The following is a 47186-nucleotide window of genomic DNA, read 5'->3' as shown; positions in this document are numbered from 1 at the left end:
AAAGAACAGGAACGTATCTGCCGTGAATTGGGTAATGTTGATGGTCTGCAGGCATCGCTTGGTAACCAGGCTTTGATCCTGAAGGCTCGTGGTGACCTTGACGGTGCGATGAAACTCCACAAGGAGAAAGAACGTATCTGCCGTGAATTGGGTAAAGTTGAATCTCTTGCTATATCTCTTGCTAACCAGTCATTGATCCTAAATCAGCAAGGAAAGACTCTCGAGGCGGATGTCATGATTCACGAAGCATATGATCTGGCATCTGGACATGGCTATGAAACACTAGCCCTACAGATCAAAGGGTTGATGAACTGATTTGAGTTATTGAAAAAAATCGTAAAAACCCAACACCCCAATGACTCATAGAGTATTTCCAGCCTCCCACTGCAGAGGATTTGCAAGTACCTGATCAATAACATATCTTTCCTATCGACAAATTCCAAAGGCGCTAAGCTCTCCATACCTACGTTCGTAATGTGATCAATTCATCATCCACTCTACTGGATTTTTCATGGAGGAAGAGAGGTATGATCAGTTCTCTCATTATGCCCCCTAAATGAAACATGTCAACGAAAAAAAAACGAGCGATAATAAGATACTGATATGACTCCAGTCTCACAAAAAAAAAATTTTACCCGGGAATTGAAAACTTCCTTTCTATGGCATTAGCACCAAATGTCGTTATGGTCACGAGTGCCAGATACACGATTGCCAGGGCAAAAAACGTCTCATTGTATGCAAAATATTTTGTTGCAATAAGTTTCCCGGCACCGGTCAGTTCAATGACGGTGATCATGTATGCCAGCGATGAATACTTGATCAGGTAAATAAACTCATTTGATATTCCCGGGATTGCTCTCCGAAGAGCCTGGGGGAGAACAACAAACCGGATTGCCTGGTTTCGCGTCATCCCAAGTGCCTTTGCAGCAGTAATCTGCCCTTCTTTCACAGAAAGGATTGCCCCTCTGACATATTCAGAATTGTAAGCACTGTTGCAGAGAATAAACCCGATGACTGATGCCACAAATGGACTCAGGGTAATTCCATACGGTGGTAGTCCGAAATACAGAATAAACAACAATAAGAGGAGCGGGCAACCCTTGAAAAAGATGGTATACCCCTGAAAGATTTTTGATACAACTTTTCCTCCATACACCCGGCCACATGCTATGATGATGCCAAGAGCAAACCCGATTGGTGCTGTTACTGCTATGAGGGAGAGAGTTACAAGTAATCCGTTCCAGAAGGCAGGAGCAATAATGTCAACAAGGAAGGTAATCGAATCCATGATCCCTACTGTGAAAACTCCCGAAACTGCCCGATGAATGCCTTACACCGTTCAAACTTTGGATCATTCAAAAGGACCTGCGGACTTCCCTGCTCTTTAATGACTCCATGCTCCATGAACAGGATCTGGTTTGCAACAGAGCAGGCAAATCCCATCTCATGGGTAACAACCAGCATAGTCATACCATCAAGTGCAAGTTTTTTCATGACCTCAAGAACCTCACGGGTCAGTTCAGGATCTAGGGCACTCGTTGGTTCATCAAAAAGCATGACATCTGGATCCATGGCTAATGCACGAGCGATAGAAACACGCTGTGCCTGACCACCTGAAAGTTCAGCAGGAAAATGATCTGCCCATTCAGCCATACCCACCTGCTGAAGTTCTTTCATTGCCTTTGCTCTTGCATCCTTTGCATTCATCCCTTTGACTTTCAGGAGTGCAATCTCAACATTCCTGACCGCTGTGAGATGATCAAAGAGGAAGAAGTTCTGAAAAACCATCCCGATCTTCTGCCTGAAATGGTTGATCTGTGAGCCTGAATGAGTGACCTCTTCTCCGTTCAGAAGCACTTTCCCGCTATCCGGAATGGTGAGTTGATTGATACACCGGAGAAGTGTACTCTTTCCTGTACCAGAAGGGCCGATAAAACAGATCGTCTCACCTTTTTTAACATTAAATGAGACACCCTTCAGGACTTCCGAGCTGCCGAAGGACTTGCGTATATCTTCGACCTTGAGAATAAACTCTGATTCTGACATATTATGATGAACTCCCCGGACCAAAACCAGGTATGGCGATCCGCTTTTCAAGTCTTTGGATAAGGTGGGTCCCGGCATAGCTGAGCAGGATAAACATCACAGCACAGGCGAGATAGATGGGCATCGTGACATAGGTCTGCGAAACAATCTGTGAAGATCGTGTAAGGAGCTCTGCAACACCTATTGCATAACATATTGACGACTCTGTCAGGATCTCAGGATATTCATTAGACCAGCCAGGCAGGGCAATCCGCATTGCCTGTGGTAGAATAATTGATCTGATTGCCTGAGCTCTGCTCATCCCCAGAGATCGTGCAGCAGTCATCTGTCCTTCGGCTATCGACTGTATTGCACCTCTGAAGATCTGTGACTGATACGCAGCTCCTCGAAGGCCGAGCACCACAGCACCTACTACAAAAGCAGGAAGATCGAGGCCCAGCCCTGGAAAAATACCAAAATAGAAGAGAAACAGCAGAACCAGAACCGGAAGACCACGGAAAAACCAGACATATATTGAAATGACCGATCTGATGAGGTGTTTTCCATATACCTGCCCGAGTGCCATAGGAAGCCCCAGTATGATTCCTATCAGCAGGGCAACTGCCACGAGACCAACCGTGATGAATATACCTGAAAGCAGATAGGGAAACCAGTCAATGAGAATTGTCAGTGGATCCACAATTCCCCTCCAGAAATCCATATCATTAGAGGTGAAATATCCGCAGGATTCTGCATGTCACATATGAACATAAGAGGATTCAAAATAGTGTATGTGTTCAAAAGAGATGAAATGAGTTATTCCATCTTGTACTTCTTCTTTAGTGCTGCCCAGTCCGGAGACTCATGGAGCAGGTCTAATCCTTTGTTTATGGTGTTCAGCAGTTCGGTGTCATCTTTTCGGATAGCAACTCCGTACTCTTCACCGGTATCAATCTCACCAACCAGGTGCAGTGGCTTGTCAGCGATGGCATCCAGCATTGGTGGACGGTCATAGATTGCAAAGTCAATGCGTTTATTCTGGAGATCGGTTGCAGCCAGTGGGAAGTTGTCATAAGTGACAAGCTGATCAGCCTGGATAACACTCTTATTAACGAGGTTCTCTTCTACCCAGAATGCTCCGGTAGTTCCACGCTGTGCTCCGATTTTTCCTTTCCCTGCCTTAAAGTCATCAAGTGTGAGTGTACTGTCATTGTGAACAGCAACTGACTGATTTACTTTATAGTACGGCTTGCTGAAGTTTACCTGCTGCTTGCGCTCATCGGTGATGGTCATTCCGGAGTAGACCATGTCGATCTTCTTGGCATTCAGGGCAGGAATGATTCCATCCCATGCGATAGGCTGGATCTTTACATTAAATCCAAGTTTGTTTCCTATCCACTGGATTGACTCAACATCAAATCCCTGGGCAGTTCCGTTTTTGTCAATAAAACTATACGGTGGGTATTCTCCATCTATGCCCACGATATATGTCTTCTTCTGGTCAGTAGATGCATTATCTGCACTTTTTACAGATTTATCAGCGGTATTGGTACTTTGAGTACATCCGCAAAAACAGACTGCACCAACTACTATAAAAATAACCAGGATTGAAATGATTCTCCTATCCATCGAAGATTGTTTGATCGGCACTGTAATAGAAATTGTGATCTATGATGCACCTGTGATAGCAGGTCCTATATATAAAATATGTTATGAGATTTCGAGAGGAAACTATCTCCACGTATTTTGCGCAGGTAATAATTACATGTCTGGGTTTCCTATCTTCTCAATATCATGAAAGGTGTGTTGATATCTCTGGCATGTCTGGGTCTTATCCTCCTGCTTCTTACAGCAGGATGTACCTCTTCAACCCAGTCCGGGGTTCAGGAAAAGAAAGTATCCTCTGACAATACCTCTCCGGGAACAAAACAGGTCTACCGTGTTGGAATTGATCCGGTGTATCCTCCGTTTACGATGATGAGTGAAAAGGGTGAGCCAACCGGATTTGATGTTGAATCACTCAAATGGATCGCCAAAGATCAGGGATTTGAGGCTGAGTTTCAGGGAATTGCATGGGATGGAATCATTCCGGCCCTGAATGCAAACAAGATTGATATGGTCTATGCTGGTATGACCATTACTGATGAGCGGAAAGAGAAAGTAGATTTCAGCAAGCCATACTGGACCGTAAACCAGACGGTTGTTACCAAACAGGGATCACCGATCACTATGGACCAGGTAAAAAGTGGAAAAGCAACCATCGGTACCCAGAGGGGATGTACTGCAGCCATCTGGGTCGAGGATAACCTTGTGAATAAGAGCCTCATGTCTGCTGATAACCTGAAACAGTACGACAATACTCCCCTTGCAGTAGAAGACCTGGTAGCAGGAAGAACTGATGCGGTGATTTACGACAGCACGGTCATAAATGATATCATCGAAGGAAAACCTGTTCAGAAGATTGGCTCAATTGAGACAAATGAACAGTTTGGTATCGCAGTCCGCAAGTCTGATGCTGAACTGCTTAAGAAACTGAACACAGGTCTTGATCACCTCATGGCTTCTCCTGACTGGAAGGCCCTGGTTCAGAAGTACAAGATGGAATAATATTCCGTACCTTTTTTAATTCTTTTTTTAGCGATCTGTTTTCAGGATAGCACTCCTATGTGTTTAGAATTATCAGGCAGGAAGATGGGGGAAGTAGGCGAAATATCTCAGTCAGTTCATCACACCTGGAGGATACATGAACTGGTCGGAGCAGCTCTTGGAATACCGGTAAGGCAGGCAGCAGCCTGTATCGATCTGCTCGACAGCGGGGCAACTGTTCCTTTCATAGCGCGATACCGGAAAGAGGCAACAGGTTCTCTTGACGACGGGATGATCTTCTCACTGGCGACACATCTTGAGAGGATCAGAAAGCTGGAAGAACGCAGGGACGTTATTCTCACAAAAATATCAGAACTCGGACGTCTCACTCCTGATCTTAAGCAGAATATTCTTGAGGCAGGAACCCTTGCAGAGCTCGAAGATCTTTATCTCCCCTATAAACCCAGGAGAAAAACCCGGGCTGATCGGGCACGTGAACAGGGACTTCAGCCGCTTGCAGATCTTCTTCTTACGCAGGATGCACGAATCGATCCTCTCACAGAAGCTTCACGGTTTATCAACCCTGATCTGGAAGTTCTGACAGCACAGGCCGCACTCGCCGGTGCTGAAGATATCATTGCCGGAGATGTGAGCGAAGATCCACTGGTCCGCCAGAATGTCCGTGAAGTTTTCAAAAAATCATCACGTCTGGATGTTTCAGCAGCACGGGGAACCGGTGGTGATGCAGGAAAATGGAGAGAATACGTTGGTACATCTGAATCGGCGAGTTCAATCCCGTCCCATCGTGTTCTGGCAATCTTCAGGGGTGAAGAGGAAGGTCTTCTCTCTGCAAAGATAGGTCCTGATCCGAAAACCGGCATCAGTCTGATAGCAGATCAATATCTTTCAGGTTCCGGCCCCGCTGTTGAATGTGTTATGGATGCTCTGACTGACGGGTATCATCGCCTCCTGGCTCCTTCATTAGAACGTGAACTTCGAAATGAACTCAAGGAACGTGCAGATGAAGAAGCAGCACGGGTTTTTGCATCAAACCTGCGTGCTCTAATCCGGTCTCCTCCTCTTGGTTCGAAAAGAGTGCTGGCAATAGATCCCGGGTTTCGAACCGGGTGCAAGGTTATTGTCCTGAATGCAGAAGGACTCCCCCTTGAGACTGCAACGATTTTTCCTCATGACCCAAGGCCTGATCCATCCGGATCAGCACACACTATTCGTGATCTGGTAAACAGGCATCAGGTCCAGGTCATTGCAGTCGGTGACGGGACTGCAGGGAGAGAGACATGGCAGTTTATCAGAAATCTTGGCCTGTCTGAAGAAATATCCGTGGTTTCTGTCTACGAGCAGGGAGCTTCTATCTACTCTGCATCAGAACTTGGCAGAATGGAACTGCCTGATATGGATGTTACCATGCGTGGAGCAGTCTCTATCGGCAGGCGACTCCTGGACCCGCTTGCTGAAATGGTCAAGATTGAACCGTGTTCCATCGGTGTCGGTCAGTATCAGCATGATATCGATCCTGATATGCTCAAGGCACGACTTGAAGAAATCGTGAAATCGGTAGTCAACGAGGTTGGAGTTGACCTCAATTCTGCCTCACCCTCACTATTATCATATGTATCTGGCCTGAATCCAAGGCTTGCACAGGAAATTGTCAGGCACCGTGAAAAGAATGGCCCCTTCACAAGTCGCGAAGAGATCAAACTCGTAAAGGGTATTGGAGAGAAAACCTTTGAACAGGCTGCAGGTTTTCTCCGGATTCGTGATGGAATAAACCCCCTTGATAACACCGGAGTTCATCCTGAGCGATATCCCCTGGTGGCAGATATGGCAGCACGTATCAATGCGAAACCCGGAGACCTTATCGGCAACGAATCACTAGTCAGACAGATAGATCTGGAATCATTTGTCTCTGATACCTGTGGAATTCCGACCCTGCATGATATCTGCGAGGAGCTCATCCGTCCTGGCCGGGATCCGAGGGGTGTATTTGAACCTCCGGTGTATGCTGATCAGGTCACCACGTTTGAAGATCTTAAAGAAGGTATGATGCTTGATGGTGTCATAACAAACGTAACCAAATTTGGTGCTTTTGTCAACATTGGATTATCAGAAAGCGGCCTCGTGCACATCAGTGAACTTGCCGATCAGTATGTCCAGGACCCGGCTGATGTGGTTACCATCCGCCAGCGAGTCAGGGTGAAAGTGATTGGGATTGACAGTCAGAGGCGACGTATCTCTCTCTCAATAAAGCAGGCAGGTTCCGGATAATTAATGATTTTTATTGTGGATGTTGTTTCATCCCGATGGAGATATTGTGAGTTCTATCTCTTCTGATCGAATTCCCATTATCTACGCAATCCTTTCAGCGGTTTTGTTTGGTAGTTGTGCACCGATGACAAAATACTTCATCGGAACAACCGAACCGGTCATGCTGGCTGCTCTCTTTTATTGTGGAAGCGGAACCGGAATGTTGGTTCTGATCCTGGGAAGAGCAATTATCCGTGGAGGTTCAACTGCCGGTGAAGCACCACTCACTCGGTCTGATGCTCCATATCTGGCAGGAATGGCGATCTTTGGTGGAGTGCTTGCCCCGGTGACGCTGATGTACTCCATGATGATCACTCCTGCGGCAACAGGCTCTCTTCTGTTAAATTTTGAACCTGTTGCTACCGGATTCTTTGCCGCATTTCTGTTTCATGAAGCAGTAGGCAGAAGAATATGGATTGCCATGGGGCTCATAACCGGTTCCTGCCTCATACTGAGTCTGGACCCTGCAGGTGAGTTTGGTGTTTCAGTTGGATCGGTTGGGGTGCTAATCGCCTGTCTTTTCTGGGCTATTGATAATAATATCAGCAGGCAGGTATCAGGTCGTGACCCGCTCTCTGCAATCCTCGTGAAAGGGTATGGGGCCGGGATAATCTCACTGGCAATTGCTTTTTTCATCGGTGAATCCCTCCCGAGAATTGTGGATATTCCAGTCTGTATGGTTGTTGGCTTTTTTAGCTTTGGAGGCCTTGCAAGTGTATTCTTCCTGCTTGCCCTTCGGTCCATAGGAACTGCCAGGACCGGATTATTCCTGGCACTCTCCCCGTTTTTCGGAGTCTTCTTCTCATTTCTTCTCTTTGCAGAAACTCCACAGATGCTCTTTCTGGTAGCTTTTCCTGTCATGGTTCTTGGAACATGGCTGCTTGTATCAGAGAAGCATTCACATCTCCATTATCATCCTCCCCTTGTGCACAATCATCGTCACCGTCATGATGATCTTCATCATGACCATCAGCATGCAAAAAATGCTCCTCCCCTTTCCCGATCAGGTGAGCATACCCATCCCCACTCTCATGAAGCAGTATCTCATGAACATCAGCACAGACCTGACCTCCATCACCGGCATGACCACCGGGATCCCTGCAGCAAAGAGATAACCTCACGTGAGTAGTATGATCGAAGAAGAAATGGAGAGCCGTCTTGTTATGCTTGGTCTTATCCAGGCATCAGCATCCCAGGATCCTGATGAGAATCTCAGGAAGATGACCGGTAAGGTATCAGATGCTATCTCTTCAGGGGCCAGGATTATCTGTCTTCCTGAGCTCTACCGCACACAATATTTCCCGCAATATATCGGGAAAGATGCGGGAATGCTCGCAGAGACGATTCCCGGTGAGTCAACCCGGGTGTTCTCAGAACTGGCAAAACAGCATGAAGTCGTGATTATCGTTCCGATCTTTGAGTATACAAAGACCAAAGAGTATCGAAATGCAGCGGTTATCATCGATGTAGATGGGTCTGTCTCTCCTCCGTACTACAAAGTCCATGTCCCCCAGGATCCCTCTTTCTTTGAGAAAGGATATTTTGCAGAGGGGAATGAATTCAGAGTGGTTGATACCAGGTTTGGAAAGATTGCCGTTCTGATATGTTATGATCAGTGGTTCCCTGAAGCTGCCCGTGCTGTTGCTCTTGCCGGAGCAGAGATCATCTTTTACCCCACCGCTATTGGCGATATCCTGGATGCTTGTCCGGTTGAAGGAGAATGGCAGGATTCGTGGGAGACAATCCAGCGGAGTCATGCTATTGCAAATAGTGTGCACGTCGCAGCAGTAAACAGGGTGGGAACAGAGGACAAAGTAAAATTTTTCGGTGGTTCGTTTGTTGCAGATGCGTTTGGGTCAATCCTTGCACGGGCCGGTTCAGAAGAAGAGATCCTGCTCACGACGATCGATCTCTCAATGAACAGGATCGTTTCTGACTCCTGGGGTTTTATCAGGAACAGGCGTCCTGAAACCTACGGTTCGCTCTGTACACCTATCCGCGGAGATGGACCCGAACAGATCTCTCCAGCACTTGGAGATACCCCACGGAATCGGGGATTTCACATGCCTGCCGAATGGGAACATCATGAGGCGGTATGGATCTCATGGCCGCACAATATCCTGACATTTCCTTTCATTGAAGCGGTAGAAGAAAGTTATATCCTGTTTATCAGGGCAGTTCATATCTCTGAAAGAATCTGCATGTTTGTGCCTGAAGGAGATGCAAAACAGCGGATAGAACATCTCCTGTTCGATGCCGGCGTTGACATGAACAGGATAACGCTGTTTCCTGCCTCTTACTCTGATGTGTGGATACGGGACTACGGCCCGACATTTCTTGTAAACCGCGGAGAGTTACAGGTGGCAATGGTCAGATGGATCTTCAATGCCTGGGGAGACAAATACGATGAACTTCTTGTAGACGGAGCGGTTCCAGGGTTCATGAACGATATTCTGCATCTTCCGGTTTTTAGCCCCGGGATTGTGCTAGAGGGAGGTTCCATCGATGTGAACGGAAGAGGAACTGTTCTGACCACACATTCCTGTCTCTTGAATCCAAACCGGAATCCCTCACTTTCCCAGGAAGAGATAGAGCAGTATCTGCTGGAATACCTGGGAGCAGTCAAGGTGATCTGGCTGGGTGATGGTGTGGCTGGTGACGATACTGACGGGCACATCGATGATATCGCCCGGTTTGTTGATCCGTGCACCGTCCTCTGTGCTGTAGAAGAGGATCCTGATGATGAGAACTATGCAGCACTACAGGAAAATTATCAGATACTCTGCAATGAGACAGATCAGGATGGAAATCCACTTACCGTGATACCCCTCCCGATGCCACAGATGGTGTCAGGAGAGGAAGGCAGGTATCCGGCAAGTTATACGAATTTTTATATTGGCAATTCAGTGGTGATTGTTCCGGTGTTTGGTGATCCGGGAGATGAAGTTGCATGCAACATCATTCGTCAGGTGTTTCCTGATCGTGAGATTATTGGGATCAATGCCCGTGCCATGATCGAAGGGTATGGTACCTTTCATTGTGCAACCCAGCAGCAGCCCTGCCCATACCCGTCAGGGTGGCGAAAAGTTCAAGATTATTGAACTCAAACCACCTGCCGGGAATATATGGCCGGGTTAATAAGTGAGTTTCTGGAATTTTTGAAGGAATACAAGGTTGTTGCACTTGCTGTTGCATTCATCATGGGTGTTGCTGCAACGAGTCTTGTCAAGTCCCTGGTAGACAATATCATCATGCCCTTTGTGGGTGTCTTAGTTCCTTCCGGTGACTGGAAGGAAGCAACCTTCAACCTCGGACCTGTTCACCTTGGTATTGGTCCGTTTGCGGCAGAATGTATCAACTTCATTGTCATTGCATTTGTGGTCTTTATAATTGCGAAGTATGTAATGAAAGAAGAAAAAGTTCAGAAGAAGTGAGTTATGGACATTCATTCTTATTATGGGTTCATATCACCTCTGCTATTCAGGCCCTAGGATATGAATTTCGAACATTGACAGGCTCGGTTTATTTTATATAGGTTGATGCCGGAGGATGGTATCTGATGATCTCACGAGAGCTGGTCTTATGACAATATCAAATTTCAAACGCCTTTACCAAGTGTTTCATGGGTATGAACGGTGGTTTCTCTTCTCAATTCTGCTCAATATCGCTGTTGCCGGGGGCACTCTTGCCATTCCTGCCTTATCTGCAGATCTGATAAACAACGGAATTATGGCAGGAGATTTTTCATACTCCCTTGATGTAGGAGTTCTTATGCTCCTAGCTGCAGTAATTGCCGGAGCATGTCAGATTGCAAATGCAGGTATTGCAGTCTGGGCATCAGAATACTCATCCCACTCATTACGCACCCGTGAATTCGAAAAGATTCAGACTCTTTCGTTTGGGAACATCGACAAGTTCAGATCAAGTGATCTGCTGGTGCGGCTGACAACAGATGTTCAGAATGTCAAGATCGCAATACAGCAGTCTGTGATGAACCTCATGCAGGCCCCGCTGCTGCTGATAGGAACCATTATCATCATGGCAGCCATGGCTCCTGCCCTGGTCTGGATAATGGTTGTACTTTTGGTCCTTCTCACGATTATACTGGTTTTGTATTTTGTCATTGTTGAGCCTGCATTCACCAGGAAGCAGTCAGAAATCGATGGTGTAAACAAAGCCCTTCGTGAGACCCTGACTGGCATCAGGGTGGTTAAGGCATTTGTCAGACAGGAGTATGAGATCAACAAGTTTGGGCAGGCAGCTGATAATTTAAAGCGTGCAGCCATGAGGCCGCAGATGATCATGTCCTATCTCATGCCGACCGTGTTTGCGATCGCTCTCCTTGGGTTTGGTGCTGTGTACTATTTCGGAGGTGAACAGGTTCTTGCGGGGACCGGTCTTATGATCGGTGATGTGACCTCTGCAGCTCAGTACATACTCATTCTCATGATGCCTCTTCTGATCATCGCGATTGTGTTGCCCTTCATCACTCAGGCAAATGCATCACTGAAGAGAATCTTCGAAGTTCTTGATGCGGTACCTGAAGTACAGGAACCCAAGGATCCCGTTACAATCAATGTTGATCAGGTAAAAGGTCGCGTGGAATTTGAGAATGTTTCATTTGGATATCGGAATGCCGAAGGTGTCCCTGACGGAGAAGTCCTTACCGGGATAAACCTGGTTGCACAGCCAGGTGAGACAATAGGGTTTTTAGGTGCGACTGGTTGTGGAAAATCATCACTCGTTTCACTCATTCCCAGGTTTTATGATGTCACCGGTGGCCGTGTTACCATCGATGGTGTCGATGTCCGTTCAATCTCCCTGGAAACACTTCGAAACATGGTCAGTGTCTGTCTTCAGGAATCGGTTCTTTTTTCAGGTACCATTAATGAGAATATACGGTTTGGGAAACCATCCATGACTGATGATGCCATGATGGAAGCAGCCCGTTCAGCAGATGTGGATGGGTTTGTGCAAAACATCCCTGAACAGTATGATGGAAGGGTGGCCCGACGTGGCTCTAACTTTTCGGGAGGTCAGAAACAGAGGCTCTCGATCGCCCGGGCACTTGCACAGAAACCAAAGATCCTCATTCTTGATGACAGTACCAGTGCATGTGATGTTGCTACCGAGGCCAGGATCCAGGACGCTATTACTGATATGATGGAAGGAACAACCAAGTTCATCGTAGCCCAGCGTATCAGTTCGGTCATCACCGCTGATCGGATTGTCCTGTTAAGCCAGGGAGTAATTGAAGCAACCGGGACTCATACAGAACTTCTTGCATCAAGTCCTCTCTACCAGGAGATCTATGAATCCCAACTTGGGAGTGGTCTTCAGTCAGGAGGTAATGCCTCATGACACCGGCTGTAAAACCAGTACCAGGAGGAGATCAGAACGACCAGTCTGAATCATTAAATCAGACCCTAAAAAGGCTGCTCTTTTACCTGACCAGGTACCGGTTCAGACTTGCTCTTGCTATCATTTTCATGATTGGGTTTTCTGTCACCATGGGGATCCTCCCTGCCCTTATGGGATATGCAACTAATATCATCGCAGGTCATGGTTCTCTCCAGGATCTGAAACAGGTTCTTATCTATTTCATTATTGACGGAGTTGCATTATGGATCTGCGGACATCTGGCCCAGCGTCTCCTCTCAAAGATATCGCAACAGGCTCTCTACACACTCAGAACCGATCTCTTTAATCACATGCAGGCGCTCTCTCTCAGTTTCTTTGATCGCCAGCCGATCGGCGAACTGATGAGCAGGGTCTCCAATGATACCGATGTTATTGATCAGTTCTTTTCCAATGGAATTCAGCAGGTTCTCCAGTCTGTAACCACTATCATAGTCCTTACCATTGTGATGCTCTGGATAAACCCGGTTTTGACACTTCTTGTGTACCTGGCAGTACTCGGCATGCTCGCAATTTCATCTACCATTGCCAGGATTTCTGGTCCGGCTTTTGAGCGGATGCAGGAACTTCTTGGAGAACTAAATGGGTATGCAGAAGAGAGGCTTGCGGGACAAAAGGTTACCATCGCATACAATCAACAGAATGGCACCACTGTAGGCTTTTCAAAACTTTCTGGAATAGTTGCCCGGACAGGGGGAAGAGCACAGTTTGTAGCACTCACATCCATGCCGGCTGCAACGATCATGTCAAACCTGCAGATGATCCTTCTTTTAATCATTGGAGGTGCGATGGTGATGGAAGGGCATATCCAGCTTGGTGAACTGGTTGCATTCCTCGGACTTTCATCAAGTATCTCCTCGCCATTATCACAGATCTTCTCTGTATATTCCCAGATCATCAGTGCAGCTGCTGGAGCAGCCCGGGTATTTCGGATCCTTGATGAGCAGCCTGTTGTTGCAGATCTGCCTGTTGCTAAACCAATGCCCCCGGTTGATGGAGATGTTAAATTTGACGCTGTTGATTTCGCATACATTCCCGGACGGACTGTTTTGAAAAATAATACATTCCGTGCCCTTCCCGGTCAGGTATTTGGGTTATGCGGTCCGACGGGAGCAGGAAAGAGCACAATCATCAATATTCTGACCCGGTATTATGATATCCAGTCAGGATCGATCACCATTGACGGAGTCAGGATCGATGAGGTTGGGCAGGACAGCCTCAGGATCCAGATCGCCCAGGTTCTGCAGGAGCCATTCCTCTTCTCAGGGACAATCCTTGAAAACCTGCGGTATGCCCGTGGCGATGCAACAGATGAAGAATGTATCGCGGCTGCGAAACAGGCCGGAGCGTACGAATTCATTATGGCCCAGCCAGAAGGTTTTGATACGTTCCTCAACGACGGAGGCTCAAACCTTTCACAGGGTCAGAGACAGATGCTTACCATTGCCAGGGCCATGGTATCACAGCCACGTCTACTGATCCTGGACGAGGCTACCAGCAACGTGGATACCCGCACAGAAAAACTGATTCAGTCCGGGCTTCTCAGTCTGCAGCAGGGAAAAACATCATTCATCATTGCTCACAGGCTCTCGACAATCCGCAAATCAGATTGTATTCTCGTGATAAACCAAGGTGAGATTGTAGAACGTGGGACTCATGATGATCTGATGGGTGCACAGGGATTCTATTACAATCTCTATATGAGCCAGTTCAGGGGAAAACTCAGTTCTATAACCGGGGTTGCCTGATTGTGCCTGGTTTGTGTATGGATAAAAAAATCTTTTTTTATGAGTCACTCATAAACCTGGTTGGATGACCGGTCTCAACTCCTTTCAAGCATTTTTGTCTTCGGTATACAGAATAAGAATCACGGGAAATATCATGTGGGAAGTTTGGCCTGCCACAAAATCAACTCTCAATCCGGTGTAATATTATGTCCGATAATGATCGTTCAAAAGGGGATCTTGTCTCTTACCTGATTCGTGACGAGATGGGTGATTGTATGCCCATAGATATCTGGTATGATGGAAATGTATGGGTTTTCAGACCATTCGGAAAGATAGATACCGGTCACGCTGTCGATCTGGACGCTGCACTCACAGAGGGTATTGGACAGGGGATGCGGCTCATCGTTATTGATATGACCGATTCGCCTTATATTGCAAGTTCTGGACTTCGTGCCCTGTTGAAAGCTGCTAAAGCAGTAAAACCTGATAACGGCCGCATAAGTGTTTGTGGTCTGAATGATGTAGTACACGAGGTTTTACAGGTATCCGGACTCCTTCGAATCTTTCCTGTGTACCCTACGGCAAAAGAAGCAGTCGCTGCAATGAAGAATATTGAGAAGTAAGTTATACAAAATATTTGTAGACCGGATCCTGTGAATACAAGATCCTGACTACCTGCTGTAACAACTTGAAATTTAAATTGTGGTTGCGTTAGCAGCTGAAGTGTTTGCACCAGCGGTTGCTGCAAGTGGGCTGACATTGGTCAGGTTCATTGAAGCGTCAACGGTGGTGTTGTTTGCATCAAGGGTTGCGTTTACAACTTCCTTAACGAGTTCGGTGGTGTTGCCTGCTGCATCTGATGCAGTGGCGTTCTCTGCTGCAAAACATCCGGGTGCGAGCACCAGTGCTGCAACCAGGAGGATAAGGAACTTAGTGATCCGATCCATAGCACTTGGTTGGACCTTCTTACCTATGAAGCTAAGTGGTTTTACCTTTACAAGATGCGGTGCCATATGAGTTTTAACAGGCTTCCTGTGATCTCATTCCCTGATCGCGGCTGGAAAAAACTCTTAAATTCAGGTTTTTGATCTGCTTCAATGGTCTGGCCGCGCATTTCGTTGAGCACATTGGATTATATTTATATATCTTCGTTCCTGGTCACCATAGAAGCAAACTGCCAGTGGATCGGTTAGTATCTATCTGTCCGTGATCAACAATTCAACCTCACATGTCTCTTGTTGAACTGGGCGTCCTCGGGTTTGTAATCGGTCTCACCGGAGCTCTTGCACCCGGGCCTACTCTGATTGCAACAATTCAGTCGGCCATCAGTGAGGGATGGAAGAGCGGTCCTAAGGTAACCTGTGGTCATATCTTCGCAGAACTTCTTGTCGTGATTCTGATTGCAGCAGGGATTCCCTTTCTTCCAACTGGTTCATCACTCCTGATTGCAGTTGTGGGGGGTACTGCCCTGTTTGTTTTTGGAGTTCTGACTATTCAGTCGGCCAGGGGTGCCACTCTTTCCCTGGTCTCCCGGGCATCAGGATCAGGCTCTCCAGTTGTTGCCGGACTGATTACCAGCATCTCAAATCCGTACTTCTGGATCTGGTGGTTTTCAGTAGGTAGTGCCCTTCTGATCAGTTCTCTGGCTAGTGGTCTTGCAGGGCTTATTGCTTTCATCCTGGGACACTGGTTATCAGATCTCAGTTGGTTCACGCTGGTTTCAGTAAGCATTCATAAAAGCAGAGTGCTGCTGGGAGATCGTGAGTATAAATATATCCTCTATGCATGTGGTGCAGTTCTTATGATATTTGGAATCTGGTTTGTTGTGTCAGGAATTTTTAAACCGGTGTGAAATAGGAATTATCTTGATTTCACTCCGCCTGCCTTGAAGAAGGTGTAACAAAAAACACCATCCTGCTCGCATGTCCGGTATAATCCCTGTATTCCCTCCTCAAACCGCTCATTTGAGATCAATCCTGCAGCGACTGCATTATGCTGGACTCCTTCAATCATTGCAGTAAAAGTTTTTCTGGTAAACCCGTCTATGAGTTCAGGTTTGCTGGCGTCAACATATACCATCCGTGGAGAGACCCGTACATCTGAAAAACCGGTCTCTGTCAGGAGTGGGTAAAGTCTCCTCCCGATGCACGCATCTCCGCCTGAACGGTGCTGCAGTTCTATCTGGGTATGAACTGCATCAATGGCGGCCTGACTTGGAGGATAAAAATAAACAGATCCATGATCTCCCTCAATTGCCATGATTGATCCCCCAAATTTTAGAACACGTTTCAGTTCCCTGAGGACATTCACGGGTTCAGGAAGGTGTTCGAGAACGAAACACAAAAAGATATGATCAAATGTCTCGTCATCGTACGGGAGATTCCTGATATCTGCCTGTTTAAATGAGACCTGGCTGATACAGGAACCTGCTTCCGTTCTGAGTCGTTGCTCAGCACAGTCAAGTGATGTCTGGGAGATATCTATTGATCTAAACCTGCAATCCGGATTTTGTGAGGTGATAATTACAGTCTGGGCACCGGTACCGCATCCGGCTTCAAGAACGAGACTCCCGGGTGGAAACCTGGTATCATGATGGAGGATCTCTGTAAGGGTATTTGCCTGATCAGACAGGCGTTCTGCTTCACGATCTGAGTATCCGTGAACATATGCAGACTGACTCATTAACTACCCGTTGTAGCACCTGATAGAGAAGGTTTCTTCTTTATTATCTGATGATCACCGGGTACCGGTTTTTACTAAGTCCCTTCATCCCTGCCGGAAGCCTGGCGAAATCTTCTTTGAACCGCTCTCTGCTTCCTTCAAGTGAGATGTCAACCCCTGTTTGTTTCCCGTTTCTGATGATCGTCTTCAGCAGTTTTTCACCAGGTATTCCTGCACCCTCTGTAACAATCTCGTCGTGATCCATCACACCTTCCTCATTGTAATGCCGGTAAATCTCTCGTCTGCCAGGTATGGTTACTTTTCCAGGACTGGTTTTCGATTTTGGTACTCCTTCATACTCTACCAGTTTGTATGTCATGTCAAGGAAGGGAACATCAGATGATGTCAGCAGTTTGGTTCCAACACCGAATGAGTCGATTGGAACTCCTGCCTGTAGCCACCGTTCGATATCATGTTCATCAACCCCACCGGTAGCGATTATTCGGATGTTTTTGAGGTTATGATCATCAAGGTACTTTCTTACCTGTGGAATGATGCTGGCAATATCGCCACTGTCAACCCTGACAGCAGAAACCGGGAGTCCTTCCAGAGCTAGTTTTGCTGCAGTTGCAACTCCGGTCATCGTGTCATAGGTGTCTATGAGGAGAACGGGGTCATCTGGGAACGTTTTGATGTATGATCTGAATGCTTCTTCTTCAGATGAGAAAACAAGGACATATGAGTGTGCCATTGTTCCGGAGACCGGGATTCCATACAGGTTTCCGGCTTCAAGATTTGATGTTCCCAGAAACCCTACAATGTACGTTGCCCGGGCAGCATAGGTTCCGCCCTCAGGTCCATGTGCCCTTCGAAGACCAAAATCTACAAGACCGTGTCCTCTACTGACTGTCATCATACGGGCAGCTTTTGAAGCGATGACTGTCTGGTGGTGAATCAGGTTGAGAGCGATTGTCTCAAAAACCTGTATCTCCGGCAATGGTCCTTCTATTCTTACAAGTGGCTCGCTTTCAAAAACAATTCTCCCTTCCGGAACTGCAATAACATCTCCTGAAAATCTAAACGTTGAGAGCCAGGAGAGAAAATCATCAGTGAATCTCTCCAGTGATCGCAGGTATGCGATGTCATCAGATGAAAATGTAAACGTTGTCAGGCACCGAACCAGACTCTCAAGTCCAGAAGAGACAAGGAAATTTCTTTCTTCAGGCATTGATCTGACCGAGATGGAAAACACAGCCCGGCCTGTTTTGCCATGCTGAAGGTAACTCTGTGCCATTGTCAGTTCGTAGAGATCAGTGAGTAATGCGGTTGACATATTCAGGGTTCACCAGGTCCAGTAGATACATAACGAGAATGTGAGTGTTCAGTTATGATATATGAGGAAATGTATGCCATGATCAATGATAGTGGTGATAGATCCGGTCTTGTGAATGTATGGTTTGGTGGTGCATGTGGTATGTGCAGTAAACATATGATCCATTATTCGTTTCGGTCTGCCTTTTTCTAACATAGTAATTATCTTTCTAGTAGCAGGGTTCCTGGCATTTGATTTGGCTGAATCCTGACCATCAGACTGTACTCCATGAGGAGGGCGATGCATGAAAGTAATCCAAAAAATTGAGCCCGGGAGTTATCCTTTCAGGTTCACAGACACCCAGGCTTCAAACAGTCACAATGATGATCTTCGTTCCATCTTTACACTTCGTCTTTACTCTCCATGTTTTTTCCAGTATCATCATGTAACGGAAATATACCCATTCTTTTCCATCCTCCCGGATGAGAGGCTGTTCTTTGTCAAAAGGGTGACCGAGTAGGTTCCTTTTTCATAGTAAATATGAGTCACATTCTGTGTCAGTGATGTATTGCCATCTCCCAGATCCCATCTCCAAGATACAGGATTTCCGGTAGACTGATCTGTGAAGGTAACCTGAAGGGGTGTATTACCAGAAGTACGGTCAGCCGAGAATGCGGCGTTGAGATCACCTGGAACCGGGGTAGGGGTAGGTGAGGGAATAGATCCCGCAGTAACGGTCACTGCATTGTTGAACGTTGTTATTCCGCCGGTGTTGTCATTTAATGCTTTGAGTGAGACTGAATACACTCCCGGAATGGTATACGTGTGGACCGGATCTCGGACTGTTGAAGTGGTTCCATCCCCAAAATTCCAGTAATACGAGTTTGGACTTCCGAGTGATTCGTTGGTAAACGCTATCGTGAGTGGAGCTGGCCCCCATGTCGTGTTCATTGAAAAAAAGGCATGTACCTGTCCGGGAGTCGGAATTCCTGATGTCGAAATTGTGTGGTTCGCTATGATCGTAGCAAAGGTCCAGTTGCTCACCGGGCCTATCTGATTAGAATCGACCGTGACATTTTCGAGAGTTGCACCAGGTTTTCCCTGGGTGAAGTATGTGGCATTAGTCCCCTCGAGATAGGATTTATTTCCGAAAGGATAGAGAATCGTCCAGGGATCTGATGTGGCGTTGACCTGATGCTGAACAGTAAGCCGGGCAATCCAGTAGTCATCATTCCCATGGTATCCGGTGATATCGCCATCATTTGAGTCGGTATACCCTATAGCAAGATACTGTCTGTCTGTCTCCTGAGTGAGGGATACTAAATAATCATACTTGGTCCCTCCAAAACAATTCTGCCACTGGAGGTTCCCTTCTTCATCAAGTTTTACTATCCAGTAGTCACCATTTCCGTGATTTCCAGAAACATCTCCATCCTCTGAGAACGTAACTCCTCCAACCAGGTATCCCCCGTCAACAGTTTGAATAACTGAATTAGCCCAATCACCTGATGATCCTCCAAGACACTTCTGCCATTGGAGAGAGCCCGAAAAATCCAATTTCACGACCCAGTAGTCATTAGATCCGTGGTTTCCTGAAACATCATCATCATTGGAGGAGGACATTCCTCCAATAAGATATCCTCCGTCTGTTGTCTGAATTATTGATTCAGCTAAATCATTATCTGATCCACCAAGACACTTCTGCCATTCCTGGTTTCCATCAGCATCCAGTTTCACTATCCAGTAGTCAGATTGTCCATGGTTTCCTGAAACATTCCCATTGTTCGAATATGTGGATCCCCCCGCCAGGTATCCTCCGTCATCGGTTTGAATAACCGAATTAACCACATCCCCGGCTGATCCTCCCAGACATTTTTGCCACTGCAGATCTCCGGAAGTGTCGAGCTTCACGATCCAGGCGTCAGAACTTCCATGATAACCGGAAACATCTCCATCATTCGAATATGTACCTCCTCCTGCCAGGTATCCTCCATCATCGGTCTGAATTATCGACTCTGCCCAATCAGTTGACGATCCACCAAGACATTTCTGCCACTGTAGAGTTCCGGAGGGATCCATTTTTACAACCCAGAGGTCAAAACCTCCGTGTTTTCCTGAAACATCCCCATCAATCGAGGAAGTAAGTCCCCCTGTCAGGTATCCCCCATCAACCGTTTGAGTTGCTGAATATGCGTAATCAGAACTTGATCCACCAAAACATTTCTGCCATTGTACAGTTCCAGAGGGATCCATTTTGGTAACCCATACATCCGAGGAACCATGGTTCCCTGAAACATCCCCATCTTTTGACCGGGCATATCCTGCAGCCAGGTAACCTCCGTCAGTTGCTGATATTACCTCATATCCCTGGTCAGATAATGACCCCCCGAGACATTTCTGCAAGGTGAGTTGTATGTTGGTTTCATTTCCCCCTGATCCACTTATGTCAGCACAAACCGGTATACACGCAATTCCGATGCAGATTAGCCCGATGAGGACTCCACATATATTTTCACCGGCAATTTTCTGTTGATGTCTGATTTTTTTCATTTTCCCACCCTGAAAGACGAAACCTGCCCGATATTAACTAAATTTCTGTATCCTTGAACGATATTATACTGCCTGTTATTTTCCCTGGTACTGAAATGGTGAATTTCCAGTTATTACCGGCCTGTTGGAGAACTGGGATATGTTGTTCACGGAAATATCCCTGCCGGAAATATCCGCAATCCAGGTAACACGGTTTGATATTCACATATCTCTTGCAACACCACCGGAAATTGCAGCCTGTTTCACAGCCAGAGCAACAGCAGTGACAACTCCCCGGTCTAATGGATCTGGCAGGATCTTTTCAGAGGTTGGGTTACGGACACATTCTGCTATGGCATGAGCAGCTGCGATCTTCATCTCATCGGTTATCCGGGTAGCACGTGCATCAAGTGCACCCCTGAATATTCCCGGAAATGCAAGAACATTATTAACCTGATTTGGATAATCACTCCTGCCTGTCCCAACAATTGCTGCTCCTGCTGCTCTAGCCTTATCAGGCATGATCTCAGGAACCGGATTAGCAAGAGAGAGAACAATCGGATCAGATCCCATGGCTCGTATCATCTCTTCAGTAACCAGATTTGCAACCGAGACACCAACAAAAACATCTGCACCTTTCATTGCATCTGCAAGTGTTCCGATTCTGTGCATTGAATTCGTTTCGTCACCAAGAATGAACTTATATTTGTTTTTATAGAGGCCGGGCCGGCCCCGGTAAATAATACCTGAAGTGTCACAGGCGATAAGTTCCCTGACTGGTGTACACGATTGAGTGTCATATCCGATGCACTTGAGGAGGCGGCATACCGCATAGCCTGCAGCCCCCGCTCCGCAGACAACCACTCGCAAATCCTCAAAACGCTTTTCCGTAACCTTGCAGGCATTTATTATTGCTGCCAGAACCGCTACTGCTGCCCCATGTTGATCATCATGCATCACCGGAATTCCAAGATCCTGGAGTTCCTCTTCTATCTCGAAACAGGCTGGTGCAGCGATATCCTCAAGGTTAATCCCTCCAAATACGGGAGCCAGACTCCTGATGATCCGAACTATGTCTTCACTTTTTGCATCAAGGCAGATAGGAAATGCATCAACACCTGCAAACTCCTTGAAAAGAATTGCCTTTCCTTCCATGACCGGGATTCCAGCAAAAGGACCGATATTACCAAGACCAAGAACCGCTGTTCCATCTGAAACTATTGCGATGGTGTTTGACTTTAGGGTATATTTCCAGACTGTATCAGGATCGTCTGCTATCCTCCGGCAGACCTCGGCAACTCCAGGAGTGTATGCCCTGCTCAAATCATCCCGACTCGAAAGTGGAACCTTTGATCTAATCTCTAGTTTTCCAGAATGAGCAGCATGCAGAGCCAATGAGTCCTGTCCGATATCTGGTCTATTATCCCCGTCCATAACTTCATAGTCCGGGTCTGGATGAATGAACCTTTCGTACAATCAGAAGAAAAGGGGAAGACAAGTGAAGGATATGAATGAGTAACCGGTATTCTGTATTATGGTTCCCGGTATGGACTAATGAGCCGAAGTGTTGACTTTGGTTGACGGTCTGAATCACGTGAGTTCGAGATCTGCTGTTCTTCCCTGATTGATCCCTTATGCATGATAAGATATCCACGTGATTCAAGAGCATACTGGACTCCTTCCTGAAGTGTTGCCCGCGTCTCAATATCACGGAGTTCAATACCAAGCTGAACCATCGTCATAGCGACTTCAGGCTTGATACCGGTCATGATAACATGGGCACCAAGGAGTTTGATAGCAACGGTGGCTTTAATAATATTTCTTGCACCAGTCTCGTCCATGCTCTGAACAGCAGTTCCATCCATGATGATATATCTGGCAGATTCTCTCCTGATTGCATCCAGAAGTTGGGCAATCATCTTATCTGCGCGAATAGTATCAAGGGTACCAATAAGGGGAAGAATCAGGATTTCGTCCCATATTTTTGATATTGGGGTTGATAATTCGAGAATTTCCTGAGTCTTCTGTCTTATTGCACGTTCAGCTGAAAGTTTTTCTGTGATATCGATAAACCTGACAACCATCTGTTCGCTGTTTGCATTCCCATAGCGTCTCATCAGACTGGCGTTGATGGTAAACGTACGGCGACCTACCTTTGGAAAAACATGATCCAGTTCAAAACTCTCAATTGTTTTCCTCTCTCTGAAAACCTGTTCGAGTTTCTCCTTCATTATAGGGAGATCAAACATGCCTCCACCTATTGAATAGATAGATTTTCCTTCGATATCTGCTCTTCCAACTCCGAATGTTGTATCAAAAGCACGGTTTCCAAAGACAATTTCATATGATTCATTGAGTACAAAAAGAGGTTCATCAACCGTCTGGATTATTTCAAACGGATCGACGTTGGTTGTCCGGTTACTCATAATATCTCATATCCCCTGTGTTGAATATGATACTTTCGACAGTATTTTTGTACATTCAGAATCCTGATGTATCAAATTAGATCTGATTTTCTTTGGGTAGGGGAGAAAACAGATCGCATCTCAGTGTGTTGAAACGGGGTTTTACCCCCGCTGAAATTAAGGAGGATTGTAGGATTACTCTCTGTAATACACAGATTTGGAATACTGATGAAGTCCCTCTCCTGTCACCCTGACTTGGATGACGGTGTGATGAATAGTAGTAGATCTTCTATATGTATATAATTAACGATGATCAGTTCGACATTTCACGAACTCCAGATCAAAAATTCTGGAAAAAAAGATAAAATATGGTTCTTCAGGCCGGTACAAATTTTGTGCCGTAAAAGATCGCACCGCTTGATCCTTCTTCAGCAAGTTTGCGGAAGACAGACTTGACCCTCATCCCGATATGGATCTTATCAATATCACATATCACATGAGAGGTTAATTTGGTTCCTTCATCAAGTTCGATGATGGCTAGTGGATATGGAGTCAGGAATTTGAACTGGTCACCTGCACTTCTGATGATGGTATATGTGACAACGGTCCCTGTTCCCTTGAATTTGTGGTCAACGATTTTTCCTTCGCGACGACAGTCAGGACAGAATGGACGTGGAGGATAGAAATATCTGCCACAGGTTTCGCAGTGTGTACCGATAAGATTGTACCGGTTCTGTTGCTTTCTCCAGAAACGTGCTACACTCATATTATGCCCTCCCAAAGATATGACAGACAACAGTTGCCCCGGTTCCTCCCACATTGTGAGTCATACCGATATCTGCATCAAGTTGTCGTTTTCCGGCATCTCCACGAAGTTGTTTCACAACCTCGTAGACCTGCTTGATTCCGGTTGCTCCGACCGGGTGTCCACATGCCTTGAGCCCTCCACTTGGGTTGATTGGAAGTTTTCCTCCAAGAGCTGTGTATCCTTCTTCAGTTAGTTTTCCTGCCTCTCCTTTCTTGCAGAAACCGAGATCCTCAATGGCACAGATCTCTGCAATGGTAAAGCAGTCATGCACCTCAACAAACCCGATATCCTTTCGCTCTAATTTTGCCGTCTGGAATGCTCTGTTTCCCGCGGCGACTGTAGCATCGAGGGTGCAGATATCTTTCCGGTCATGAAGTGCGATTGAACTTGAGGCCTGTCCGCAACCGAGAACCTTGATTGGTGTGTCAGTGAACTGGCGGGCTTTTTCCAGTGGTGCAAGAATAACTGCAGAAGCACCGTCTGTTACCGGTGAACAGTCAAAGAGCCTGAGCGGATCTGCAACCAGGGTAGACTTTAAAACAGTGTCAAGCGTGATTGGCTTCTGGAACTGTGCATTTGGATTCAATGCCCCGTTTTCATGGTTCTTTACTGCCACCTGGGCTAACTGTTCACGGGTTAGTCCATACCTGTGCATGTACTGGGTGGCGATCATTGCATAGAGACCTGGGAATGTAATTCCTGCAATTCCTTCCCATTCTCTGTCTGCAGCTGCGGCGAGAACGTCTGTAGTGACTTCTGTGTCCACATCAGTCATCTTCTCGACTCCTGCTGCTACAACGATGTCTGACATTCCTGAAGCAACTGCAGTGTATGCCTGTCTGAATGCAAGTCCGCCTGATGCACATGCAGCTTCCACACGTGTCGCTGGTATGTTTTCAGTTGCAAGGCCTGCATAATCTGCAATGAGTGCTCCAATGTGTTCCTGTTCAACAAATCTGCCTGCACTCATGTTGCCGACAAAGATCTCATCGATGTGTTCACCTGAGAGATTTGCATCCTCAAGTGCCAGGGCACCAGCGTCAACAAAGAGATTCCTGAATGAACTCTCCCACTTCTCACCGAACTTTGTGCAACCGACTCCGATAACTGCGACTTCTCTCATTCCATCATCACCACTTTGCCTTTGTGTTTGGCATAAACTGCATAGTCAACGAGCTTTTTGTCAGCCAGAAGGGCTGCAACAGATGGGGCTGCTTCACGATGGAAGAGATCAGAGGTGATGACATCAGTCACGGTCATGTCAAAAGAATCGCTACCTGATCCTGATCCATAACTGGTCATAAAGATCCGATCTCCTGGTTTTGCAACATCAAGGACTGCAGAGAGCCCGACCATTGATGCTCCTGAATATGTATTTCCAAGGTAGGTTACTGCAAGTCCCGGTTTTATCTGGTCCATTGAAAATCCGAGCATACCTGCTGCCTGAACTGGAAACTTCCCATTTGGCTGATGGAAGACTGCAAAGTCATAATCTGATGGTTTGGTTCCCATCTTTTCGAGCATCATTTTTGATGCCCCGATTACATGCTTGAAGTATGCTGGCTCGCCGGTAAACCTTCCCCCGTGTCGTGGGTATGGTTTATTTTCACGTCTCCAGAAATCAGGTGTATCGGTTGAGAATGAACATGTGTGATTTATATCAACAATCGGATCATCGTTTCCGATAACAAATGCTGCTCCTCCGGCTGCTGCCGTATATTCAAGTGCATCTCCGGGTTCTCCCTGAGCAATATCTGCACCGACAGCAACAGAAAGTTTCACCATTCCGGATTTTACAAGACCCATAGAGGTCTGAATTGCTGCAGTTCCTGCTTTACAGGCAAATTCGTAATCTGCTGCAGTCATCACAGGTGTTGCCCCGATAGCTTCTCCAACTGTCACTGCAGTGGGCTTGACCGCATACGGGTGCGATTCGGATCCAACGTATACAGCTTCGATATCAACCGGGTTGATCTCACGCCGGGCCATTGCTGCACGGGTGGCCTCAACTGAGATGGTGATGGTGTCTTCGTCCATGTCGGGAAGACTCTTCTCAAATACGCCGAGTCCCTTAGAGATCTCGGCACCATTCGCACCCCAGACCCGTGCGATCTCTTCTACCTTGATACGGTAACGTGGAATGTACGCTCCGTATGAGATGATTCCTACCATTTTTCGTCCCTCAGATTCTCCACGATCTCTTCAATATCCTTCTCGGTACACATCAGGGTGATATGATCCTTTTCTGCCATTTTTGGCACAATCGGATGAACCTCCCCTGGTGAGATACCATGGAGGACTACGCACCGGGGTTTAAAGGGGGTAACCCGGATCGCCACCATCGGTGACTTTCCGTTGGAAACTCCAGTGAAGATAAGCGCACGTTCGGTGCTCCACCCGTAGATCCGGTTGAACTCGTTTGATGAAAGGTTCATTATAGCCTTGATACTGTCGATTATCGTGTACCCATAGATCGTCAAATCTGTGGGTCCTGTGAGGAGCTCTCCTCCGATTACCCTGCAGAAGGTATCAAGGGTAATCTGGTTTGAGTAATCATGAAGATCATAGATGACACCTTCACCCATCTCAGCAAAGAGGAGAGAGGCAAATTTCTGAATATATCTGCCTCCTCTTCCTTCATCTATGGCAAGAATGCTATCCACGATTCGTCCGATAATCGCAGTACCCGGGCTTTTCCTCCTCCCGCTTTCATAGTCACTGATGACTGAAGGCGAGACACCGAGAAACTCGGACAGGTGTCCCTGAGATATGTCAAAACTCATTCGCCATTTCTTCAGGGTCTTCCCCGGAGAATCAGAGAGGGTTATCTCCCCCGCCATCTTTTCTGCAAGCCGATGGCGCAGTCCCGGTTCCATGCCTGTACAGTGAGGGAGGGTGAAGTTAAATAATTAACGAAATACAAATCGACAAAGATCGAACTTTGGTATTTCAGGTTTCTGGTTATTAGTCTTTGGGAAGTATTTCTTCGTATAAATTTTTTAGATTAGCTTTCCACGATTTGAGTTTCATCAAACGTTCCATCTGACCATTGCCATGCAAAAATTTATCGTGCTGTGTTGCGATAGAAAATTTTTATCGTCTCCTCGACGAGCAGGAGGTAGCCCTATGGCAATCATAAAACGTGAACGTGACCCATTTGAAGCATTTCGTACCGAGATGGATTCTCTCTTCGCAGATATGGAAAGTCGTTTTCACAGCCTGGTTCCATCTTTTCCTTCTTACAGCCAGAGAATCCGTGAAATGCCCACATTGTCAACTGGAGGTTTTTCTATTGACGTAAGGGATGAAAGTGAAGAAGTTGTTGCCCGTGCTGATATCCCCGGGTGCCAAAAAGACATGGTTAAGGTCCGCCTCATAAGGCCGAATCTGCTTCAGATTACATGTGAGAGAAAGGAAGAGAAAGAGGAAGAGGAAAAGGATTTTTTTATTAGAGAACGGTTTTTCGGGACAGTGAGCAGGAGTGTCCCACTCCCTGCAGAAGTATCAGAGGATAATGCCAAAGCAACTTTTGAGAATGGAGTCCTTGAGGTTCATTTCAAAAAATCACCCCGTGAAATATCAGGAGATATTCCAATCTCATGAAGGATCCACTTTACAATTTTTCATTTACAACTTTGATGGAATAGATTGGGTCTATAAGTGCAGTGCCATTTTCAATAGTGCATCCGAGAACGTGTCCACCTACAGTTTTGTCAGCAGAAATATAATGCAGGTGGAATCCTGCGTAGTTTACGCCCTGCATGTATGCCGGGAACCAGAATCCTGATATTGTGCCGGTAGTGTTTGTGAGATTAAAGACACTCTGGTTGGCAATAACAGAAGAGAGAGGCGGATATGGTTTTTGCTGAATCGGAACACTTCTGACCTTCATTTCAGGGAAAAATCCGTCCACCCTGATCGCATATATACAGTCCTTTGATGGGAATGACTGGTTCAATTCTTCTTCGAGCTCTGTGATATTTTCAGATTGTGAAAACTCATGTGTCTGTTCTGGATTGAACCAGACTGTATTCATGAAGGTAATTCCAGTGTCTCCCGGAGGCGTGTGTACTACTCCGTCAGAGGTAACCTGATATACTGTTCCGTTGAGCTGGATCAACTCACCATCCATATTTTCAAATCCACCCACCCCAAGATCACCATATTTATTCATATCATCGACGGTGGCATGACGATCGTAGTTACCTTCCTCAAGAACTGAGAAAACTCCTGCCTGTGAGGTGAGATCTTCATGACTTTGCTCTGCAACTGCGAGAAAAACAGTAGCACCGAAAAACAGCATAAGAATTGTAAAGATGAGTATTATCCGACTAAAACACATAGCATCATTTCGCCCCTGTGAGTGATGAAACCTCCTTAATATCGGTTCGATGAAAAAAAGTTCGGGCTACTTTTTGCATCTGGAAGTTGGTTCTCCACAAAGGTTGATCAGTACCTACAGCCAAATGAGATAACCTGTCCGCATACCGGGGGCGATTCATATTAACCGATATATCTGTATTCACGGACACTTTTACCAGCCTCCCAGAGAGAATCCGTGGCTTGAAGAGATTGAATATCAGAGTTCTGCATATCCATACCATGACTGGAATGAACTGGTAACAGCAGAGTGTTACACTCCCAATGCTTCATCCCGGATCCTGGGTTCTGGCAGGCAAATTCTGGATATCGTCAACAATTATGCCAGTATCAGTTTTAATTTTGGTCCGACTCTCCTTTCCTGGATAGAAGATCACAATCCCGATCTCTATCATCAGATTATCCAGGCAGATCGGAAAAGTCAGGAGCGGTTTTCAGGTCATGGTTCAGCGATCGCACAGGTCTATAATCATATCATCATGCCTCTTGCTACCCGGAGAGACAAAGAGACTGAGATCATTTGGGGGATCCGCGACTTTGTCTCTCGGTTCAGCCGGATGCCGGAAGGTATGTGGCTTGCTGAAACTGCTGTTGATACCGAGACACTTGAGATACTGGCAGAACAGGGCATCCTCTTTACAATCCTCTCTCCATATCAGGCGAGACGTATCAGGAAAAGTGCTGGTAGTTCATGGGAACTGACAGATCCACAGAAGCTTGATGCAGGCAGACCCTATCTCTGCAGACTTCCGTCAGGAAGATCGATTGCTCTCTTTTTTTATGATTATGCCATAGCTGGCGAGATCGCCTTTGGTTCCCTGCTCAGTAATGGTGAACAGTTTGCAGACCGGATGATCTCAACATTTTCAGGTAGGGATGATTCTCCACGTCTTCTCAGTATTGCAACCGATGGAGAGACGTACGGGCATCATCACCGGTTTGCCGATATGGCTCTGGCATATGCACTCAATATCATTGAAGAAAAAAAACTAGCCAAAATTACCATATTTGGGGAGTATCTCGAAAATCATCCTCCCGAATATGTGGTTGAAATTTACGAAAATACATCGTGGAGCTGCAACCACGGAGTTGAACGATGGAAAAGTGACTGTGGATGCAGGACATATCATGCCTGTCTGATCTCTGATCCCGGGGAGTGTATCTCGCTTGCAAATACAACTCCTCCCAATAATCCAAGACTCTGGAATCAGAAATGGCGGGGTCCACTCAGAGAGGCGATGGATAACCTGAATAATTCTCTTTCAGTGATGTACAAGAAGGAAGCAGGTTTACTACTCTCTGATCCCAGGGCAGCTCGCAATGAGTACATTGATCTCATACTTGAAAAGTCAGAAGATCGTCTTACCAGGTTTGTCTCACAGCATATGATCCCGGGAATCTCGTCAGATCAGATTGTAAGAGCACTAAAACTTCTTGAAGTTCAGCATAATGCCCTTCTCATGTATACCAGTTGCGGATGGTTTTTCGATGAACTCTCCGGGATTGAGACTGTTCAGGTAATGATGTACGCCTGTAGAGCGATACAACTGACACAAGAACTCACAGGTTTTGACTACGAACCGGCCTACACCGGTATACTCAGCCGTGCGGTTAGCAATATTCCGTCAAATGGCAGTGGTGCTGATATTTATGAAAATTATGTTAAGACTGCCGTGGTTGACAAAGACCAAATCGCCTGCTTCTATGCTATTTCCGCATTGTTGAGTGGCTCCATCAAAGATACTTCTCTCTACACTTATCAAATCAGATGTGGGCAATGTAGGTTAGAACGGGCCGATAATCTGGGGCTTATGACAAGTACTGCATTCTTCAGATCTGAACTGACTCATGAAGAATTTCATCTTGTTATTGCCTCTGTCTGGCTCGGTGAGATGGTCTATGTCGGTGGCACAAAGAAATTTGTATCAGAGGATGACTTTGCACAGATGGAACAGGATCTCTGGGATGCTTTTGGCAGGCGGGATAATCAGGGAATAATCCATAATCTGAAGAAAAACTGCGATGCCATGATCCCTTACAGAAAGATCTTTCCTGATGGAAGAAGGAAGATTCAGGAATCTGTTCTTGCTACAACTATGAGAGATCTTGAGTCTCACCTTTATGAGCTCTTTCCAGGGGATATTGCTCTCATGCCCTCGCTGAAAGGGGAAGGAATAACCCCTCCTACAATCCTTACCTCTCTCGAGCAGTTCATTCTCAATGCTGAAGTCAGGAGATGTCTTGAGAATGGAACCATTGGTATCCCCTTACTTAAAAAAGCGGTAACCCGGCTTATTCTGAGTAGAGCAACTCCCGACACCCGGTTGCTGAGCAGTTCAGCAACGAGTCGTATCAGTCGTGATGTAAAAAAGATAATGTTTGAGCCCTATTCAGTGCAAAAGATTCGCGATCTGAACTTATTGTTAAGGGCTCTCAAGCCCCTTTCACTCCCGCTGGATCTCAGGGAGAGTCAGAACATCTACTTTGCCAATTATTCCCGGTGTATTGATCAGGTAAGAAGGAATGTGGAAAATGATAAAGAGCTGCATCAGTGGATTGACGAATTTCAGGAGCTTGGCAAGTATTTTGATATTGTTTATGACGTCGCATCCTCATCTGAAGAAAACCACTCTCCAAATCCGCTCTGATTTTCAAATATGTATTTCAAAGAATCCCTTGTATATTAATCAGAGTGATCTATGAGAACGAGGGGAAGCGGAGTACTTCTGCATATCACTTCACTGCCATCACGGTTTGGAATTGGCGATCTCGGACCAGGTGCACATGATTTTGTTCAATTTTTAAAAGATGCAGGGCAGCGGTACTGGCAGATCCTCCCGATTCATCCTACTGAATATGAGTATGATAACTCCCCTTATCATTCATTATCCGCATTTGCCGGTAACCCTCTTCTGATAAGTCCTGATGTCTTGGTCTCTGATGGTTTTATCGGCCCGGAAGATCTTGAGCCGGTACCTGAATTTCCTTTGGAAAAGGTTGATTTTTCTCAGGTCATTGCATACAAAGACAAGGTATTCACCAGGGCTTTTGAGCGGTTCAGGGTATCAGATGATCAGTCAGGATTTGAGAAATTCTGCCACAAAAATGCAAAATGGCTTGATGATTATGCCCTCTTTCAGGTGCTTCGAAAGAAGTTTTCACCTGCTTTGTGGGGTGACTGGCCCTCAGATCTCAAACTTCGCATTCCTGAAGCGCTCAATCAGGCTTTTACTGAAAATCTCGAATTGGTTATGAAAGAGAAATTTCTTCAGTACCTCTTTTTTCTTCAGTGGGATATCTTCCGGTCAGTCTGCAAAGATGCCGGGATTCTTCTGATTGGTGACATTCCAATTTATGTTGATTATGATAGTGCTGATGTCTGGGTGCATCATCAGTTCTTTAAACTTGACACTGATCTAAAGCCGGCAGTCATTGCAGGTGTTCCTCCTGATTACTTTAGTGAAACAGGACAGATCTGGGACAGCCCGGTTTACGAATGGGATGAGCTGAAGAAAACCGGATATTCCTGGTGGATTGATCGTATTGAGCATCTTGCTTCCATGGTTGATTACATCCGGATAGATCACTTTCGCGGTCTGATAGATTTCTGGGAGATTCCTGCAGGTTCAGAGACTGCAATTTCAGGCAGCTGGGTATCTGCCCCCGGTTATGATCTGCTGAAAACGATTGCAAAACGGTCAGCATATCTCCCAATCATTGCTGAAGATCTTGGGGTCATCACCCCTGATGTAAGGGAGGTAATGCGTGAGTTCTCCCTTCCTGGTATGAAAGTACTGCTCTTTGCATTTGGAATCGGGATGCCAAACAGCCCGTATATTCCTCATAATATCTCAAGCAACTGTGTGGTCTACACCGGTACCCATGATAATCCACCTGTCTATGGATGGTTTATGTCCGAGGCAACAGAAGAAGAGAAGAAAAATCTGGCTGCGTATCTTGGCAGGGACCCAGAGCCTCAAGAGGTTAGTTGGTTACTCATCAGGCTCGCAATGATGAGTGTTGGCAGCACGGTGATCATCCCAATGCAGGATCTCCTGAATCTTGGGAATGAATCACGGATGAACTGTCCCGGAACTAAAACAGGTAACTGGCTGTGGCGATTCTCGAAAGAACAGATCCCTGTTATTCTCCCTGAAAAACTTCACGCTCTGACTGAGTTATATGCCAGATAAATAACCGATTCTACTTTTTTGATTCCGAGGTATAATGTGAGTCATCGGGGGTGACCACATTTTTGAGATCGATCTCACCGATGATAACGCATTAATAATATCCTCCTCATATATGGTATCATGACAGGGCCTGAGGATCTTGAATGCCTGAAGCACATTGCTCTCCGGGGCGGACTTCATGATCCGGTCTTTCTCAACTCGCAGGGTCTGGGATGTGAACTTGGAATTAGTCCACAGACTGCTTCACGACGCCTTAAGTCACTGGAGCAGCAGGAACTCATCAAACGGACCATCATCGCTGACGGTCAGCAAATTACTATCAGCGAAGAGGGCGAGTCAGTACTTCGGAAGGAATACTGCGACTATTACCGGCTCTTTGGAAGAAAAGAGACGCAGTACCAGTTCCCTGGAACGGTGGAGTCCGGCCTTGGGGAAGGCGCATACTACATGAGCATCCGCCAGTATGTTCACCAGTTTGAGAAGATTTTGGGGTTTGCACCATATCCAGGTACATTGAATCTCCGTCTTTCACCTGTTGCAATCCAGCGAAGAAAAAAACTGACTATCGCTGACTGGTTAGTAGTTGATGGTTTTGAATCAGAGGGCCGGACATTTGGTCAGGTCCGGTGTCTTCCCTGCCTGATTGGTAATATTCCCTGTGGTATTGTAGTTCCAGGAAGATCGCATTATCCTGATGCACTCGTTGAAGTGGTAGCACCAGTGGGTCTGCGACGTGAACTGAATCTAAAGGATGGAGATGAGGTTATGATTGAGGTTTCATTATGATTCGTGAGGCACTTGATGCACTTAAGAAGGGTGAGATGGTACTGCTCTATGATTTTGATAACAGGGAGCGTGAGACAGATCTCACCATGCGATCTGATCGAATAACCCACCGGGATATCTGTCGGATGCGTCATGATGCCGGTGGTCTGATTTGTACTGCAATTCCGTTTGCATCAGCGAAGAAACTTGGACTCCCGTTTGCAAGGGATGTTCTCAGAAACTGCGCCATGGTTGAACAACTTGGTGACATTCCCTATGATCCCTCAAACAATTCTTCATTCTCACTCTGGGTAAATCACCGGAATACCTTCACCGGGATCACTGACAAGGATAGATCGCTTACCGTAAATGCTCTCTCGAAGGTTGTCCAGAATACTCTCGATGGGGAACCTGTTGTCTTTAAAGATCAGTTCAGAACTCCCGGTCATATGCCAGTGCTGATTGCAGCAGAAAAACTTCTTGATCAAAGGCATGGCCAGACTGAACTTTCTGTTGCCATGGCAGAGATGGCGGGGATCAACCCGACGATCAGTATCTGTGAGATGCTTGATGATGAGAGCGGGCTTGCTCTGTCAAAAGAAGAGGCGATCAAGTATGCAAAGAAACATGGTCTGGTCTTTGTCGAGGGATCAGAGGTTCTTGAAGAATGGGATAACCGTCAGACATAAGGTTAAATATCCTCCTGATTGTCTGTTCTTTTTTCATAGGATCAGGATTGGAAAACCAATTTATGGGCTATTGCATGTAGATTGTAACCTCAATGCGGTTTTATTATTAAATTAATAAAACTGGATTATCATATCTATAAGCCTGTATCCTCCTGAAACTAATCGACAATTCCGTGGTTAATTTAACAAAGTTGAAGGGGAAGGCCTTAGAAGGGGTTAAAAACTTTGTAAAACCTGATTGAAAGGGCTTATACTAAACTAGGTATGAAGATATCTGATGTAAAAAAGGGAATTACTAACTATAATCCATCCTGATTGGTTTCATAGATGGTGTGATTATGACATTAATCCAAGAAAAAAAGAAGGAGTGATTGCTTTACCCTCACCCATGAGGAGGCGGATCGTCTCTATTAATAGGTTGAGAGCCAGTAATTGAATCCTCCCGGTTAGAATAGCAGTTATCTCCTCCAATACATGGTTTTGGCATGTCAGACCAATCGATTGTCAATAGTTTAGGTGTTGGAGTAGGAGGGTAATTATTAAAAAAAATCTTATATTTCTCTCCTGCAGCTCCTGATTGATATAAACTAATAATATCGTCAATATTATATTGTGTACCGATATTCAATCCTCTTTTATTAGAGTCTGTTTGATCTCCTGAATCAATATTATATTGGAAGTAACTTTTCCATTTGCCTTCTACTATCTTCCATTGGTTGTAACTCCGGTCTTGAAGATCACCTTTTTCAATACTTTTTTCAAAATCTTTGAGTGCACCTGATACCTCATCCAATTTTTTAATGTTTGTGTCGTATCTGTCAACTCCTGATAAATATAGTGGATTATTAAAACCACTTGGATCTTTTTTATCTTCAATTGTGTGAACAACCGCTTGATAAATTGTGGTTTGTTGAACAGGATCTTTAGGATTGAAATTAGAGGGTATCGTTAACACACCATCTTTATAATTTATATTGCCTTTTGATGATTGGACAATATTCAGGCTATCGATAGTGTTGATAAATACCTCGGGTTTTCCTAAAGATGTTACTGAACTGAAACGATATCCTACATTTTGATTTAATTTATCGAGAGTTGCTTGTTTTACTTGCTCTTTTAATAAAATTGTATCTTTTCCCATATTCAGTTGTGTTCTAGTCTTATCCTGAGAATCTCTAATTTTTTTAATGGAATTTTCAATTTCGTTTAATTTTTGCAATGTTATTACCATTTCATTCCTTGTAGTTCCTGAATCAGGAGAAAATCCTGGATCATGCTTATCCTCGGTCACCTTATTTGAAGCCTGTTTATTTGCTGGATCATAAGACCAATGGTTAGCCGTCACATCCTCATATGGATTGGTTACTGCTTGGGCAATTGGAAAAAGGAAAACTAAAAAAACTGCAAGAAAAATAAGAATCCGCTTCTCTTTATATTTGAACATGATTGAAATTTGAATTACATTTATAAATAAATGCCGTTAATGCCCCTACTCTTAATTCGTAAGCAGAATGCGAATATCCTGATTATTTACTCATCAATAATACTGATATCAATGGTTTGGGACACTCCATGATTATGGGAGATTTACCGACACTGCAATTCCATTTACATCTACTAAAAAATTGGCCTTCTGTTTCACAGGTTTATCATCAAGGACATTGCTATGGTCGAACAGCTCGATATTCCGTATGATCCCTCAAACAATTCTTCATTCTCACTCTGGGTAAATCACTGGAACACCTTCACAGGGATTACTGACAAGGATCGATCCCCTCACGGTGAACGCCCTCTCACAAGTTGTTCAGAATACTCTTGATGGGGAACCTGTTGTCTTTAAAGATCAGTTCAGAACTCCCGGTCATATGCCTGTGCTGATTGCAGCAGAAAACTTCTAGATTAGAGACATGGCCAGACTGAACTTTCTGTTACCATGGCAGAGATGGCGGCGATCAGCCCGACGATCAGTATCTGTGAGATGCTTGATGATGAGAGCGGGCTTGCTCTGTCAAAAGAAGAGGTGATCAGGTATGCAAAGAAACATGGTCTGGTCTTTGTCGAAGGTTCAGAGGTTCTTGAAGAGTGGGACAAGGTGCGGTGAGGAAAATATTGGATTACTCTTCTTCAAAATAATCCAGATCTACTCTTTTGATGGTGTATGTAGCAACAGGTGAAACACCTACATTATATTCGATCATCAGGTTTGCCAGTTGGTTTCCGTCAATCAGAACTATCTTCTTCTCAATCCCTTTTATATAATTAAGTGCATCCTGAGTAAACACTGATGTTGTAATAAATATCCCTTTTTTTGCTCTGACCCCATCTAATGCCCCTGCAAATGATTGGATCTCAGGTCTTCCTACTGAATTTTTCCATCGTTTTGCTTGTAAAAAAATTGCATCCAATCCAAGTTTGTCCTCTTTGATGATCCCATCAATTCCTCCATCTCCGGTTCTGCCCACTGATTGAGCTGCATCATTGTGGGATCCCCCATATCCCATTGCGACAAGAACATCGAGGACGAGACTTTCAAAAAATCTAGGTGAACAGTTGAGTATCTGTTGCATAAGGTCAGAAATAAGTTCGTTCTGTATCTGTTGGTAGCCTTCTGTTAGTATTTCAGGTGGCGTTCTTGTATCTGGGAAGTCTTTATGGTGAATATCCTCATGTTCAGATTTTTGGGGATTAAAACTGCGCTTAAATGCCCTGAAACTTTCAAATTGATCGAGATATTCATCAGAGAGTTCAGTCAAATTTTGTTTCAGCGTCTCCTTTCCCTGATATGTTATCTGGATAATGCCTCGTCCGGGATTTGTTATTAGACCTGCCTTTTTCAGGTACGTCTTTGCCCAGCCAACTCTGCTTGAAATGATCTTTTGCTTTCCACTTGGAAGGACTCTTTCCCTTTCTTCTTCATTTAGATGATATTGTTCAGCAAGTTTCTCAGTTAAATCCCGCATTGTATGTTGCTGCCCATCACTCAAATGTTGAAGAAGAGGGTACATAAGCACGTCATACGTTGGTATCATCATCAATTCACCTGGGAGTATGTGGTATTTATGAACATTAAAAATCTTAAAGAACCGATGAATAGTATTATCTGATATTTCCCTTTGTTATTTTCTATCGATTAAATATAAGGAAGAAAAGTATTGGGAGGTTAAATCTCAACAGTTTTTAAGGCTTCGTGAACCATTCGTTTCCAGACATCAGGAGACTGTTTATAGATCTCTTTTGATTTTACCAGATCCGGATTCTCATCAGTCTTTTCAAGCCGCTCAAGGGTTCGTGTCGCAGTATCCAGGATCCAGCAGTCATGCACCTGTTTATTGACAGCAGCCACAGACTCAGCCCGTACCGACACTAGTGTTCTCCCGTCAGGGGCAGTAAACACGTTGGGTTTTCCTATCACCGCTACATAGGTTGGCTTTGCTTCAACAGTCGGTGTCTCGATGGATGCAATCTGGTGCATCGCCTCTGGCTGATAACTACCTGCACTGACAAAGAAGAAACCACTCGGATCCTTCACCTTGATCTGGTAGAAGACGGCTTCACCCTCTGATTTTTTCTTATCTGCAAGAAGTCCTACCAGAAATACCCTGTTACATCGCTCTCCGGTTGGGAGGAGTACAAAGGTCGGGCTTTTGTCTTCACTACCTTCCTTGAAGTGGTATGTTGTTTCCCTGAACTCTGCTGCAAAAACACGCTTTGCCGGTTCACGTTCATATCGCTGGAATGCAGTCTGCTCACTCATGGCTGGTCACCTCTGAACGGTTCAGCAGATCAGCATGTCGTGCTGAATCGAACGTGAGAAACGAACAAGATGATGTAAAGAGTCTGTTCTCAATGACTCTTCCCTGACATGAGATATAGCGGCCGAGTAATGCTTCACAAAGGTGGTAATACACTGTCTCAAGACCCAGTGGATTGTTCTCAGCCATCTCTTTGGCACCATCCAGTGTGAGACCGAGAAGTTTCTCGACTCCTTCCCGTGATATGATTGTATCCCAGGTCTGTCGTCCATTATCAAGCCACCCTTTGATTCTGAGATCATATTGAAAATCGGGTTGAATCTCATGGATCTGGCAGTAGTTCTGCCTTGTCAGTACTCTCCCGCATCCCTCAACCGGGCAGCGTTTGATGAGGCCTGAACCGGGTGAGATATGAACCAGTGCACCAGTAACCTCATCACCGGATGCTTTCACTTCTATCTCTCCGGTTTCATCAGGTATTACAACAGATCCGTTGAGGGTCAGGGATGGTCGTCCGTTATATTCGTCGGCTGATGCATACTGAATTGTGTAAATTTTTCCAGGAATCAGTCGTTCTATTGAATCATCTTTCCATGCCACGAATCTGATGGTTCCTGTCTCATCACCAAGGACTCCGGACTGTAGGATTCGCTCACTCGTATTTTCATATTCCTGGGCTACTTTTACATGCAGGCAGACAATCCCTGGTTTTATCTCAGCGACCGGAGTTATTGCAGGTTCAAGACTGTGTTCTCCCTGAAGTGAAGAAATCCTACTACCTGAACTGAGTTGCAGGTTCATTGCCTCGCGATAGAGGTCAGCAATTGCGTATTCGAATCGATACCAACCTCCGGTCTCTATCTCTGCCACCTGTTCTCCCTGCCTGATGGTGAATCTTATTGCCCCGGTGTTGTCAGCAATGACGCCTGCTGCTCTCACTGCTCCTTCCAGATGAGGGTTATATGAAATAACCTTTCCTTCCAGACTGGTAAGACCCGGATTCAGGCTTGAGATTGGTGATATTTCTATCTGTGGAAGAGTCTCACCTGATAGTGGCGTTACTACTGTTCCTGATGTGATCTTGATATTTTTTTGTGAGTTATATTCATCAAGCACAGCTGATTCAAACCGGTACCATCCTCCTGCCTGGAGAGCCGGAGCATGAGCATTAGCCCAGACAGTAAGTCTCATCACACCTGAGGCATGTGCAAAGATACCGGTCTGTGCTATTGAAGCAGTTCGGGGAGGGAATAGAACAGTTACCACTCCTTCGACAGTAGTTGTTTCTGGTGCTGATCGTTCAGGGAGCGGGCTGACATTAATTGCCGCTGCATCATCTGGCAGGCTGGTAGCTCCGTTGAGAGTCAGAGACAATCGTCCGTTGAATTCATCAGCGGAAGCATAGTAGATCGTGTATGCCATCCCGGGAACAAGCCGTTCTGCAGACTCATCCTTCCAGGTTACAAACCTGATTGTACCGCTTTCGTCTCCCAGGATACCGGACTGGAACATCCTCTCGCTTGAACTGGCATACTCCTGAAGCACTTTTACCCGGACACAGACAATCCCGGGTTTAATTCCTGCAACTGGAGATATGGCTGGCCGAAGGCTGCGATCATCTGATATCTGGGTTATCTTTGTTCCTGCATTGAACTGCAGATTCATGGCTCCACGATAGAGATCAGCGACTACATACTCAATCTGGTACCATCCTCCCTCTTCTATTGAAGGCAAAGTGATCCCTCTTCTGATAGTGAATCTGATAGCCCCGGATCCGTCAGCAATGACCCCGGCTATCTGAACTGGTCCATCAGCACGTTCTGTATAAGAGACCACTTTCCCTTCCAGGCTGATTATACCCCTATGTAGATCTACGATAGGAGTTTTTTCAATTACAGGGAGTCGATCGTGCGCAATAGGAAATATCGCTGTCCCTGAATGGACCTGAAAACCAGGTTGATTGTTAAACTCGTCAACAGCAGCTGACTCAAACCGGTACCACTCTCCCAGTTCGAGAGCCGGGGCCTGTGCCTTGGCCCAGACAGTGAACCGTATAGATCCCGACTGGTCAGCGAGTATACCACTTTGTGCGACTGAAGGAGATCGTGATTCAAAAAGAACTGTTACAACTCCCTCAATTGTTGCCCAGTCTCCGATTTTAACCTCCGCAATGGGTGTTGCTTCAGGGGCATCAGATGCTACTGGTGCAGAATGAATCTGTTCATCAAGGCCGAACTCCCGTGAATAATCACTGACTATTGAGCGTTCAGCCTCTTCTTCAGGAACCCCGAACTCGTTGATCATCCGGGCGAGTTTCTCCTCTATCTTTGCCGGTTCGATCTGATGACCCAATGCAGCAAACTTTTCGGAGATCCTTTGTGTAATCGGTGTCAGGTCCATATGTCATCTCCAGTCAGCTCTTCTGATCATGATGTATATAAATCATACAGGGCACAGGGTGAAAGTGAACAGGGGTAAAATAATCAGTACTGTATATCCCTGATGCAATATCCATCAGGAAATTACTTCTGTGGATAATTTACAAGAATCGATTTTAGTTCAGAGTTGCTTGCTTCGGGGTTGCGTCGCAGATGGTGCACCACTGCCGGTTGATGGTTAAGTGTGCAGGGGGCACAGCTCCATACTCTCCCCGATGTCCGCGACCCGGTTGTCCATTCGCCAAGAGTTTCATCTTCACATGGATAGAGGGGGCAATAGCAGAAATCACACCTCTGTCCCCTGAAGTGACAGGGATAATACGGGCATCCCTTCTTGTTCCATTCAATCCACCGGTCACCACCGATTGTAGTGTGAATGTGAAATGACGATGCGATACTGGATCGGTCCGGGATCTTTAAAAAATGTTTTCTGATATATCCAGCACCGTATAATGAGGACCGAAATATCTTCTCGCCTATGTTTTCCGGATTGTTGTTTATAGAGGGGTCTGAATGTTCCGCTCCGATGATGAAACCTCTCCGGTCCCATCCTGAAAAACTTTCATCACGAGGTGAAGCTTCCATCTCTGCTTTGCTCACTGTTATCAGTGCATTAAGCAGATCCTTGTCTTTCAGGTGTCCATTAATGGTACAGATCATCCTCATGGTGACATCCATGTTCCGTGAGTCTTCAGCATTCTGTATTTCTCTGCTGCCTGTATCCTGACCGGTAACTCCGGCAGTGATAAACAGAGTAACCTGATCATATCTGAACACAGCATGGTGCGTCGATTGTTCAGGGATCAGAAGTCCGAATGTTGTTTCTGGTGACAGTCCGTTCCGATATGCTGCATTTCTAATCAACAGTGAATGTTCAACAGGATTTGAGGGCTGTACCTGTTGGGTTAAAAGAGATGTGACATTTTTAATGCCACCATTATCCCCGGTACTGCAGGCACGAAATGAGCCGCGTACAATGAGGGTATCCTTTGTGAGGTAATACCTCATACAACCGAATATCGGTGTCTGTCTTTGAGTTCCTGCTGCTTTCCTGCGTTCCAGCCTGATACATCCTGAAGGTACCCGGTGACCCTGCTGATCTGCACGACATCATGAGACCCGCATTCAGGACAGACTGGTTCACCGCAAAGTGGGCAATATTCGATTGTTGAGGATATTTCATGACCACAATCGCAGGTGTCAAGCGGACACATGATCTCCAGGTTCTTCTCACCACAAACAGGACATGGTGTTTCATCTACGATGAGATGGCAGGAATGACATTTATAACGCCGCTCTGCAACCGGTACCTCATCTTTTGATGAATACTGTGCAGCAATCTTGCGCTGTTGTTCACTCCATATCATACACATACATACTAAATTTGACCTTATGAGAGTATCTGGAAATATTGAAGACCATCAGATTTTCTTATGTTCGCTTTCCGCGAAGTGAGGCATAACGGGCAGCTGCTGCCCCGGGATCATTTGATTCATAAATAGCCCTGCCGACAATAATGCCATCGACAAGACCGGCTATTGCGTCAGGATCCCCCCCCTGGGCTCCGACACCGGGTGAAAGGATCTTTCTGGTCCCAATAATCTCACGCAGGATTCGTGTCCTCTCCGGCCTGGTTGCAGGTGCAATTATCCCATCAGCCCCGGTTTCAATAACCACCCTGGCGATACGTTCTGCTGTTCCGCTCTGGAAGAATTCAGCGCCTCCGGGATGACTCATCTCGGCTACCACATAACATTCTCCCCCATTGTCATGTGCAACATTCACGCAGGCCTTGACCGAATCTGATCCCGGAAATCCATGGCAGATGATTCCTGAGAATCCTGCTTCAAAAACCTGCTGTGCAATGAGCTGGTTGGTATTTGGGATGTCTGCAACCTTGAAGTCAGCAATAAGAGGGAGACCAAATGCTTTTAGCTCTTTGGCAATACCGAGACCTTCGGCGAGGATGAGGGGATACCCTATCTTTATTGCATCAATGTGCGGTGCTGCTGCTGAAGCGATCCGCATGGCATCTGTTCTGGTTGTCGGATCAAGTGCAAGGATAAGGTCGGTCACGAAATTCTCTCCATCGCTGTTGCAACAAGCAGTGGGAAAGTAATTGTGGCGTCACAATAAACAGTCACAGTCTCTGCATCTTCTTCCACTTTTCCCCAGGATCGTGCCTCGTCAAGGGTTGCCCCTGAAAGACCACCCAGATCTGGCCTGTCACCGGTCAGTTGAATTGCGTAGGTAAACCCTTTCGGAGTCATCAGCATACTCTGGAGGATGAAGTTTTTCGGAACCCCTCCCCCGATAAAGAGGGCTCCTGCTCTCTCAGATTCAAAACAGAGATCGATGATCTTTGTCATATCAGCAAAGGCATCAACTGTTACTTTTCTCCCCTGACGGAAGAGCCAGTACTGAAGACCTATCATCGAGTCCTGAATGGCAGGACAGAAAACCGGAATATTGTGTCTCGCTGCCGTTGCAAGGATCCCTGTCTCAAGCTTTGATCCGATGTGGGCAAGGAGATCACTAATAGAGATGACACTCCCGTCTTCCAGTTCACTGTATACTCCCTGCATAAACTCTTCAAAAGCGATGAAGGCATCGTTAGGGAGGTAGACATCGTATATCCTGTTTATCTCTTCGTGTCTGAGATCCACATCATTGCAACGCTCCGTTCCTTTGAAATGGTGGCAGCCAATCGCCTCAATCACATCATGAGTGAGGTTTGCCCCGGTTGAGACGAGGGCATCAACTCGTCCGTCCCGGATCAGATCACTAACGATTCCTCCCATTCCTGCGGGAACCATTGCCCCGGCGAATCCAAGGAATCGGGTGGCCCGTGCATCGGTAAGCATGGATGTGTAGATGGAGACAGCACGGGAGAAAGCACCTCCATTATACGCACCAGCCTGCTCCATCACCGTGACCAGATCATTGACACTCATTCCCGGCTTGAGATGAGCCTGTCTGACCGGAATATCGCAGTCCATGTGTATGTATGTACCTTCACGCATCAAGTAACTGGTGATGAGTTATGCTGTATCTGAAAGGAATACTCCTGATTTAGCAATATGATCCCGCCCGATTTCGTAGATGTATACGGTTATTGCATCAGGAGATACACCCAGTTCCTCGACGAGTACATCGGTAACACGTCTGGCAACCGCCCTCTTCTGATCCTGTGTTCTTCCTTCTGCCATGGTAATCTGAACTGCCGGCATGTCTGAAGAGTTAGGATACAGATTGAAAAGAACCTTCCCTGAAGACTTCTTTTCCCCTGATAAGGGGTCGTGCAAGGTGTCTGCGGGCTGTTGGAGGGACTTCATACCATCCGGTGAGGATCTCCCGATCTCTGATTATTGTTTCCGGAGTCGGGGCTTTCGCCCCGCACTTTCTGCACTTGTATCCTTTACCTGCTCCGGCACTGGTCATCTGCTTCTGGCATTTACTGCAGAATGGTGCTGATTTAACCTCGTCTCTCTCCATCGAACAGAGGCAGAATTTTTCAAGATTTAAAGTACCGTTTAGGAATGAGCCGACCGCAATGATTTGATCTCCAGGAATAAGGGATCTCACCAGTTGTCTGAAACCTTTCGTTGGTTCAAATGCCATGCAGGTGAGTTCTTTCCCTCCATTTCCAATGACCAGGCTGACATGACCGCCTGTTCCTGTGATCGGAGGATGCAAAACAGTTCCACATATCCTGTACGACGAGTTCTCATTCAGTGATCCGATTGTTCCTTCAAGCAGGTGTGCATCGGTTCCCTGATTTGTAAGCCAGATCTGTCCCCAGGGAAATGGCTCTGATCTAATGCATGAAACAGCATGGGCAACTGCAAATGGAGAATCACCACGTATGCCATAGAGGACCGGATCAGGTGAATGAGGGACACAGACAACAGAACCCCGTTCCCAGTCGACAGTATCCCAGGTATGGGGTGCTGTCTCTTCATCTGCTATGAAGAGACTGTTATGATTGACATCACGGGGTGTGGCCCATCGTGTCTCTTCACGGTAAGCCAGATATTCCCATGTATGATCCGGAAGAACAGAAGCAATTGCGGCTGTAGCTCCAATGAGTCCCCGTCCTAGTTTATATCCCTTCCAGGCTAAAGCGTGCTCTTTAAGGAGTTCTTCAACTTCAGAGATTGAACAAACAGACGTTACTGCTTTAAAGTAGAAGTCAGAAGGAAGTTGCTCCTTTGCGACAACTACTCCTGGATGTGTTTTTTCGCACTTCAAGTCTGCATATGCACTGACAAGGCTGCATGCTTGAGTAAACGCAACACCAGGATCCCCTCGGGCCCTGATGGCAATAGCAGCGTTTCCCCTTGTCCGGAAGGGAATAGTCGGATTTAGCCTTATCAAGCGTGCTTCGTAGATCGAAAAACCTAAAACACGAAGATCCCTGATAAGTTTTGCTCCAAGCCATGTTGTACACATTCCCTCTGGAGAGTCTGTGTCATCAACACCGATCCAGAATTCAGTATTTTCTGGCAATTCTCACCGTCTAAAAAACTAGAAAATATTTTATCAATTCCTACAACAATCCTTAAGATTTTATGTGAGAGAGGTTTGTTTGAAGATATACAGGCCGTTTTCTTTGTAAATACATCGATATGAACGGGTAATATCCTGTATCCCATCAACGTATGGCTTTGAGTTCACAAACTTTGTTAAAAACACTATATAGTCAGCATTATTGATCTGGTCTTCATAAACATTCATCCTGTCTGAAAAGAATGGTACCAGATTTGCCTGAGTGGACACAGATGCAGTATCCGGGATCTGTGACACTCCCTTTATAAACCAGTCTGAATCTGCATGCATATCTTCAGGAGCATCAAGAATAGCGTTGATTGTTACTGCCGGGGAGTAAATACAACAGGAAATTACACTGCTTGCCACAAGACCAATAAGAAGGATCTCAAAGAAGTGATGTGTGTTCCCATCGGTTTTTTTCTGAATTTTTCTGAGAGAGAAGATGGTTGCAAAAAAGAGTGGCATGACCACTAATGATGAATACTGTGCACCGATGTTAAAAAAACCTGATTGTGAAAGGAAAATTTCTGCAAATGAGGGAATGGAGATGATCAGAATTTCAGGTGATAATAATGGGAGAAACAGGAGTGGTCCAAATAATTCTATGAAGTATATGATCCTGGGCATCTGGTCAAAATCAGAATGTGTACCCAACTGATAGTACTGTGAAATGAAGGTTGTAGAGATCAGTTCATGCACCGGGCTGAAAGCTGGCATGATGACAAAAAATGCAGCAATTACCCATGCAGCAGATATAATGGAAAGGACGAGAAACGTTTTAAAACAGATCCTGTTTTGAATTCTGCTCACATATACGCCGTAGAGCGATGCACAAAGAATGATGACTGCGACATCCTCTTTGATCAACAGGCAAAGCAACCCGAAAAGAAAAATCCATCTGGTTCTCTGCAGTACACAGGCATATAAGAAAAATCCCAGAAATAGCGGAAGAAATGCTATTTCGTGAAAGTCTGTCAGGTTCACTCCATGGAGACCCGGGTACAGGAAGTAAACGAGAGAGATAATAAGAGCACCTGGGTTCCCGAGGATTTTTTTTGCTGTCAGATAGATTGGCACTGCTCCCAGACCAAGAAGGATTGATTGTACTACCAGGAGTGTCTTAACTCCCGGAGCCAGGGCATATACCGGGAGAAGCGCCGCGAGTATCGGAGAAGTATGCACACCGAAATGGGATGTTACACCGGCATTGATTGTGTTTTCAAGTGAGTTGAAGAAAAAAGTTCCTTCTGTTACTGTAGACCAGAGGGCCTGGCTAAAAATTCCCAGGTCATGATTCATCTGGAAAGTATTCAGTTTGAGGATTGAATACCAGGAAAAAAACAGAATGTAAAAACTGAGGAACAAAAGAAAGATAATGTCATATCTGTTCAGATTAGCAGAGATGAATTTCATATAAACACGAGTGGATATAACTATCTTTTGGATTATTGAATAAACCTGCTCAATTCACCTGATACCATATTCTTATTACTCTTTTAACCAATACAAAGTAACTAAAGGAATGTCACAGGACCGTCTGCTCCAGAATGCCATCAGCGTTATGATGATGGCTGGATATGATGTTTCAGAACTCTTTGCAATGAGGCCCAAGAGTTTTGATTTAATCGCCAATAACGGTAGTCAGATAGTTGTTCTGAAGGTCATATCTCATATTGACAGCATCACCGAAGAGAACGCACGCGATCTTGATCAAATATCCCGAAACCTCGGTGGTACTCCGCTTGTCGTTGGTGAGCGTGCCCGTGATGCAGAACTTGAGCGGGGGGCTGTATACGTCAGATATGGGATATCCGCAATAAATTATGCCACTCTTCACGATTTCTTTGTAGATGGATCTCCACCTCTTATTTACGCCTCACCTGGCGGTCTTTATGTGAATATCAGCGGAGAAAAACTGCGTGAACTTCGTGAACTAAATAACCTCTCCCTTGGAGATCTAGGTCAGGTTCTGGGAGTTTCCCGCCGCACTGTTGCTAAATACGAAGCCGGTATGGGCACTACTATTGACATTGCCATCAGAATCGAGGAGACCTTTGACAGCGGTGTCGTGGAGCCCATTGATCTGCTGGTTTATACTCCCCAGATCCCTTCTGATTTCTCTCTTCCTGCAGAAGACATTCCGATCCAGCCCTTTATTGAAGAGATGGGGATGCACCTGCAGATGATGAGCCGTGCGCCCTTCCAGGCCTTGATCAGATATGAAGATCATACCATCCTTACCGGGTATGGGAGATCCCAGAAACTTTCGAAACGGGCAGGAATTATTGGTAATATCTCACAGGTAACCCGTTCCCATGCCATGTGCATCATGACTGACGATCAGCGCAAGCGCAGAATCGGCAAAACCCTGATGCTTGGAGAAGAGGACCTTCTTTCAATGGAAGAAGCAGATGATCTTCTCAATGTCATTCTAAACTGAAATCATTATATAGAACCACTAAACAACCTTATCCTACACGTGGTGATTCTGTATGTCTACACAGCTTGGAGGACAACCAATTCTTATTCTTAAAGAAGGCAGTTCACGCACCCGTGGGCGCGATGCCCAGGGAATGAACATCGCCGCCGCAAAGGCGGTTGCCAACGCAGTCCGGACAACCC

General features: G+C 45.8%; 45 protein-coding genes (1 of these 45 only partly in view). 19 read left to right on the top strand and 26 right to left on the bottom strand.

Annotated elements, in window-relative coordinates; translation table 11 throughout:
• On the top strand, positions 1–315 hold a 315-nt coding region (locus DK846_RS17790; RefSeq protein WP_109969950.1), incomplete at its 5' end, for a hypothetical protein.
• A gap of 316 nt (positions 316–631) precedes the next feature.
• On the opposite strand, the gene DK846_RS15745 is transcribed toward DK846_RS17790, so the two are convergent.
• From DK846_RS15745 to DK846_RS15730, 4 genes are all read right to left on the bottom strand, one after another.
• A complete protein-coding gene (locus tag DK846_RS15745; protein WP_109969949.1) occupies positions 632–1288 on the bottom strand; it encodes an amino acid ABC transporter permease in 657 nt (218 codons plus the stop codon).
• Between the two features lie 5 nt (positions 1289–1293).
• Positions 1294–2046, bottom strand: a complete 753-nt coding sequence (locus DK846_RS15740) for an amino acid ABC transporter ATP-binding protein (protein ID WP_109969948.1) — start codon at positions 2044–2046, stop codon at positions 1294–1296.
• Between the two features lies 1 nt (position 2047).
• On the bottom strand, positions 2048–2725 hold the full coding sequence (locus tag DK846_RS15735; protein ID WP_109969962.1) for an amino acid ABC transporter permease: 678 nt from the start codon (positions 2723–2725) through the stop codon (positions 2048–2050).
• A gap of 116 nt (positions 2726–2841) precedes the next feature.
• Positions 2842–3654 (bottom strand): basic amino acid ABC transporter substrate-binding protein, encoded by an 813-nt coding sequence (locus tag DK846_RS15730; RefSeq protein ID WP_109969947.1) that lies wholly within the window; start codon positions 3652–3654, stop codon positions 2842–2844.
• Between the two features lie 165 nt (positions 3655–3819).
• On the opposite strand from DK846_RS15730, the gene DK846_RS15725 reads away from it, so the two are divergent.
• From DK846_RS15725 to DK846_RS15690, 8 genes are all read left to right on the top strand, one after another.
• Positions 3820–4632 (top strand): basic amino acid ABC transporter substrate-binding protein, encoded by an 813-nt coding sequence (locus DK846_RS15725; RefSeq protein WP_109969946.1) that lies wholly within the window; start codon positions 3820–3822, stop codon positions 4630–4632.
• A gap of 84 nt (positions 4633–4716) precedes the next feature.
• A complete protein-coding gene (locus DK846_RS15720; RefSeq protein ID WP_109969961.1) occupies positions 4717–6897 on the top strand; it encodes a Tex family protein in 2181 nt (726 codons plus the stop codon).
• A 46-nt stretch (positions 6898–6943) separates the two neighbouring features.
• Complete coding sequence (locus DK846_RS15715; protein WP_245926584.1) at positions 6944–8065, top strand: DMT family transporter; 1122 nt, start codon at positions 6944–6946, stop codon at positions 8063–8065.
• 1 nt (position 8066) lies between these two features.
• A complete protein-coding gene (locus DK846_RS15710; RefSeq protein WP_245926583.1) occupies positions 8067–10037 on the top strand; it encodes an agmatine deiminase family protein in 1971 nt (656 codons plus the stop codon).
• A 24-nt stretch (positions 10038–10061) separates the two neighbouring features.
• Complete coding sequence (locus DK846_RS15705) at positions 10062–10370, top strand: MscL family protein (RefSeq protein WP_109969944.1); 309 nt, start codon at positions 10062–10064, stop codon at positions 10368–10370.
• 148 nt (positions 10371–10518) lie between these two features.
• On the top strand, positions 10519–12297 hold the full coding sequence (locus DK846_RS15700) for an ABC transporter ATP-binding protein (RefSeq protein ID WP_181391828.1): 1779 nt from the start codon (positions 10519–10521) through the stop codon (positions 12295–12297).
• Positions 12294–14102 (top strand): ABC transporter ATP-binding protein, encoded by a 1809-nt coding sequence (locus DK846_RS15695; protein WP_109969942.1) that lies wholly within the window; start codon positions 12294–12296, stop codon positions 14100–14102. Before DK846_RS15700 ends, DK846_RS15695 begins: the two co-directional genes overlap by 4 nt.
• Positions 14103–14287: 185 nt before the next feature.
• Positions 14288–14704, top strand: coding sequence for an STAS domain-containing protein (locus DK846_RS15690; protein ID WP_109969941.1), 417 nt, complete (start codon positions 14288–14290; stop codon positions 14702–14704).
• A 72-nt stretch (positions 14705–14776) separates the two neighbouring features.
• Here the strand turns inward: DK846_RS15690 and DK846_RS15685 are convergent, their stop codons facing one another.
• Positions 14777–15094: a hypothetical protein gene (locus DK846_RS15685; RefSeq protein WP_109969940.1), complete on the bottom strand. Its 318-nt coding sequence runs from the start codon at positions 15092–15094 to the stop codon at positions 14777–14779.
• A 215-nt stretch (positions 15095–15309) separates the two neighbouring features.
• Here DK846_RS15685 and DK846_RS15680 point away from each other — a divergent pair, with 215 nt between their 5' ends.
• Complete coding sequence (locus tag DK846_RS15680) at positions 15310–15933, top strand: LysE family transporter (protein WP_109969939.1); 624 nt, start codon at positions 15310–15312, stop codon at positions 15931–15933.
• An 8-nt stretch (positions 15934–15941) separates the two neighbouring features.
• On the opposite strand, the gene DK846_RS15675 is transcribed toward DK846_RS15680, so the two are convergent.
• The 9 genes from DK846_RS15675 to DK846_RS15630 all read right to left on the bottom strand — a co-directional run bounded on the left by DK846_RS15675 (position 15942) and on the right by DK846_RS15630 (position 26672).
• The gene (locus DK846_RS15675) at positions 15942–16763 is read right to left on the bottom strand and encodes a methyltransferase domain-containing protein (RefSeq protein WP_109969938.1); all 822 of its coding nucleotides are present in this window, start codon (positions 16761–16763) and stop codon (positions 15942–15944) included.
• Between the two features lie 43 nt (positions 16764–16806).
• Positions 16807–18075 (bottom strand): nicotinate phosphoribosyltransferase, encoded by a 1269-nt coding sequence (locus DK846_RS15670; RefSeq protein ID WP_109969937.1) that lies wholly within the window; start codon positions 18073–18075, stop codon positions 16807–16809.
• A 420-nt stretch (positions 18076–18495) separates the two neighbouring features.
• Complete coding sequence (locus DK846_RS15660; protein ID WP_109969935.1) at positions 18496–20604, bottom strand: PKD domain-containing protein; 2109 nt, start codon at positions 20602–20604, stop codon at positions 18496–18498.
• Between the two features lie 201 nt (positions 20605–20805).
• Positions 20806–22017, bottom strand: coding sequence for an NAD(P)-dependent malic enzyme (locus DK846_RS15655; RefSeq protein ID WP_109969934.1), 1212 nt, complete (start codon positions 22015–22017; stop codon positions 20806–20808).
• Between the two features lie 98 nt (positions 22018–22115).
• Entirely contained in the window at positions 22116–23009 is an 894-nt protein-coding gene (locus DK846_RS15650; RefSeq protein WP_109969933.1) for an STAS domain-containing protein, read from the bottom strand.
• Between the two features lie 355 nt (positions 23010–23364).
• A complete protein-coding gene (locus tag DK846_RS15645) occupies positions 23365–23754 on the bottom strand; it encodes a Zn-ribbon domain-containing OB-fold protein (RefSeq protein ID WP_109969932.1) in 390 nt (129 codons plus the stop codon).
• 1 nt (position 23755) lies between these two features.
• Positions 23756–24919 carry a thiolase domain-containing protein gene (locus DK846_RS15640; RefSeq protein ID WP_109969931.1) on the bottom strand — a complete coding sequence of 388 codons (1164 nt, stop codon included), beginning with the start codon at positions 24917–24919 and terminating at the stop codon, positions 23756–23758.
• On the bottom strand, positions 24916–25968 hold the full coding sequence (locus DK846_RS15635) for a hydroxymethylglutaryl-CoA synthase (RefSeq protein WP_109969930.1): 1053 nt from the start codon (positions 25966–25968) through the stop codon (positions 24916–24918). Before DK846_RS15635 ends, DK846_RS15640 begins: the two co-directional genes overlap by 4 nt.
• Positions 25962–26672 carry a helix-turn-helix domain-containing protein gene (locus DK846_RS15630; RefSeq protein ID WP_109969929.1) on the bottom strand — a complete coding sequence of 237 codons (711 nt, stop codon included), beginning with the start codon at positions 26670–26672 and terminating at the stop codon, positions 25962–25964. Before DK846_RS15630 ends, DK846_RS15635 begins: the two co-directional genes overlap by 7 nt.
• Before the next feature lie 250 nt (positions 26673–26922).
• Between DK846_RS15630 and DK846_RS15625 the strand changes: the two genes are divergently transcribed.
• Complete coding sequence (locus tag DK846_RS15625; RefSeq protein ID WP_181391827.1) at positions 26923–27399, top strand: Hsp20/alpha crystallin family protein; 477 nt, start codon at positions 26923–26925, stop codon at positions 27397–27399.
• 10 nt (positions 27400–27409) lie between these two features.
• Here the strand turns inward: DK846_RS15625 and budA are convergent, their stop codons facing one another.
• Positions 27410–28138 carry an acetolactate decarboxylase gene (gene budA, locus DK846_RS15620; protein WP_109969927.1) on the bottom strand — a complete coding sequence of 243 codons (729 nt, stop codon included), beginning with the start codon at positions 28136–28138 and terminating at the stop codon, positions 27410–27412.
• Between the two features lie 142 nt (positions 28139–28280).
• Between budA and DK846_RS15615 the strand changes: the two genes are divergently transcribed.
• The 4 genes from DK846_RS15615 to ribB all read left to right on the top strand — a co-directional run bounded on the left by DK846_RS15615 (position 28281) and on the right by ribB (position 33823).
• Positions 28281–30824: a DUF3536 domain-containing protein gene (locus DK846_RS15615; protein WP_342769676.1), complete on the top strand. Its 2544-nt coding sequence runs from the start codon at positions 28281–28283 to the stop codon at positions 30822–30824.
• A gap of 51 nt (positions 30825–30875) precedes the next feature.
• Positions 30876–32369, top strand: coding sequence for a 4-alpha-glucanotransferase (gene malQ / locus DK846_RS15610; RefSeq protein WP_109969925.1), 1494 nt, complete (start codon positions 30876–30878; stop codon positions 32367–32369).
• A gap of 120 nt (positions 32370–32489) precedes the next feature.
• Positions 32490–33155 carry a DUF120 domain-containing protein gene (locus tag DK846_RS15605; protein WP_109969924.1) on the top strand — a complete coding sequence of 222 codons (666 nt, stop codon included), beginning with the start codon at positions 32490–32492 and terminating at the stop codon, positions 33153–33155.
• On the top strand, positions 33152–33823 hold the full coding sequence (gene ribB, locus DK846_RS15600) for a 3,4-dihydroxy-2-butanone-4-phosphate synthase (protein WP_109969923.1): 672 nt from the start codon (positions 33152–33154) through the stop codon (positions 33821–33823). Before DK846_RS15605 ends, ribB begins: the two co-directional genes overlap by 4 nt.
• 382 nt (positions 33824–34205) lie before the next feature.
• Here ribB and DK846_RS15595 read toward each other — a convergent pair whose 3' ends face one another.
• Positions 34206–35267: a hypothetical protein gene (locus DK846_RS15595; protein ID WP_109969922.1), complete on the bottom strand. Its 1062-nt coding sequence runs from the start codon at positions 35265–35267 to the stop codon at positions 34206–34208.
• Positions 35268–35489: 222 nt separating this feature from the next.
• Here DK846_RS15595 and DK846_RS18075 point away from each other — a divergent pair, with 222 nt between their 5' ends.
• Together DK846_RS18075 and DK846_RS18070 are read left to right on the top strand one after the other, a co-directional pair.
• Positions 35490–35642, top strand: coding sequence for a hypothetical protein (locus tag DK846_RS18075; protein ID WP_245926582.1), 153 nt, complete (start codon positions 35490–35492; stop codon positions 35640–35642).
• Positions 35643–35756: 114 nt separating this feature from the next.
• Positions 35757–35924 carry a 3,4-dihydroxy-2-butanone-4-phosphate synthase gene (locus DK846_RS18070; protein ID WP_245926581.1) on the top strand — a complete coding sequence of 56 codons (168 nt, stop codon included), beginning with the start codon at positions 35757–35759 and terminating at the stop codon, positions 35922–35924.
• Positions 35925–35937: 13 nt separating this feature from the next.
• Here the strand turns inward: DK846_RS18070 and DK846_RS15585 are convergent, their stop codons facing one another.
• The 10 genes from DK846_RS15585 to DK846_RS15540 all read right to left on the bottom strand — a co-directional run bounded on the left by DK846_RS15585 (position 35938) and on the right by DK846_RS15540 (position 45863).
• Entirely contained in the window at positions 35938–36855 is a 918-nt protein-coding gene (locus DK846_RS15585) for a restriction endonuclease (protein ID WP_109969921.1), read from the bottom strand.
• A gap of 128 nt (positions 36856–36983) precedes the next feature.
• Positions 36984–37577 carry a nucleic acid-binding protein gene (locus DK846_RS15580; protein ID WP_109969920.1) on the bottom strand — a complete coding sequence of 198 codons (594 nt, stop codon included), beginning with the start codon at positions 37575–37577 and terminating at the stop codon, positions 36984–36986.
• Positions 37570–39975 carry a hypothetical protein gene (locus DK846_RS15575; protein WP_109969919.1) on the bottom strand — a complete coding sequence of 802 codons (2406 nt, stop codon included), beginning with the start codon at positions 39973–39975 and terminating at the stop codon, positions 37570–37572. Before DK846_RS15575 ends, DK846_RS15580 begins: the two co-directional genes overlap by 8 nt.
• 122 nt (positions 39976–40097) lie before the next feature.
• Entirely contained in the window at positions 40098–41021 is a 924-nt protein-coding gene (locus tag DK846_RS15570; RefSeq protein WP_109969918.1) for a cysteine-rich small domain-containing protein, read from the bottom strand.
• Positions 41018–41380 carry an anaerobic ribonucleoside-triphosphate reductase gene (gene nrdD, locus DK846_RS15565; protein ID WP_109969917.1) on the bottom strand — a complete coding sequence of 121 codons (363 nt, stop codon included), beginning with the start codon at positions 41378–41380 and terminating at the stop codon, positions 41018–41020. The genes DK846_RS15570 and nrdD overlap by 4 nt, the downstream gene beginning before the upstream one ends.
• A 64-nt stretch (positions 41381–41444) precedes the next feature.
• Positions 41445–42089 carry an orotidine-5'-phosphate decarboxylase gene (gene pyrF, locus DK846_RS15560; protein ID WP_109969916.1) on the bottom strand — a complete coding sequence of 215 codons (645 nt, stop codon included), beginning with the start codon at positions 42087–42089 and terminating at the stop codon, positions 41445–41447.
• Positions 42086–43036: a deoxyhypusine synthase gene (locus DK846_RS15555; protein ID WP_245926580.1), complete on the bottom strand. Its 951-nt coding sequence runs from the start codon at positions 43034–43036 to the stop codon at positions 42086–42088. Before DK846_RS15555 ends, pyrF begins: the two co-directional genes overlap by 4 nt.
• A gap of 18 nt (positions 43037–43054) precedes the next feature.
• Entirely contained in the window at positions 43055–43243 is a 189-nt protein-coding gene (locus DK846_RS15550; protein ID WP_109969915.1) for a tautomerase family protein, read from the bottom strand.
• Positions 43244–43253: 10 nt separating this feature from the next.
• Positions 43254–44522: a tRNA(Ile)(2)-agmatinylcytidine synthase gene (locus DK846_RS15545; protein WP_245926578.1), complete on the bottom strand. Its 1269-nt coding sequence runs from the start codon at positions 44520–44522 to the stop codon at positions 43254–43256.
• Positions 44523–44582: 60 nt separating this feature from the next.
• The gene (locus DK846_RS15540; protein WP_181391826.1) at positions 44583–45863 is read right to left on the bottom strand and encodes a DUF2079 domain-containing protein; all 1281 of its coding nucleotides are present in this window, start codon (positions 45861–45863) and stop codon (positions 44583–44585) included.
• A 223-nt stretch (positions 45864–46086) separates the two neighbouring features.
• Here DK846_RS15540 and DK846_RS15535 point away from each other — a divergent pair, with 223 nt between their 5' ends.
• Both DK846_RS15535 and thsA read left to right on the top strand, forming a co-directional pair.
• A complete protein-coding gene (locus DK846_RS15535; protein WP_109969913.1) occupies positions 46087–47004 on the top strand; it encodes a transcriptional regulator in 918 nt (305 codons plus the stop codon).
• Between the two features lie 52 nt (positions 47005–47056).
• On the top strand, positions 47057–47186 hold the 5' portion of the coding sequence (thsA, locus tag DK846_RS15530) for a thermosome subunit alpha (protein WP_109969912.1). It continues 1529 nt past the right edge of the window; 130 of the gene's 1659 nt are visible here — the first part of the coding sequence; its start codon is at positions 47057–47059; the stop codon falls past the right edge of the window.

The organism is Methanospirillum lacunae (assembly GCF_003173355.1).
GTDB lineage: Archaea > Halobacteriota > Methanomicrobia > Methanomicrobiales > Methanospirillaceae > Methanospirillum > Methanospirillum lacunae.
Note: the sequence above shows the minus strand (reverse complement) of the source record. Positions and strands in the feature narration are given on the sequence as shown.

Coding starts and splice junctions, on each gene's coding strand:
- DK846_RS15605 (WP_109969924.1), top strand. CDS start 32,490: ATGACAGGGCCTGAGGATCTTGAATGCCTGAAGCACATTGCTCTCCGG.
- DK846_RS15575 (WP_109969919.1), bottom strand. CDS start 39,975: ATGGACCTGACACCGATTACACAAAGGATCTCCGAAAAGTTTGCTGCA.
- DK846_RS15695 (WP_109969942.1), top strand. CDS start 12,294: ATGACACCGGCTGTAAAACCAGTACCAGGAGGAGATCAGAACGACCAG.
- DK846_RS15745 (WP_109969949.1), bottom strand. CDS start 1,288: ATGGATTCGATTACCTTCCTTGTTGACATTATTGCTCCTGCCTTCTGG.
- DK846_RS15680 (WP_109969939.1), top strand. CDS start 15,310: ATGTCTCTTGTTGAACTGGGCGTCCTCGGGTTTGTAATCGGTCTCACC.
- DK846_RS15725 (WP_109969946.1), top strand. CDS start 3,820: ATGAAAGGTGTGTTGATATCTCTGGCATGTCTGGGTCTTATCCTCCTG.
- ribB (WP_109969923.1), top strand. CDS start 33,152: ATGATTCGTGAGGCACTTGATGCACTTAAGAAGGGTGAGATGGTACTG.
- DK846_RS15570 (WP_109969918.1), bottom strand. CDS start 41,021: ATGAGGTATTACCTCACAAAGGATACCCTCATTGTACGCGGCTCATTT.
- DK846_RS15535 (WP_109969913.1), top strand. CDS start 46,087: ATGTCACAGGACCGTCTGCTCCAGAATGCCATCAGCGTTATGATGATG.
- DK846_RS15645 (WP_109969932.1), bottom strand. CDS start 23,754: ATGAGTGTAGCACGTTTCTGGAGAAAGCAACAGAACCGGTACAATCTT.
- DK846_RS15550 (WP_109969915.1), bottom strand. CDS start 43,243: ATGCCGGCAGTTCAGATTACCATGGCAGAAGGAAGAACACAGGATCAG.
- DK846_RS18075 (WP_245926582.1), top strand. CDS start 35,490: ATGGTCGAACAGCTCGATATTCCGTATGATCCCTCAAACAATTCTTCA.
- DK846_RS15660 (WP_109969935.1), bottom strand. CDS start 20,604: ATGAAAAAAATCAGACATCAACAGAAAATTGCCGGTGAAAATATATGT.
- DK846_RS15540 (WP_181391826.1), bottom strand. CDS start 45,863: ATGAATCATGACCTGGGAATTTTTAGCCAGGCCCTCTGGTCTACAGTA.
- DK846_RS15700 (WP_181391828.1), top strand. CDS start 10,519: ATGACAATATCAAATTTCAAACGCCTTTACCAAGTGTTTCATGGGTAT.
- budA (WP_109969927.1), bottom strand. CDS start 28,138: ATGTGTTTTAGTCGGATAATACTCATCTTTACAATTCTTATGCTGTTT.
- DK846_RS15655 (WP_109969934.1), bottom strand. CDS start 22,017: ATGGACGGGGATAATAGACCAGATATCGGACAGGACTCATTGGCTCTG.
- DK846_RS15650 (WP_109969933.1), bottom strand. CDS start 23,009: ATGAGTAACCGGACAACCAACGTCGATCCGTTTGAAATAATCCAGACG.
- DK846_RS15580 (WP_109969920.1), bottom strand. CDS start 37,577: ATGAGTGAGCAGACTGCATTCCAGCGATATGAACGTGAACCGGCAAAG.
- DK846_RS15675 (WP_109969938.1), bottom strand. CDS start 16,763: ATGAGTCAGTCTGCATATGTTCACGGATACTCAGATCGTGAAGCAGAA.
- DK846_RS15690 (WP_109969941.1), top strand. CDS start 14,288: ATGTCCGATAATGATCGTTCAAAAGGGGATCTTGTCTCTTACCTGATT.
- DK846_RS15630 (WP_109969929.1), bottom strand. CDS start 26,672: ATGGAACCGGGACTGCGCCATCGGCTTGCAGAAAAGATGGCGGGGGAG.
- malQ (WP_109969925.1), top strand. CDS start 30,876: ATGAGAACGAGGGGAAGCGGAGTACTTCTGCATATCACTTCACTGCCA.
- DK846_RS15730 (WP_109969947.1), bottom strand. CDS start 3,654: ATGGATAGGAGAATCATTTCAATCCTGGTTATTTTTATAGTAGTTGGT.
- DK846_RS15555 (WP_245926580.1), bottom strand. CDS start 43,036: ATGCGTGAAGGTACATACATACACATGGACTGCGATATTCCGGTCAGA.
- DK846_RS18070 (WP_245926581.1), top strand. CDS start 35,757: ATGGCAGAGATGGCGGCGATCAGCCCGACGATCAGTATCTGTGAGATG.
- nrdD (WP_109969917.1), bottom strand. CDS start 41,380: ATGATATGGAGTGAACAACAGCGCAAGATTGCTGCACAGTATTCATCA.
- DK846_RS15635 (WP_109969930.1), bottom strand. CDS start 25,968: ATGGTAGGAATCATCTCATACGGAGCGTACATTCCACGTTACCGTATC.
- DK846_RS15595 (WP_109969922.1), bottom strand. CDS start 35,267: ATGTTCAAATATAAAGAGAAGCGGATTCTTATTTTTCTTGCAGTTTTT.
- DK846_RS15710 (WP_245926583.1), top strand. CDS start 8,067: ATGATCGAAGAAGAAATGGAGAGCCGTCTTGTTATGCTTGGTCTTATC.
- DK846_RS15670 (WP_109969937.1), bottom strand. CDS start 18,075: ATGTCAACCGCATTACTCACTGATCTCTACGAACTGACAATGGCACAG.
- DK846_RS15625 (WP_181391827.1), top strand. CDS start 26,923: ATGGCAATCATAAAACGTGAACGTGACCCATTTGAAGCATTTCGTACC.
- DK846_RS15720 (WP_109969961.1), top strand. CDS start 4,717: ATGGGGGAAGTAGGCGAAATATCTCAGTCAGTTCATCACACCTGGAGG.
- DK846_RS15640 (WP_109969931.1), bottom strand. CDS start 24,919: ATGAGAGAAGTCGCAGTTATCGGAGTCGGTTGCACAAAGTTCGGTGAG.
- DK846_RS15685 (WP_109969940.1), bottom strand. CDS start 15,094: ATGGCACCGCATCTTGTAAAGGTAAAACCACTTAGCTTCATAGGTAAG.
- DK846_RS15705 (WP_109969944.1), top strand. CDS start 10,062: ATGGCCGGGTTAATAAGTGAGTTTCTGGAATTTTTGAAGGAATACAAG.
- DK846_RS15585 (WP_109969921.1), bottom strand. CDS start 36,855: ATGATGATACCAACGTATGACGTGCTTATGTACCCTCTTCTTCAACAT.
- DK846_RS15740 (WP_109969948.1), bottom strand. CDS start 2,046: ATGTCAGAATCAGAGTTTATTCTCAAGGTCGAAGATATACGCAAGTCC.